The following is a 57,671-nucleotide window of genomic DNA, read 5'->3' on the forward strand; positions in this document are numbered from 1 at the left end:
CAGGAAGTGTATTATCTGATTGTCAATGAAGCGGGGGCGAGTGTGTATTCCGCATCTGATATCGCCCGTGAAGAATTCCCGGATCTTCAGGTAGAGGAAAGAAGTGCCGTATCAATTGCCAGACGTCTTCAGGATCCACTGGCTGAGCTTGTAAAAATCGATCCGAAATCAGTCGGTGTCGGTCAGTATCAGCACGATGTTTCACAGAAGAAGCTGAATGAATCACTGACATTCGTCGTAGAAACCGCAGTAAACAAAGTCGGTGTAAATGTAAACACTGCCTCATCATCACTGCTTCAATACGTGGCTGGCCTTTCGAAAACCGTTGCGCAGAATATCGTAAAAGCACGCGATGAAGCAGGGAAGTTCAGCAACCGCAAGCAGCTGAAGAAAATCCCGCGTCTTGGTGCAAAAACCTATGAACAGTGTATCGGCTTCCTTCGTATTGCAGAAGGAGAGAATCCGCTCGACCGGACAGCCATTCATCCGGAAAATTATCAGGATGTAGAAAAGATGATTAAACAGGTTGGCTCTGACCTGAATGCCATCGGTTCAGAAGAGCTGAAGCAGGCGATCATCCAGAAAACACCTGAGCAGTGGTCAGCAGATACAGACATCGGCATTCATACAATGAAAGATATTATCGAAGCGCTGATCCGTCCGGGACGTGACCCGCGTGATGAACTTGATAAACCGATCCTGAAAAAAGACGTATTAAAAATGGAAGACCTCAAGCCGGGTATGGAGCTGCAGGGAACTGTACGTAACGTAGTCGACTTCGGCGCATTCGTAGACATCGGTGTCAAACAGGATGGGCTTGTTCATATTTCCAAACTGAAAAAAGGGTTTGTGAAGCACCCGCTTGATGTCGTTTCACTTGGTGACGTTGTGACAGTATGGATCGAACAGGTCGATGCGAAAAAAGGCAGAATTGCACTCACTATGCTGCCACCTGCAGAACAGACAAACTAAATTGGAGGAAACATAATGGCATTTTATATCATTGCGATTGCAGCTGCCGTAGCAACGCTCGGTATTACTTTTAATTATATTGCTCACCTTGGGTCAATCATCAAAACTGCCGAGGGTCGCGGCGATGAGGGGATGACAGTGCAAACCTTACTCACGCGCTTCTTCTTTTCAACCATGATCATTGAACTTGTCCCGCTTGCTGTGATTGTGCTCGTGTATGCACTGATGGAAAGACCAGATACAGGACTGCCGGTTATTCCACTGATCATTATTATAGGATCAGCTATATTTGGCGTCATGCAGGTACTGATGAGAATGAGACAGGATGTTCCTGCTGAAGCAAAAGGCCAGGTCCGTTCATTTTCACTGATCAGCATGCAGCTGATTACGTCAATGCCATTGATCGCAATGATCTTCCTTTTTATCTAAAAGGAGGTAGCTGCTAATGACGAATGAAGAACTTCAACTGCTGACAGAACAGATCTCACTTGAATCGTTCAGAAAGCAATTTAAGCACCAGGCCTATTTCAACGGCCGGCTCAGAACGACAGGTGGCAGGTATCTGCTTGTCAGTCATCATATCGAAATCAATAAAAAGTACCTTGATGAACACGGCTACGCTGAACTTGTTGGAATCATTAAGCACGAACTTGCACATTACCACCTTCATATAGAAGGAAGAGGGTATCAGCATAGAGACCGTGACTTCAGGGAACTGATTAAAACAGTCGGTGCTCCAAGGTTCTGTACACCGCTGCCTTCACAAAAAAAGAAGCAGCTGCCACGCAACAAAGTGTATGAATGCAAAGACTGCGGTCAGCTTTATCATCGGAAGAAAAGGTTTGATACAAGTAAATACCGCTGCGGAAAGTGCAGCGGGAGGCTGGCCTTTTTAGGTGTGGATCAGTCACTTGCTTAATGATTGGCTGCCGGAAGTGAAACAGACTTCCGGCAGTTTTTTTGATTAGACGATAAAGGGGAGAGCTTTTCTTTTGAAGCGGGGGGATTGGTTTTGACATCATCTATGATTTGTGGTAAATTACATTCACTAGCCTTTGAAGCGGGCGGCATAGAAGATCAAAATAATTTAAAATTATTTTATAAAAACGATTGACTACTGCATTTAATATCTGTTATGATATTAAACGTCGGCAAGAGAGACGCCAAGAGAAACACTTACATAAAGGCTTGCTGAAACAACTTAATGATATCGTTCCACAGTAGCTCAGTGGTAGAGCAATCGGCTGTTAACCGATCGGTCGTAGGTTCGAGTCCTACCTGTGGAGCCATTTTTATGGGGAAGTACTCAAGTGGCTGAAGAGGCGCCCCTGCTAAGGGTGTAGGTCGCGTAAGCGGCGCGAGGGTTCAAATCCCTCCTTCTCCGCCAGAACATGGCCCGTTGGTCAAGTGGTTAAGACACCGCCCTTTCACGGCGGTAACACGGGTTCGAATCCCGTACGGGTCACCACTTAATTTTGATAAATACATAGTTTCACTCTGGTCCCGTGGTGTAGCGGTTAACATGCCTGCCTGTCACGCAGGAGATCGCCGGTTCGATCCCGGTCGGGACCGCCATTTAAGTATTGGGCTATAGCCAAGCGGTAAGGCAACGGACTTTGACTCCGTCATGCGTTGGTTCGAATCCAGCTAGCCCAGCCATTTTTTAGAGCCATTAGCTCAGTTGGTAGAGCATCTGACTTTTAATCAGAGGGTCGAAGGTTCGAGTCCTTCATGGCTCACCATTTTTGTTATCTGCGGGTGTGGTGGAATTGGCAGACACGCTAGACTTAGGATCTAGTGCCGCAAGGCGTGGGGGTTCAAGTCCCTCCACCCGCATTTTTATTTCTTTTTCAAAAAGCATTGACAACTAGAAGTTATATTGATATAATATTACTTGTCGCTCGAATACGAGCGGTCGTGGCGGAATGGCAGACGCGCTAGGTTGAGGGCCTAGTGGGAGAAATCCCGTGGAGGTTCGACTCCTCTCGACCGCACCAAACAAGTAAGCGCCCGTAGCTCAATTGGATAGAGCGTTTGACTACGGATCAAAAGGTTAGGGGTTCGACTCCTCTCGGGCGCGCCATATTTTAATTTTATATGCGGGTGTAGTTTAGTGGTAAAACCTCAGCCTTCCAAGCTGATGTCGTGAGTTCGATTCTCATCACCCGCTCCAATATTTTTGAAACATTTGAACCTTGAAAACTAAACAACCAAACGTCAACGTTTTAAGATTTTAAGTCTTTTTCGAACAAAAAAGACAATGAGCTTTTCAAACACTTTACGGAGAGTTTGATCCTGGCTCAGGACGAACGCTGGCGGCGTGCCTAATACATGCAAGTCGAGCGGACAGATGAGGAGCTTGCTCCTCAGATGTTAGCGGCGGACGGGTGAGTAACACGTGGGCAACCTGCCCTTAAGACTGGGATAACTCCGGGAAACCGGGGCTAATACCGGATAATTGAAAGAACCTCCTGGTTCTTTTATGAAAGGCGGCTTCGGCTGTCACTTAAGGATGGGCCTGCGGCGCATTAGCTAGTTGGTGAGGTAACGGCTCACCAAGGCAACGATGCGTAGCCGACCTGAGAGGGTGATCGGCCACACTGGGACTGAGACACGGCCCAGACTCCTACGGGAGGCAGCAGTAGGGAATCTTCCGCAATGGACGAAAGTCTGACGGAGCAACGCCGCGTGAGTGAAGAAGGTTTTCGGATCGTAAAGCTCTGTTGTCAGGGAAGAACAAGTACCATAGTAACTGATGGTACCTTGACGGTACCTGACCAGAAAGCCACGGCTAACTACGTGCCAGCAGCCGCGGTAATACGTAGGTGGCAAGCGTTGTCCGGAATTATTGGGCGTAAAGCGCGCGCAGGTGGTTCCAAAAGTCTGATGTGAAAGCCCCGGCTCAACCGGGGAGGGTCATTGGAAACTGGGGAACTTGAGTGCAGGAGAGGAAAGTGGAATTCCACGTGTAGCGGTGAAATGCGTAGATATGTGGAGGAACACCAGTGGCGAAGGCGACTTTCTGGCCTGTAACTGACACTGAGGCGCGAAAGCGTGGGGAGCAAACAGGATTAGATACCCTGTAGTCCACGCCGTAAACGATGAGTGCTAAGTGTTGGGGGTTTCCGCCCCTCAGTGCTGCAGCTAACGCATTAAGCACTCCGCCTGGGGAGTACGGCCGCAAGGCTGAAACTCAAAGGAATTGACGGGGCCCGCACAAGCGGTGGAGCATGTGGTTTAATTCGAAGCAACGCGAAGAACCTTACCAGGTCTTGACATCCCGGTGACCACACTGGAGACAGTGTTTTCCCTTCGGGGACAACGGTGACAGGTGGTGCATGGTTGTCGTCAGCTCGTGTCGTGAGATGTTGGGTTAAGTCCCGCAACGAGCGCAACCCTTGATCTTAGTTGCCAGCATTCAGTTGGGCACTCTAAGGTGACTGCCGGTGACAAACCGGAGGAAGGTGGGGATGACGTCAAATCATCATGCCCCTTATGACCTGGGCTACACACGTGCTACAATGGACGATACAAAGGGCTGCGAGACCGCGAGGTTTAGCCAATCCCATAAAATCGTTTCAGTTCGGATTGTAGGCTGCAACTCGCCTACATGAAGCTGGAATCGCTAGTAATCGCGGATCAGCATGCCGCGGTGAATACGTTCCCGGGCCTTGTACACACCGCCCGTCACACCACGAGAGTTTGTAACACCCGAAGTCGGTGAGGTAACCTTTTGGAGCCAGCCGCCTAAGGTGGGACAGATGATTGGGGTGAAGTCGTAACAAGGTAGCCGTATCGGAAGGTGCGGCTGGATCACCTCCTTTCTAAGGAAATATGACTGGCTCTTTGGGTCAGATCATAAACGATTGTTGACTGTTTGGTTGTTTAGTTTTGAAGGGTCAAACCTTCAAAACACTGACTTTTTTCTCGTCTCTTCTATTGTAAGAGCGTTATGAGAAGAAAGCAGCTCGTTCCTTGAAAACTGGATAACGACATCAAAGTAAGAAAGATAACCGAGAATCGCCATCTTAGGGTTTTCTATATGAAAACTAATTAAGAAGTACCTTTTTAACTAGGTTAAGTTAATAAGGGCGCACGGTGGATGCCTTGGCACTAGGAGCCGATGAAGGACGGTACGAACACCGATATGCTTCGGGGAGCTGTAAGTAAGCTGTGATCCGGAGATTTCCGAATGGGGGAACCCCTTATCCGTAATGGGATATGATCTTCCGCTGAATACATAGGCGGTTGAAGGCAGACCCAGGGAACTGAAACATCTAAGTACCTGGAGGAAGAGAAAGCAAATGCGATTCCCTGAGTAGCGGCGAGCGAAACGGGATCAGCCCAAACCGAAAGGCTTGCCTTTCGGGGTTGTAGGACACTCTATACGGAGTTACAAAGGAAGCAGTTAGACGAAGCGGTCTGGAAAGGCCCATCACAGAAGGTAACAATCCTGTAGTCGAAAGCTGTTTCTCTCCAGAGTGGATCCTGAGTACGGCGGAACACGTGAAATTCCGTCGGAATCCGGGAGGACCATCTCCCAAGGCTAAATACTCCCTAGTGACCGATAGTGAACCAGTACCGTGAGGGAAAGGTGAAAAGCACCCCGGAAGGGGAGTGAAATAGATCCTGAAACCGTGTGCCTACAAGTAGTCAGAGCCCGTTAACGGGTGATGGCGTGCCTTTTGTAGAATGAACCGGCGAGTTACGATTTGATGCAAGGTTAAGCGAAAGCGGAGCCGCAGCGAAAGCGAGTCTGAATAGGGCGACATAGTATCAGGTTGTAGACCCGAAACCAGGTGATCTACCCATGTCCAGGGTGAAGATGAGGTAACACTCATTGGAGGCCCGAACCCACGCACGTTGAAAAGTGCGGGGATGAGGTGTGGGTAGCGGAGAAATTCCAATCGAACCTGGAGATAGCTGGTTCTCTCCGAAATAGCTTTAGGGCTAGCCTCATGTAGTAAGAGTCTTGGAGGTAGAGCACTGTTTGGACTAGGGGCCCCAACGGGTTACCGAATTCAGACAAACTCCGAATGCCAAAGACTTATCCATGGGAGTCAGACTGCGAGTGATAAGATCCTAGTCGAAAGGGAAACAGCCCAGACCACCAGCTAAGGTCCCCAAGTAATCGTTAAGTGGAAAAGGATGTGGGGTTGCTTAGACAACCAGGATGTTGGCTTAGAAGCAGCCATCATTTAAAGAGTGCGTAATAGCTCACTGGTCGAGTGACCCTGCGCCGAAAATGTACCGGGGCTAAACGATTCACCGAAGCTGTGGATGAATCTCTATGAGATTCGTGGTAGGAGAGCGTTCTAAGCGCTGTGAAGTCAGACCGGAAGGACTGGTGGAGTACTTAGAAGTGAGAATGCCGGTATGAGTAGCGAAAGAAGAGTGAGAATCTCTTCCACCGAATGCCTAAGGTTTCCTGAGGAAGGCTCGTCCGCTCAGGGTTAGTCGGGACCTAAGCCGAGGCCGATAGGCGTAGGCGATGGACAACAGGTTGATATTCCTGTACCACCAACACATCGTTTGAGTAATGGGGGGACGCAGGAGGATAGGAGAGCACGCCGTTGGTTGCGCGTGTTTAAGCAGTTAGGCAGGAAATGAGGTAAATCCCGTTTCCGCGTAAGCTGAGCTGTGATGACGAGGGAAATTAGTACCGAAGTCTTTGATTCCACACTGCCAAGAAAAGCCTCTAGCGAGATGCAAGGTGCCCGTACCGCAAACCGACACAGGTAGGCGAGGAGAGAATCCTAAGGTGAGCGAGTGAACTCTCGTTAAGGAACTCGGCAAAATGACCCCGTAACTTCGGGAGAAGGGGTGCTCTATTAGGGTGCAAGCCCGAGAGAGCCGCAGTGAATAGGCCCAGGCGACTGTTTAGCAAAAACACAGGTCTCTGCGAAACCGTAAGGTGAAGTATAGGGGCTGACACCTGCCCGGTGCTGGAAGGTTAAGAGGAGTGCTTAGCGCAAGCGAAGGTGCGAATTGAAGCCCCAGTAAACGGCGGCCGTAACTATAACGGTCCTAAGGTAGCGAAATTCCTTGTCGGGTAAGTTCCGACCCGCACGAAAGGTGCAACGATCTGGGCACTGTCTCAACGAGAGACTCGGTGAAATTATAGTACCTGTGAAGATGCAGGTTACCCGCGACAGGACGGAAAGACCCCGTGGAGCTTTACTGCAGCCTGATATTGAATTTTGGCACAGCTTGTACAGGATAGGTAGGAGCCTTAGAAACCGGAGCGCCAGCTTCGGTGGAGGCATTGGTGGGATACTACCCCCGCTGTGTTGAACTTCTAACCCGCGGCCCTTATCGGGCCGGGAGACAGTGTCAGGCAGGCAGTTTGACTGGGGCGGTCGCCTCCTAAAGAGTAACGGAGGCGCCCAAAGGTTCCCTCAGAATGGTTGGAAATCATTCGAAGAGTGTAAAGGCATAAGGGAGCTTGACTGCGAGACCTACAAGTCGAGCAGGGTCGAAAGACGGGCTTAGTGATCCGGTGGTTCCGCATGGAAGGGCCATCGCTCAACGGATAAAAGCTACCCCGGGGATAACAGGCTTATCTCCCCCAAGAGTCCACATCGACGGGAGGTTTGGCACCTCGATGTCGGCTCATCGCATCCTGGGGCTGTAGTCGGTCCCAAGGGTTGGGCTGTTCGCCCATTAAAGCGGTACGCGAGCTGGGTTCAGAACGTCGTGAGACAGTTCGGTCCCTATCCGTCGTGGGCGCAGGAAATTTGAGAGGAGCTGTCCTTAGTACGAGAGGACCGGGATGGACGCACCGCTGGTGTACCAGTTGTCATGCCAATGGCATCGCTGGGTAGCTATGTGCGGACGGGATAAGTGCTGAAAGCATCTAAGCATGAAGCCCCCCTCAAGATGAGATTTCCCACACGCAAGTGGTAAGATCCCTGAAAGATGATCAGGTAGATAGGTTCGAGGTGGAAGCATGGTGACATGTGCAGCTGACGAATACTAATCGATCGAGGACTTAACCAAATAGGTTGATTCTCGGAGAATCCCTTACTTTGATGAACGTATCCAGTTTTGAAGGCGCGAGCCTTTATCAGTCTAGTGATGACAGCGAAGAGGTCACACCCGTTCCCATGCCGAACACGGAAGTTAAGCTCTTCAGCGCCGATGGTAGTTGGGGGTTTCCCCCTGTGAGAGTAGGACGTCGCTAGGCTTTATATCGTCGCGGGGTGGAGCAGTTCGGTAGCTCGTCGGGCTCATAACCCGAAGGTCGCAGGTTCAAATCCTGCCCCCGCAATTACCTGGTCCCGTGGTGTAGCGGTTAACATGCCTGCCTGTCACGCAGGAGATCGCCGGTTCGATCCCGGTCGGGACCGCCATTTAAGTTTCCATGACACTGGTCATGGTTATTTTTTTGTTTAAAGAAGAACCTTTTTCGTGTAAACTATTGATGATAGATGAAACTGACAGACTGACTCCAAGTGGGTGAGTCTTTTTTATTGATAAAGTATAGGTTTTAAAAAGATTGTGCAATAACCGCTGTTGATTTCCGTGGAGGACTGCGCTTTCCGCGGCCGGGCGGTGAGCCCCTCCGGCTTTGCCGTATGGTCTCACCTGTCCCTTTCCGCCGCAGGAGTCTTCGTCCTCCACTACAATCAACAGCTGAAATTGGATTTTATATCTGCTTACAACCTACACAATGTTATTGATTTTATAGCACAACGGGGTGAATGGATTGAAAACATATGAATGGAGATCTTCTTCTGCTGAGGAGACGTCTGCTTTTGCTGAAAAGCTTGGTGCTCTTTTAAATGCGGGAGATGTGCTGACGCTTGAGGGTGACCTGGGTGCGGGTAAGACCACATTTACAAAAGGGCTCGCAAAAGGTCTTGAAATTAAGCGGACAGTGAATAGCCCGACGTTTACAATTATGAAGGAATACCAGGGGAGACTGCCGCTTTACCATATGGATGTGTATCGTGTAGAGGATGAGTTTGAGGACCTTGGATTTGATGAGTATTTTAATGGTGATGGCGTTTGTGTGGTTGAGTGGGCACACTTGATTGCGGACCAGCTGCCTGAGGAGAGGCTTGAGATGTTTATCTATTACGTGGATGAGGCATCGAGAAGGTTTGAGCTTGTGCCGAGGGGCGAGCGTTATGAATCATTATGTGAGGAGATTTTAGGATGATTGTACTTGCAATTGATACGTCAAATCAGCCGCTGTCGCTTGCTGTCATGAAAGACGGCGCGGTGATGGGTGAGAAGCTGATTAATATAAAGAGAAATCATTCGCTGCAGGCAATGAGTGCGGTGGAGGAATTGCTTGCGTCACTTGATGTGGCACCTGCTTCACTTGACCGGATTGTGGTAGCTAAAGGTCCTGGATCTTATACTGGTGTAAGAATTGGTGTTACGCTTGCAAAGACGCTTGCCTGGTCTTTAAAGATTCCGATTGTTGGAGTATCAAGCCTGCTTAGTCTTGCATGGCCCGGGAAGTATTTTGATGGGGTCGTTGTACCGCTGATGAATGCGAGAAGAGGAAATGTGTATACAGGGCTTTATGAGTATCGTGATGGCTGGCAGACGCTTTCTGAGGATCGTAATCTGGCGATGAGTGAGTGGCTTGTACATTTAGCTGAGCGTGAAGAGAAGGTGTTGTTCTCTGGAGCTGATGTAGATGTGTTCTGGGAAGAGATTCAGTCTGTGCTTGGTGAGCGTGCTTATCGTGTATCAGATGATGAGGGCTATCCGCGTGCGGCTGTCATGGCGAAGCATGCTGAAGTGCTGCATGATGAGGATGCCCATGGTTTTGTACCGAATTATATCCGTCTTGCAGAAGCGGAGGCAAACTGGCTGAAAGAGCAGGAAAAGAAGAATGGATGAGATCCGCTTTCGCTGGATGACCTACGGGGATATAGATGCTGTGCTTGCGGTTGAGGAGGCTTCATTCAAATCCCCCTGGAGCCGTGAAGCATTTGAAAATGAGATGACGATTAATCAGTTTGCGAAATATCTGCTGCTTGAAGTGGATGGTACGATTGCGGGCTATTGCGGGCTGTGGCTTGTGATGGATGAGGCGCATATTACGAATGTGGCAGTTGTACCAGAGCTGAGGGGCAGAAAGCTTGGCGAAAAACTGATGGTGAAAGTGATGGATATGCTCCGCGATGAAGGGGTCACGATGATGACGCTTGAGGTCAGAGTGAGTAATCATATCGCACAGTCGCTGTATGAAAAGCTTCATTTTTCAAGAGGCGGAATCAGGAAGAATTATTATTCAGATAATGGAGAGGATGCATTAGTCATGTGGGTGAAGTTAAATGAGCAGTGAAACGTTGATTTTAGGGATTGAGACGAGCTGTGATGAGACTGCTGCATCTGTTGTAAGAAATGGAACGGACATTGTATCAAATGTCGTTGCTTCACAGATTGAAAGTCATAAGCGTTTTGGCGGCGTGGTACCTGAGATTGCTTCACGTCACCACGTTGAGCAGATGACAATTGTCGTGGAGGAAGCACTTGAGCAGGCTGAGGTCACGATGGATGAGATTGATGCGATTGCAGTAACTGAGGGACCTGGCCTTGTAGGTGCACTCATCATCGGGGTAAATGCAGCAAAAGCGATTGCGTTTGCGCATCAGAAGCCTCTAATTGGTGTGCACCATATTGCGGGCCACATCTATGCAAACCGTTTAATAGAAGAAATGCAGTTTCCGCTATTATCACTCGTGGTGTCAGGTGGTCATACTGAACTTGTATTAATGAAGGAACACGGTTCTTTTGAGGTGATCGGTGAGACGCGTGATGATGCTGCGGGTGAGGCGTATGATAAAGTGGCGAGAACACTTGGACTGCCTTATCCGGGTGGACCGCATATTGATAAGTTAGCGCATGAGGGGACGCCTTCTGTGAAACTGCCGAGAGCTTGGCTTGAGGAAGGCTCATATGATTTCAGCTTCAGCGGATTGAAGTCTGCGGTGATTAATACGCTTCATAATGCAGAACAGCGCGGCGAAGAGATCGATGTGAAAGATCTTGCTGCAAGCTTTCAGGAGAGCGTAGTAGACGTGCTGACTGAGAAAACGAAGCGTGCAGTTGATGAGTATGGCGTGAAGCAGTTGTTACTTGCTGGTGGTGTTGCTGCCAATAAGGGCTTACGTGCACGTCTGACTGAGATGTTTGGTGAGAGAGAGGATCTTGAGCTGGTGATTCCACCGCTTTCATTATGTACGGATAATGCAGCAATGATTGCAGCTGCCGGGACTGTGATGTATGAGCAGGGGAAAAGATCGGCTTTGGATTTGAATGCGAATCCGGGGTTAATGTTGTAAAGGTGAGGACGTCTGCTGAAAAAGCAGGCGTCTTTTTTGATTGAAGCTAATTAAAATTCCAAATGAAATAATAAGTACCAATATTAATCGCACACAGTGCAATTCCAATCAGTGAAGGCAATAAAAACTTAATATGTGCACGATTATTTTTTGCTCTGCCTATGATATGAAGAATGGCGAAAAGGATTCCTGCAAGTGCGATGATCGGAAACGCTCTCCCTATAAAAATGAACACCTCCCAAAATAAATCTATACCTGGCATCAGATATATGAAGAAGCTTAGGATACTTAAAAATAGTCCAATTAAAAACGAGAAATGAGACATAATACAACCTCCTTTTATCAGAATGACATTGATCGTCTATCCATTCTTCGTGATCACTTTCTCAATCAATGTCCAGCCTATAAAAATAACCAAAATTGATGCAAGAATGACTGTCAGATAATTAAATAACACATTGAAATCCACTTCATTGATAAACATTGTAGCACCCGGATAGTCAGCTCTATATTGAAAAAACAGTGAGTTGTTATCAAATACAAAAAGAGAAATGAGTACGCCAATCATCGTACCGATTATGACGGATAACCAAAACTTTTTAATGGTCATTCTCCTTTCTAAAAGCATCTTATAAGGTATCATAATAGAACTTCTACAATTGGAAGTGAATTTCCTCTTAAATAATTAAGTTTATTGAAAGAGGTAAACTTTTATTAACAGCAATTATACTCCCTTTGATTAAATAAACCCCGGGGCGTACAATACAGATAAAGAGAAATGAAACGGAGATGTAAGCCATGGAACGAGACATTCAAGTATACATAGATAGTGAAGAAAAGCGTACGCAGCTTTATAAAAGAACGCTGTGGGTTGTTGTACTGTCACAGATATTTGGTGGAGCGGGGCTTGCTGCAGGGATTACAGTAGGCGCTTTGCTCGCTCAGGATATGCTCGGGACAGACAGCTATGCAGGGCTGCCGGTGGCGTTGTTTACACTCGGTTCAGCAGGAGCGGCACTTTTAGTAGGAAGGTTGTCTCAAAAAGCGGGAAGACGGATTGGATTAGGTGCCGGTTTTGTGACAGGAGGTATTGGTGCGCTTGGCGTTGTCGGGGCAGCAGTTTGGGATAGTGTTCCGCTACTTTTGGTTTCACTGTTGATCTACGGAGCAGGAACGGCATCTAATCTTCAGGCACGCTATGCCGGAACGGATCTGGCAAATGATAAACAGCGTGCAACAGCTGTCAGTATCGCGATGGTCGCCACCACTTTTGGTGCAGTAGCCGGGCCGAACCTGGTCGGTGTCATGGGAAGATTTGCTGAATCAATTGGCGTCCCGGCGCTCGGAGGACCTTTTATTCTTGCCGCAGCAGCTTATATTGCAGCCGGACTGGTGCTGTTTGCTATGCTCAAGCCTGATCCTCTGTTAATCGCACGTGGACTGTCTGAAGCTACAAAAGTAGAAACAGCACCTATTGAAACGTTTGATGTTTCCGGTCTGAAAAGAAGAGGCGTGATTACTGGGGCGGTGGTGATGGTGCTCACGCAGATCGTCATGGTCGCTGTCATGACAATGACGCCGGTTCATATGGGACATCACGGTCACGCGCTGAGTGCGGTCGGATTAGTAATCGGCCTTCATATCGCAGCTATGTATCTGCCTTCATTAATTACAGGTGTACTTGTCGATAAGCTAGGGCGGACATTTATGGCGTCAGCATCAGGAATAACTTTACTTGCAGCAGGCGTAGTAGGCGCACTTGCACCCGGAGAATCATTAGCAGGAATGATTGTCGCACTGATGCTGCTTGGGCTCGGGTGGAACTTCGGTCTGATCAGTGGAACAGCAACGATCATAGATGCCACACATCTTTCAGTGCGTGCAAAGACGCAAGGATCAGTGGATGTCTTTATTGCTTTATCAGGAGCAGCAGGCGGTGCACTTTCCGGTATGGTTGTCGGGGCGACGAGCTTTGCAATGCTGTCACTCGGAGGTGGACTATTGTCTCTCATTTTAATTCCAATGATTTTCTGGGCAAGAGGAACAAAATCGATGAGAAGCGAAACTCAGCTGTGAAAAAGCTGGGTTTTTTCTGTGGATAAGCTGTTGATAAGTTAGAAATAAGCTGTATATAACTCGGTGTGTCTTTTATTGTGGATAATGTTAATAAATGTGTACAAACCTGTGGACAATGTGTATAACTATGTTAAAAAGCATGAATCCGCTGTGTGTAGTGTGCATAACTCTGTGTATTGTAATTGTTCTGTCACACTCCGTTCACATTATATACATATTTGATTTGCAATTTTCACACAAATATAAGCGAAAAGTTATTCACAATTGCCTGATATTTCGGATTTGGAAGGATGGGAGAGGATACGTGGGAATCGGTGAGAATTTGGGTGGGGGAGGGGTTTGAGTTTGTGAAAAGTGTTCTAGGTTTTTACAGCGGATTTTTTTAAAAGTCAGTAGGTATAATGACATAATTTCTGAGACCGCCTGCCAAATGTCCTGAAAGCCACATGTAATTTCCTGAACTCCCGCAGTAATCTTCTGAACCTCACGCCGAATCTCCGGAACAACCGCTATAATCTCCTGAACCACACCCCAACACACAAAAAAACAGGAACCCAAAAAGGATTCCTGCACAAACCTCACTCACTCAATTCCTCTTCCAGCTCAGCCCACTCTTCAAGCAGCTGATCCATCTCAGCTTTTGCCTGATCAATGGCCTGGTTGGATTCCATCACCCGCTCATGATCCTGGAAAATCTCAGGGTCACACAGCAGATTTTCATGCTCTTCAATCGTACCCTCGAGCTCTGTAATCAGCAGCTCAATTTCCTCAAGACGTCTGCGCTTTTTACGTTCAGCCTTCTGCTTTTCCTTATCAAGCGCAAAGGCTGATTTGTCAGTCGGCTTTTCAGCGGCAGGTGCTTTCTCAAGTCGCTCACGTTCTTCAATAGCCGCAAGCTCAGCTATTTCACTCAGTTTCTCCATATAGTAATCATAGTCGCCGAGATACTCAGTGCTGCCATCAGGTGACAGCTCAAGCACCTTTGTCGCAAGCCTGTTGATAAAATAGCGGTCGTGCGATACAAAGAGGATCGTCCCCGGGTAATCGATCAGCGCATTCTCCAAAATCTCTTTGCTGTCGAGATCAAGGTGGTTGGTCGGCTCATCTAAAATCAGCAGGTTCGATTTCTGCATCATTAGCTTCGCAAGTGCAAGGCGTGCTTTCTCACCACCGCTCAAAGTTGCAACAGGCTTCAGCACGTCATCCCCTGAAAAGAGGAAGTTGCCAAGTACCGTACGGATATCCTTTTCATTTTTCATCGGATAGTCATCCCACAGCTCATTCAGCACCGTTTTATTTGAATGCAGTTCTGCCTGCTGCTGGTCGTAGTAGCCAATGCTGACGTTCGATCCATATTGAATCTGACCAGCAAGCGCAGGAATTCTTTTTACGATCGTTTTTAAAAGGGTGGACTTCCCGACACCGTTTGGCCCGATCAAAGCGATACTATCCTCACGCGTGATAGCCGCATTGATATTACTTGAAACGGCATTATCATAGCCTACAGAAAGATCCTGCAGCTTCAAGACGTCATTCCCACTCTGGCGGTCAATCGAAAAGCCGAAGCTTGCTGATTTTTCATCACCTTTCGGACGGTCCATTTTGTCCATCTTCTGAAGCTTTTTACGGCGGCTCTGTGCCATTTTCGTCGTCGAAGCCCGTGCGAGGTTCCGCGCGACAAAGTCTTCCATCTTTGCGATCTCTTCCTGCTGCTTTTCAAATTCCTTCATCTCACGCTCATAATCAAGCGCCTTCTGATCAAGATAGCGGCTGTAGTTGCCGTGGAATTTCTTCGAACGCTTTCGTGAGATTTCCACAACCTGATTAACGATTTTATCTAAAAAGTAGCGGTCGTGTGAGACGATTAAAATCGCGCCCGGGTAACCCTGCAGATAAGACTCCAGCCAGCTGAGTGTATCGATGTCCAGGTGGTTAGTCGGCTCATCGAGGATCATCACGTCAGGCTTGGTTAAAAGGAGTTTACCCAAAGCAAGACGGGTCTTCTGACCACCGCTCAACGTCGAGATTGGCGTGTCGTAATCAAACGACTGAAAGCGCAGACCGTGAAGTACGGTTCTGATATCTGCTTCATATTGATACCCGCCGGCGTCCTTGAACTGAACCTGAAGCTCATCATATTCAGTCATCACGCGGTTATAGCGTTCTGCGTTTTCGTATACGTCAGGGTCCGCCATCTGCTGCTCGGCTTCACGCAGGCGTTTTTCCATGTCTTTTAAGTAATCAAATACAGTCATCATTTCTTCCCAGATCGACAGCTCGGATTCAAGTCCGCTGTGCTGTTCAAGGTACCCGATCGACACGCCTTTTGGTTTATTAATATCGCCGTTATCATGCGAAAGCTGACCTGCGATAATTTTTAAAAGGGTAGACTTCCCGGCGCCGTTTCGGCCGACAAGTGCGATCCGGTCTTTCGTCTGGACTTCAAGCTTTATATTAGCAATAATCTCTTCTGCGCCAAACGACTTGGAGAGATTATTGACCTGTAGTAAAATCATTCGCTCACCTCATTTTTCTTCCTATCTAAGTGTATCGTACCAGCGTTATGATAAGCAACGAACTGTCATTGTGAAAAAACTTGCATACTTTGCAAGCGGATACCTTAATGGTGTATGATACAATAGGGACTTGGATTGTATTTAAAAGGAATTTGTTTTTTAAAGATATAGATTTGGAAGCGTTCACAGCTTCACTTTACATGCGGTGCCAGGCGCACTGTTGGATTTAGGGGGAGTACAGGAATGAGTCAGGAACAAATGAAGATTCCTCAGGCAACGGCGAAGCGACTGCCGCTTTACTACCGTTTTCTGAAGAACCTGCATTCATCAGGAAAGCAGCGTGTTTCTTCGAAAGAGCTGAGCGATGCTGTAAAGGTTGATTCAGCAACAATCAGACGTGATTTTTCTTATTTTGGTGCACTTGGCAAAAAAGGTTATGGTTATAATGTTGAGTACCTGCTGTCCTTTTTCCGTAAAACACTTGATCAGGACGAAACGACAAAGGTCGTGCTGATTGGGGTCGGAAATCTTGGTACAGCGTTTTTACATTATAATTTCCTGAAAAACAATAATACAAAGATTGAAATGGCGTTTGACGCCGATCCTAAAAAAGCTGGAACTTCAATTGGAGAAGTACCTGTGTATGCGATGGATGACCTTGAAGAAAAGGTGAATGCGAGCAACATTGAAGTGGCGATCCTGACTGTGCCTGCTGGTCCTGCACAGGGAATCACAGACCGGTTGATTGATCTGAAGGTAAAGGGAATTCTGAATTTCACACCTGCGAGACTCTCTGTGCCTGAGCATATGAGAATCCATCATATTGATCTTGCCGTCGAGCTTCAGTCATTGATTTATTTCCTGAAAAATTACGGGACAGATGACGTAGAAACGTCACAATTATAAGAAATATAGAATAGCCAAAAAGCTTGATTTAATTTATGATATAAGAAGAAAGAGGAGGTGCATGCATCATGTTACCAGGCGGAATCAGCCTTGCCGTGATCGCAGTCGTTGCATTATTAATTTTTGGTCCTAAAAAACTGCCGGAGCTAGGGAAAGCAGCAGGCAGCACCCTTCGTGAATTCAAGGATGCAACAAAAGGACTTGCAGATGACGACGATGATGTAAAAGAGTCAAAGAAAGACGAAAAACAGCAATAATTACGGGATGGTGGCCATATGAACCAGCAAGATATGACCGTCCATGAACATATAGGTGAAATAAGAAAACGACTCATCATTGTAGTCGTTTTCTTTGTCATTGCGATGGTGGGAGGGTTTTTCCTAGCCGAACCGCTGATGAAATACCTTCAGTCTTCAGACGAAGCAGCATCGATGACATTGAATGCATTCCGGGTAACGGATCCTGTAAAGATCTATTTCCAGATTATCATGTTCACTGCGTTGATCATGACGGCACCAATTATACTGTATCAGCTTTGGGCGTTTATCAGTCCGGGTCTGCAGGACAGAGAACGGAAGGTAACGCTTAGTTACATTCCTGCATCCGTCATACTTTTCCTGACAGGCCTTGCGTTTGCGTATTTTATCTTATTCCCATTCGTTGTCCGTTTCATGATGAACCTGTCGAACAATCTTGAAATTGAACAGGTCATCGGGATCAATGAATTCTTCCAGTTCTTATTCCAAATGACAATCCCGTTCGGCTTTTTATTCCAGCTGCCGGTGATCATGTTATTTGTCACAAGACTGGGGATCGTTACACCAATGTTTCTGGCAAGCATCCGTAAGTACGCATACTTCGGACTGCTCGTCGTCGCAGCCTTTGTGACGCCGCCGGACATCTTCTCACACATGATCGTAACCGTACCGCTGATTTTACTTTACGAAATCAGCTTGTGGATTGCGAAAATCGGCTATAAGAAAGCTCAAAAAGCAGAAGCCGAACAGCGTGAGCTAGAAGAACAGGAGCGCAGGGAGCGGATCGACCGCGAGCTTGCGAAAAAAGAAGCAATGAAAGAAAACAGCGGGGAGTGATCCCGGCTGTTTTCTTTTTGTGGCGGTGGTTCGGCGTTAAACCTGGCTTGTTCGCCACTCATATGCTGATGTTCGATACTTACAACCAAGGGTTCGACGCAAAATACGTGGTGTTCGACGTATCTCATGACATGTTCGCCACTTCATGACCAAATACCCATCCCATAAACCTCCTTCCACAAACAAAAAAGCAGCGGCCAAATAGCCGCTACTTCTTCTCATTCATATGCTTCTTAATCTTAAAGTGGAGTCCGATCAGCCTGAGTCCCGCCCCGATATCATACGTTGCGAATGCAACAAACAGGTAGGCAAAGAAGCCCCAGCCGTTTTCGTTTACGCTGTTTACAGCGAAGTAGACGAAGAATACCCCAAGTATCAGATAGAAGACTCCGTGTCCTAATGGAGATTTCATTTAGAAAATCCCTCCCAGTGCAAAGCGCCACAGTACGAATACTGCTTCATTCATTTCAATGATCCGCTGAATTTCATCAGCAAAGAAGAACTGCGTCATCACGACAAATGTGTTGATCGCCATATGCGCGATGATTGGTACGATGATTCGTTTAGTATATGCATAAAGGAACGCAAATGCATAACCCATTGCCGCATAAATCAGGATATGGGTGAAGTCGAAGTGGATCACCGCAAAGATCAGCGCACTGATCAGTCCTGAGATGAAGAAATTGTATTTACGATAGAACCAGCCGAAAATCACGCCACGGAACACAATTTCCTCTAAAATCGGTCCGATAATCGCAACTGCAACAGCTGCGAGCGGGACGTAAGACAGAAGGCTGATGATATCAGCTGTATTCTGTGAACCCGGATCAATGCCGATCAGCGACTCAATGCCGACTGCAATCGCCTGACTGAAGAATGCCAGGAAGATCCCGATAAATGACCATAAAGCTGCCATCCCTGGACCAACCTTTTTACCCGGCAGATCCATGACGCCTTTATTTTTGTTCATGACAAACAGGATAACAATCAGCGCAATCGTAAAGCTGATAAAGATCCAGTAGCCTGATATTTGATAAAGCAGCACGGCAGGTTCACTGTCTGAGACCATTCCGCTGATAAATAATGCGAGCGGGACAGCGATAAATGTGGAAAGCTGCATAGCCACATAAGTAATTAATATAATGAGAAAGGTGCGGTTCACAGTCATACTCCTTTGAAATAGATTCGTTCTGTTTATTCTACTATTGAACTACACTGCCTTCAATTGATAGCTACGATGTCAGACGTATTAAGTAGACATTTTGTGAATAGGGTGTGAGGATGTGCTTTTGAAAACCGCTGCCCTTCTCCGTGCAGGACTTCGCTTTCCTGCCCCCGGGCGGTGAGCCTCTTCATACTTCGCATGCTGAGTCTCACCTGTCCCTTTTCCGGGGCGGGAGTCTTCGTCCTGCACTCCGAAGGTCAGCTGGAGAGTATCCATCACACTGTACATTCATAAAATTGGACAAGTCCACATATTAAAAGGGGGTTAGACTTTTCAATAAAGGAGAAATTACATACTTGATTCACCCAACTTAGCTGGCTCTTGTAGTGGAGGACGAAGACTCCTGCGGCATAGAAGCGACAGCTGAGACCCAGGAGAGCGAAGCTTGAGGGGGCTCAGCGCGCGGCCGCGGAAAGCGTAGTGCTCCACGGAAAGAGACAGCGGTACCTGTAAACAAATTTTTAAAAAATTTAAACCCATCACACTTGCAAAAACAACTCAAATTAATTAAACTAATACTTGTGTTAGCACTCATATATATAGAGTGCTAATAAACGAATGAACATAATTCAAGGAGGTTGTTTCACTTGTTAAAACCATTAGGTGATCGCGTAGTAATTGAGCTGGTAGAGTCTGAGGATAAAACGTCAAGCGGGATTGTACTTCCGGATAGTGCGAAAGAAAAGCCGCAGGAAGGTAAGATCGTTGCCGTAGGTACAGGACGTGTGCTTGAAAACGGTGAGCGTGTTGAGCTTGAAGTATCTGTTGATGACCGTATCCTTTTCTCTAAGTACGCTGGTACAGAAGTGAAATACCAGGGCACAGAATACCTGATCCTTCGCGAAAGTGATATTCTGGCTGTCGTAAACTAATTCAATCATTTAAAAACATAACGATTTAAAACCATATTACATTCTGGGAGGAACCTTACAAATGGCTAAAGAAATTAAATTTAGTGAAGAAGCTCGCCGCTCAATGCTTCGCGGTGTTGATCAGCTTGCTGATGCAGTAAAGGTAACACTTGGACCAAAAGGACGTAACGTTGTTCTTGAAAAGAAATTCGGTTCACCGCTAATTACAAATGACGGTGTAACGATTGCAAAAGAAATCGAGCTTGAAGATGCATTTGAAAACATGGGTGCAAAGCTTGTAGCTGAAGTAGCGAGCAAGACAAACGAAATCGCTGGTGACGGTACAACAACTGCAACGGTTCTTGCACAGGCAATGATCCGTGAAGGTCTGAAAAACGTAACGGCTGGCGCTAATCCAGTTGGCGTACGTAAAGGGATCGAAAAAGCAGTTGTAGCTGCACTTGAAGAATTAAAAGCAATCTCTAAGCCAATCGAAGGCAAAGAGTCAATTGCACAGGTTGCAGCAATCTCAGCCGCTGACGATGAAGTTGGCCAGCTGATCGCTGAAGCTATGGAGCGCGTTGGTAACGACGGCGTTATCACAATCGAAGAATCAAAAGGCTTCACGACAGAGCTTGACGTTGTAGAAGGTATGCAGTTTGACCGTGGATATGCATCTCCATACATGGTCACTGACTCTGACAAAATGGAAGCAGTGCTTGAAAATCCATATATCCTGATCACTGACAAGAAGATCGGCAGCATTCAGGAAGTACTTCCTGTGCTTGAGCAGGTTGTCCAGCAGAACAAGCCGCTTCTAATCGTTGCTGAAGACGTTGAAGGTGAAGCACTTGCAACACTTGTTGTGAATAAGCTTCGCGGAACGTTTAACGCAGTAGCTGTTAAAGCACCAGGATTCGGCGACCGTCGTAAAGCAATGCTTGAAGACCTGTCAATCCTGACTGGCGGTGAAGTGATCACTGAAGACCTTGGACTTGATCTGAAGTCTGCAAACATTTCACAGCTTGGACGCGCAGCGAAAGTTGTTGTTACGAAAGAAAACACAACAGTTGTTGAAGGTGCAGGAGATGCTCAGCAAATCGGCGCTCGTGTTGCACAAATCCGTTCTCAAATCGAAGAATCAACTTCTGAATTCGATAAAGAAAAACTTCAGGAACGTCTTGCAAAGCTTGCAGGCGGCGTAGCAGTCATCAAAGTTGGTGCTGCAACTGAAACTGAACTGAAAGAGCGTAAACTCCGCATTGAAGATGCCCTCAACTCAACGCGCGCAGCTGTTGAAGAAGGTATCGTATCTGGTGGTGGTACAGCGCTAGTGAACGTATACAACAAAGTCGCTTCAATCGAAGCAGAAGACGACGTGGCAACTGGTATCAACATCGTGCTTCGCGCACTTGAAGAGCCAATCCGCCAGATCGCACACAACGCAGGCCTTGAAGGCTCAATCATCGTTGACCGCCTGAAGAAAGAAGAAGTCGGCGTAGGCTTCAACGCAGCAAACGGTGAATGGGTTAACATGATTGAAGCTGGTATCGTGGATCCAACTAAGGTTACACGCTCAGCACTTCAAAACGCTGCATCAGTAGCAGCAATGTTCCTGACAACAGAAGCTGTTGTAGCAGACATTCCAGAACCGGAAAGCGGCGGCGGAATGCCTGATATGGGCGGAATGGGCGGCATGATGTAAGTCATCCGTTCAATAAGAAAACTCCTCTTACTTGGTGAGAGGAGTTTTCTTATTTATAATTCAAAACACTTTACTGAAAGAACGTTTGTTCGTATAATATGAATGAAACCATTTGTCTAATTTGCTTGATTAATTCTTGATATGTATACTTAGACATAACTCTGTTAAAGCTGAGGTGTAATGATATCGTGTCTCTTTCATATCCATATACTCTTGATGATTATAAAAGAATATTTGATATTATCTTTGAAAAGCACGATCAATACAACTCTAGATGGCTTGAATTAAAAAAAGATCAGACATTTAATCTTAAGAAAGTTCAAGTCAGACATATTACATCAGATGATCCAAGAAACATGGATGATTTTATTGATAAAAGTTTCCTGGAATATATGGAAAGCTACCAAAATGGACTATACGAATTATATATAGACATTGCAGTGGCGTTATCATCTGAATATGACATTCCTGTTATCGGAAGAGTGAAAAATGATGATTCAATTGTATCTAAGCTGCATCGCAAAAGATTAGATGCAAATGGGAGTTTTCCTGTTAATAAGTATTTGAATGATTTACTTGGCTTTAGAGTGATTGATAAAAACTTTAATTCGAACTTTACTACTCTCAATGACCATTTAAAATCTATTGATATTAAAGGTCAGAAGAGAATTAGGTATAGTGAACGTCAAATAAAAGATTATAAAGCGCTTCATGTCTATTTTATGGGTCTTTCAAATAATTGTTTTCCAATTGAGCTGCAAATTTGGGATGCTGATCATGAACGATCTAATCTGGATTCACATAAAGTTTATAAAAAGGAATATACTCATTGGCCTTCTAAATATAGGGATGGTTAATTAATTTTGAGAGGAGGGTTTGCTATGTACGAGCATTTTATTCTGCTTCATAGTGATTATCATGAAGGTAAGAGAATTGCTTTTCATCAGGTTTATCAAAATGTCCATGGGCTAAAAGATTTTATGACTGTAACTGATAAGCTTAAGGGTGGTTATCCTGAAAGATCTTTCGGTTTTCATCATATTAAAACCGATTCTATGACGTGGGAATCAGTTACAGCTTATGATAAGTTTTTTGACGATGTTTTTCCGACAAATCAGTTTGATACTTTTGTTCGCTTTCTAGCTGATGAAGATGAAATAAACTCACTGGACATTGCAAATCTGATTACCTCTAAAATTGACTGTACACATTTAAAGCTGCAAAAACTGTTGTATTTTTTCTATGAGATATATATTAAAAAGTATGATGACGTTCCCTTTAAGGAAAAATTGATGGCGTGGCAACACGGACCTGTAATTGAAGAGGTTTATCAGCAATATAAAAAATATGGCAGCAATAGTATTGGTGAAAAAGTTGAAGATGATCATGTGCTAATCAATAAGGATGACGAATTTAAGTTATCTGTGTACTCACGTTTTAAACAAACCTCCAGCTTTCACCGTTATCTTTCAGTGCTTGAAGAAACACTTGATAACTATGGAAAGTATGATGCATGGCAGCTGGTAGACTTAACGCATCGCACTGGTGCACCTTGGGATATAGTTACTAATGGTGGCGCTTATTTAAACAGAGTGATTAGTGAAGACGTTGTAAAAAATTATGTAATGGCAAAGTAGCCTTCCGCTTAAATCTGCGGAAGGCTTTTAATTTGAGTATATTTATGAAAGGTTTCTTAATATCAAATTAAGTGATGTTTTATACGTTTTGTCTCAATGTTATAGACTTTATCAATCATCATCTTACTTCCGCGAAGTATACCCAAAAACCGGCCCCATTAACTCAAACTCATAACTATCACTATTCACCTTCCCCAAAACCTTGTCACTATCATACAACTCCAGCATAAACCCAGCCATCTCTTTAGCAGTATGGAATTTCTGGACGTTGTCGCTATAGCTGAACTCATCAATCTCGCGTGCAGTTTTAACGAATTCGGTTTCTGTCATAGAAGGCGCCAGTATTTTAACTTTCAGGGTAGCTCCGTTATCCTGAAGCTCTTGGGCAAGTCCTTCTGTAAATGCGCTCACGTAAAATTTGGTTGCAGCGTATGTAACTGCGTTTGGTACGATTCTGTAGCCTAAGTCAGATGATACGTTGATGAGCTGTGCACCTTCCCGGTCAGCATAATCATGCGCGTATAGTGTGGAAAGGGTAGTGAGTGCTTCAACGTTTACGCGCAGCATCTTTTCAGTTTTTGTTACATCCTGTTCAGCAACTGCCGAGCTGTTTCCGAAGCCGGCATTGTTCACGAAGGTTTCAATGTCGTATTCTCTAAGACTCTCATATAACGCATGAACCTGTTCGCTTTCAGAAAGGTCTGTTGGTCTGATGATGACGTCCAGATCAGCGTTCATACTTTGGATTTTCTCTTTCAGGTTGTTAAGTTCGGCTTCGCGTCTTGCTACGAGAATCAGGTTTTTATCGCGAGATGCGAAAGCGAGTGCAGCTTCATAGCCAATTCCTGAGCTTGCGCCTGTGATCACTGTATACTTCATCTGAATTCCTCCATTGAAATGTATTATGAACCTTCTCTTATCGTACTGTTAACTTTAACCAGAAAGCAAATAATGTGTGATGAAGTTTGTGCTGCACACCTTTATCACACTTCCTGAATAGCTTAATAAATGAGCATTCTCTAAAGGGAGGCAAACTTCATGTCATCGTTTCATGAGGATCATCTGAAAAAAGTGGTGAATATCCCTAATCCGCTTTACCAATCCTTGCAGGGAAGATATTTTGTTGGGCAGACGGAGCATCTTCGTTTGGGAAAAGGTAAGAATGCGTGGGGAGGCCTGGTTAATCCTTTAACGTCTGATGTTGATTTATTCGTAAATGCGTTTACGATCACGAATCATTCGACTCAGCCTTTTGAAGCTGAGATCTGGTTTAATCCCATTATGCCTGGAAAGCCTCAGATTTCAAAAAATGTAACGCCTGCAAATACGGCTATTTGTCCGCTGCCGGAGCCAGAAGTGAAAATCGAGTATGCTGATTGTGTAAAAGGGTTTCCGAAGAAGGGGGTTATGGCATTTAGACAGATTGTGCCGCCGCAAAGCACGTTGACCAGTGATGAGGACGGGAAATTCATTTTTCCGCCTGGGGGATCATTCATCATCTTCCTGGTATCGCCGAATCATGAAATGATCCTGGCAGAGGTTGCGTTTGGATGGTTTGAGAAACATATAAAAAAGTAGCATAAAAAGGTCAGCCCAATCACAGGCTGACCTTTTTCAAATGACTGGATGCGGCATGCTGCTGAATAAACCGGAGAGACTCTCTGATGATTTCTCCCTTATCATAATCCATAGAAGCCACATGATAGGAGTTCCTCAGTACATGCTTTGACTTCAAATCTGACTGAACAGACTGAAGAATGTAGTCCGTATTTTCAGGTGGTACCACATGGTCAATGGTGGATTGAAAGCATGTGATTGGGGTTTTAACAAATGGCAATCTTTTTTTCACGACATCCAGGTAAGTCAGCAATTGATGATAAGCATAAGCTGGCACTGAATCGTAAGTGATTTCTTTCACACCAGGATCTTTGATATCCGGTGCGCCTTCTTTTATAGAATGAGTCGGCGCCAGGCTATGATAATGAGCCATCTCAGGAACGTGAATGGCAGGGTTAATTAATAAAATGCCATCAATATCCTGATAATGGCTGGCAAGGTCTAATGTTAAAGTGCCACCCATTGATTGTCCGATGACATATACGGTTGTGCAGCGCGCTTTCAGATCCAGGTAGGCTTGTTCAAGGATTGAATACCAGTCGGAAAATGTACAGTGTTCCAGATCTTTAGCATGTGTGCCGTGTCCTGTAAGCCTTGGTGCTGAGACGGTATAACCTTCTCTGGCAAAAGCTTTCCCTATGTATTCCACGCTTTGTGGCGTTCCGATAAATCCGTGACATAGCAGGATGCCAATCTCACTGCCTTCATAGTAAAAAGATTCTGCTCCGGGGATGACCTGATATGCTTCCTTCATGATATTCTCCTTTCTGAATTTGAACTTCTGTTGATTTTAAACTGTAGTTCGCCTCTCTTACTATTACTGGTATTTAACAACATTAATCCCTATCTGTCAACTAGGAATTAAAAGGTCGATGGACTGTTGGAAAGAAAGTCCGGCACAAATTAAATAAAATCAATGCCTGATTTCCGGCGGCAGAAGCTTTACATCCGATTATAATAAAGGTAAAGATTCGTAAGGGATTGAGGTGTTCAGAGAATGACTGATGAAAAGAAACAGGAGTTTTATAAAGCATTGCTTGAAAAGGATTCCGCATATGAGGGATTATTTTTGTCGGGGTGAAAAGCACGGGCGTTTTTTGCCGTCCGACCTGTCCTGCAAGGAAGCCGAAGTTTGAGAACTGTGAATTTTATCATACCGCAGAGGAGGCGCTGCTGGCTTCATACAGGCCGTGTAAAAGGTGCACGCCGCTTTCTCATCCGAATCAGGTATCTGAGCTTGTACAGAAACTTGTTCAGGCTGTGGAAGAAAATCCGGAGAAAAAGTGGAAAGAGAAGGACTTCAGGGAACTGGCTGTTGATGAATCAACGGCACGCCGTCAGTTTAAGAAACGGTTCGGGATGACGTTTGTGCAATATGCACGTGCAAGAAGAATGGGGATTGCGATGAAGGAGATCAGGTCTGGAAAGGCGATGATTGATGCCCAGTTGAGTACAGGCTATGAATCAGGGAGCGGCTTTAGAGATGCCTTTTCAAACATTATGGGGGATGCACCTTCATCAGCCAGAGAAGATCATATTCTGAAAGCGTCCTGGATCGATACGAGAGTTGGTCCAATGGTAGCTATTGCAGATGAAGACAAGTTGTATCTTCTCGAGTTTGTGGATCGGCGTGGTCTTGAAAAAGAGATTGAAGTACTCAGAATGAAAACCCGTTCAGCAATTATTCCGGGGAAAACGAGATCGATTGAATCAATTGAAAGAGAGCTGGATCTGTATTTTAAAGGTGAGCTGACTGAATTTCATACACCAGTCAGGCTGATTGGAACACCATTTCAACTGATGGTATGGGAAAGGCTGAAGCAAATCCCTTCAGGTAAAACAAGGTCCTATACTGACATTGCGAGAGAAATCGGTAAGCCGACTGCAGTGCGCGCAGTTGCGAGAGCCAATGGATCAAATCAGCTCGCACTGATCATTCCATGTCACCGCGTGATTCTCAGTGACGGTTCAACAGGCGGATATGCCGGAGGACCTGCCAGAAAGAAATGGCTGTTAGAGCTTGAAAGTGAAAGTCGTTGGGTGAACAAGTGAATCCTAGTTGCTCAAAGAAGTAAAAAAAGCTTCGTTAAAGTTTAATATTATTTTTTACTATGATGAAAGGACTTCTATATAGGCGGAAGTCCTTTTTGTCTTTATTGATGGCTTCTTCAACTAATACATTACATCATTTAATAATGAACATTATAACTTTAGCTTTAAGCCTTCATGCGTTGCTTCAAATCCTATCTGTTTATAAAATCTTAACGCATCTGCTCTTTTTTTATCGGTTGTTAGTTGTACTAAATGACAGCCCCGCTCTTTTGCCCGGTTAACTGCCCATTTAATCAGTTCAGTACCTACGCCTTTACCTCTTACTGAAGCTGACGTTCTCACACCTTCGATGGTAGCTCTCCAACCACCCTGATGAGTTATGTATGGTGTGAAAGTAATTTGTTGTACGCCAATTACTTCATTGCCGTCACAAGCCACAATTAACTCGTTATTAGGGTCAGATGTTATCGCCTCAAATGCTTTTATGTAACTATTCGGCAGCGGGTGCTCATAACGCTCACGTTTACTTCCTAAAACATCATCAGCAAGCATGGTAACAATACGATCTAAATCTTTTTCGGTAGCTATTCTGAATTTTATTTTTGTCTCCAATACAATTCCCCCTCTTATTATTAAAACTTCCTTTTACTTTATCAGTAATAATAATGACCCTTTATTTATTCACAAACAAGTATTTCCCTTGAAAACGCTGATGCTTTTCCTTTTTTAGCGATGCAGCGGTCTTTGACGGTAAAGCCTGCCTGCGTGATCATGTGATCGATGTTTTCGATGGTGACGACCACGAGTTTTTTGGAGAAGTGACGTGCGTTTTTCAGGATGGCGAGCTGATCTTCCGGTGTTGCATTGGTGTATAGGTTATATGGCAGGTCGATGATGGTGGCATCGTAATGGTCCTGAACGTCAGCGATGGCGCCATGTGTGACGTTACCTGTGAGGCCAAAATGTTCAATGTTTTCACGGGAACCTTGTACGACTAACGGGTTGATATCCCGGCCATCAATGTTGATGCCCATTGAGAGCGCTTCGACCAGGACAGTGCCGATGCCGCAGCATGGATCAATCGCTTTTTTGCCTGCCGGCTCCGGGACAGCGATATTGGCGATGGCCCGCGCTGTGCGGGTATTAAGGGCGGTTGAGTATTCACGCGGTTTTTTGACATGCTTCAGCCAGACGGATTCAGCTTTCGTGTAAATGCCGAGATACCAGCGCTTCTCATATGGGACTAAGCCGAATATAATGTCTGGATTGCGCAGGTCAAGCTTTCCGGTGATATGCATCCCTGCAGCGCGTTCAATTTGTCTTTTTTCATCATACTCCACTTTGCATGGGCCGGTTTGATCATTGATCTTCACAAAGAGGACTTTGAACGTGTCATCCTGCAGATTGATGAGATGTAATTGGCTGTACAGGTCCTGAAGGTCATTTCCTTCGAAGAGCACTTCAATATGCTCCTTGATAAACGGACTTCTCCCTGGATTAATATGAATGTCAGTTTTTAGAATCTTACCTTTTGTATATGTGCCGAAAAGTGCACGCATTTCCATGTGACAAAGCGGTGCGTCTTCACTGTTATAGGCGTATGTGTAAATGGATTGGCTTGTTTGCGGGCGTTGTTCCAACAGAATATCCAACTTTCTTAAGCGCTTATTTTATATATTTAGTATAGCAGTTGTTTTAAGAAAAGCTTGGCAGTGATACGTATAAATAGCGATAAGTACATGTAAGATGGGAATAAAATACATGAACAATGACTATTGACACCTGAAAAAAATTACCGTATCTTAATATTAATCAAATATCCGAGTGATACAATTTATCTTTGATGATGAAATGGATTTAAGCAGGACGTTAAACGTGTGTTGGCGAAATGAGGAAATCCTGACAGGTTGTCAAAGCTGGAATTAGAATAAATCGGTTTATGTCCATGCTAAGGGATTAGTCTGGGGATAAACCGATTTTTTGTTTGGAGGGAGCAGGAATGGTGATGAAAGTGACAAAGACAAAAGGCTCGATTGAAGCGGAGATCAGTAAGGCGATCACCCAGTGGGAGAAGGATTTTCTGGGGAGAGGGTCAGTATCTGTAAAGGCTGATATCCTGAGGGATATGATTATCGTCTGTCTGAATGGTGTATTAACACCTGCAGAATACCGTGTGTGCAGTACGCATGACGGGATGCTGTCGATTAAGAAGACGCGGTCTGATCTGGTCGAGTCCGGTATCGAGATGCTGAAGCAGATTGTTTTTGATATTACATCAGCAGAAGCCATCAGCTTTCATACGGATATCAGCTCCGTCACAGGGGAACGTATTATGGTGTTTAAGCTCAATGAAAATCTTGAGAAAAAGCTCAATGATAAATAAAGAGGGAGTTCTTTAAAAGACATGTTGTCTGTTAAAGGAAAACCGGCCTTTCCATACGTGCAATGCGCGTTGAAAGTGCCGGTTTTTTTATTGGGAATTTTTAGATTCAGGAGGTAGAAGGATGAATGAAATTGTGATTCAGAATTTAATGTCACCGGTTGTCCTGTTTTTTGTACTGGGGATCGCTGCAGCACTTGTGAAGTCCGATCTGGCGTTTCCGAAGGCGCTGAGTGATGCGCTAAGTATCTATCTGCTTATTGCGATCGGTTTGAAAGGGGGGATTGAACTTGCGAATTATTCAATCGAATCTGTTTTTGCACCAATTTTAGGCGCTTTATTTCTTGGCACAATCATCCCATTCCTGGCACTTGGTGCGATGAAAATGATCGGGATGGATTTGAAAAACGCAATTGGCATTGCAGCTACATATGGATCCATCAGTATTGTCACCTACGGAGCGGCCGTTGCTTTTATGGATCAGACAGGTACCCCGTATGAAGGATTTATGAATGCACTTGTTGTGTTAATGGAAAGTCCGGCCATTCTCGTGTCTTTATTGCTGCTTAAGGTGCTTGAGAATAAAAAGGAGCTCTCAGGTTATACGCAGCGAGCAGGATTTGTTGCCTTTCCTTCAGGGCTGATTGATAAAGAAGTGATCAGGGAGAGTCTATTTGGCAAAAGCATTCTGTTGCTGATGGGGAGTCTTGTGATTGGGTGGGTGCTTGGAGAGAGTGCAATCCCGGCTGTGAAGCCTTTATTTATTGATCTATACGGCAGTATATTAATTTTGTTTCTGTTGAATATGGGGCTGATTGCCGGTCAAAGGCTACCTGAAATGAAGAAGTATGGGGTGAAACTGCTGGCATTTGGCATGATCGCACCACTTGTATTTGGAACGATCGGTGTCCTGGTTGGCAGTATGATTGGTCTATCACTCGGAGGAACGGCGCTGATGGGCGTACTGGCCGGCAGTGCATCCTATATTGCAGCTCCTGCCGCTCTGAAAACGTCTGTCCCGGAAGCGAACCCATCTATTTATCTTGGTCTGTCTCTTGGGGTCACGTTTCCTTTTAATCTAATCATTGGTATTCCGGTTTATTTTGAAATCGCAAAATGGATTCAATAAGAGGGAGGAAAAATAAATGAGAATGCTTGATCGTGTTGATACAAAAAAAGTACTGGTGATTACGGATTCCAATCCGGGAATTGAGTCGTCTTTGACAGGGATTACGCAGCGGGAGAAAGAGGAACTGCTTGTCTTCAACAGCTATGGAGCCCTGATTTCCCAGCCTTATGGATGTCTCATGAGAAATGTGATTCTTGCTGTATATCATGAAGGAATCCATGACATATACATCGTGGCAGAAAAAGCGCAGCAGCATGACCAGAATGACCTGCTTGAGAAAATGAAGGAGGCAGGTGTCACAGATCACATATTGAAAACCATGAATCACCTTGATGCCGTTCAGCATAATGTACTGAATTGGCTGGCCGGACCGTCTGATGTCTATGAGGCAATGAGAAAAAATAAAGAGATGATCATGAAGCATCCGCTTATACCAGGGGTAGTGACAGTCCGTGCATTTTTAGTTGATCGTGAATCGGAGGAATATGAGGAGGTTATTTAAAGTCAAAAATTCTGTAAAAGAAGCAGGTCCATTCAAGGCTTTCCAGACGGTTTACGAGGAGACTCCTAGTAGTCACTGTTGTCCCGCTAATCGTCCCGGATTTTTCATTTACTGATAAAACCCTGTACTGTATCCCATAAAATACAGTACAGGGTTTTTTGATGAAAGTAGAAGTCTTAAAAGGATAATAGATTTTTTTTAATTGATTTACAAAAAACTTTTATTAACATTAATGGGGGGTATAGCTAAATGAAGGGGTGTTAAAAATGAAAAAAATGACAAAAATAGCTGGGTTGTTTACAGTTACTTTTTTAATTGCCGGCTGTTCAGACTCAGGAGATGAGACAAACTCGCAGGCTGATGATTCTGTGGCAAATGAAGTGGAGGATGCACAAGAAAATGATAGCAGCACTGAAAATAATGCTGAAGATCATGCTGAAAATGATGCCAACACAGAAGAGGAAGAAGGTACATCAGATAATGAAGAAGTTGAGGATGTGGACGCGTCAGAAGAAGCTGGCAAATCCAATGAAGAAGAATCCGAAGCATCTGATGAAAAAGAGAGTGAAGCTGAGATTTACGCAGGAGCACAGATGAATCCGGCTTATTTTATTGATACGAAAGTCATTAATCAACCTGATCATTTATATATTGCATACGCTATTGACCGGGATAGAGAAACGGAAGAAATGGTTGATCCGGAACAGCGCTTAGAAACGTCATTATTCAATAATGACCCTTCAGAGCAGGATATTCTCCGTTCGTATACTGATTTGACACTTGATCGGCCGAACCTTTATGTTGAGTTTAATCAAGAGGGGAATGAGTTATCAGTTACTACTGCGCAAAATGTTTTATTCTATGAAACATTGTTTGGAATCAGTGACTTTTACGGGGTTGAATCCATTACGTTTCTAAATCCGGATGGTGAAGAGAAGATAACCGTAGCTGAAAGAACAGTCGATGATACGATCACTGTTAAAGATGAAAGAAGTGAAACACGAGGCTACTATACAATCTATGACAAGGAGCTAGAAGAAACGCTATTTCTTGCTGGTGGTGAGTTAGAGGAGCAAGTTGTAAATGAAAGCGGTGAGCCACTATCTTTTCCGGAAACAATTGAGAAAATGGGGTCAGTTGAGGCCGATATGTTTTATTCGTCAGCAATTGTTGAAGGCATAGAGGTTGTCGAATCGTCTATTACGAACGGTGTTGCGACAGTGCAATATACGATGGATGAAAATGCGGTGACGGACGCAGACCGAACAGTATTCGAAAATGCTATTCAATTGGCAGCGCTGGATTTTCATGCATGGGAAGTTCAACTGATCAATGACACGCTAAAAGAAAGCCGTACGTATCCACTAATTGGTCAGTAGCATGAACCTGAGAATATCAGCCCATAGTAAAAAACCCCAAAAACTAGAGCAGAAATTAATCTTTTGGGGGTTTTTTATTATTTCTGTTGTAAGGAGTGGATTTGATTAATGAAACATGTAGTAGGGTTGTATATGGTGATGGGAATCATGGTATTTGTTACTTTAACAAGTGAATTTGTTTTTAATAGTAACTATTCAGCTATTGCAAGTTGGTGTATTGTGATGTTATTCCTTTTCGGAACCGTATTTTTTGCAAATGCAAGGTATTACTTATCTGAGAAATAACGTGGTAGATTTATATCCTTTAATTAAAAAAGTTCGTATATTTTTCTTCACTACTTAGCTCCGTTAAAAATGGATTTATGGAAACGACCAAAATGAATGTAATGGGAAATAAGCTTAATAAAATGAATCCTGGAACATCAATGAAAACATCAATCAAAAGCGGTATTAATACGAAAAAGTTTAATAAGGCACTTTTTATTCTTGATCTTTGCGTCTGATACTGCGTTTTACCACAGTAAGGACAGGACATTCCAGGATTAGATGTGAAAGTCTTTTTCAAAGTTTGTTTCCAGGTCCACTGATGATCACATTTTTCACAAGTTGGCATATCATCTTCCTCCTGAGAAACTTATAATTTTTACTTCAAAGCCGAATAGACCCATAATGATGCCGGCCATCAAAAAGAAACGCAATGATACTCTCGTAATAAGGAATAAATGCTTTCTGTTCGATCAGATTTAAGATTTCCTCTTTAGATGTCCATTTAGCTGCCTGAACTTCTTCAGTCTGTAACTTAAAAAATCTCCCTGTCCTGAAAACGATTTTGAACATTCTCTACAATTGTATATTCAGAGATGTAAAATCAATGATTCTATATGACTCCTGAATTTTAATTGATTTGTAGTAAATATTCATAAATGTGCCTAGGACAGGGAGTTTTTCATGATGACCACCTACTAAATTTCCAGTCTGCTTGTTCCAAATTAGAGGATCTATATAGCCAAAGTTTTCTATCGATCTTTTAAGTTTTATGTATTCTCTATCACTTGAAGCTAATTCTATTCTTGGATTATAAACTGCAGGGGAAATGCTTTTTATATTAACGGTCTTTATTTCCATGATTCACCCTCCCATAATATTTATTAAAGATTAAAAGTCTATCTCATAAATAGATGGGGAAAGTACGTCGTTTGCACGTCAAAAGCCAGCTAAATATAATTAGCTGGCTCAATGTAAGATCAAATATCCATATAATTATTAGCTATTTTATTATAGTAATAAAACCAGCTCGATAAACTCCATGCATTAGTTAATACTGCAACCGGACCTACAAATCTAGTTAATATTTTTTTCGCTGTAGCCCAAGAAACTGCTTGCCCCCATGCTATAGAACCAGTACTTCCTACAAGTTCTAGAATTATTCCAACAGTAGTGCCATTTTCCACACTTCGCATTGAATCAACCGCATTAGCATGAGTATTAAATTCAGAAGATGTAGCCAGCGAAGCAGTTCTTGATGCAAGCCCCACATAGTTAGCTGTACCTCTACCAGTACTAAAGTTCTTTGTATAATTTATACCTAAACCAGATATCCTTGACCTGTTACTACTTGTACTCATAGCACTAAATGAATGTTCATTTAGAACTGATGGAGTATCTTCTGTAGTTGTAGGAATAGAGTCAAATTTAATCACTTCTTGGTCAATTATTTGATAATTCTCTAAAGTTGTACTGAAGTGCTGGATCAATTTATCTTCGTCAGTATACACTTTAGTTGTAATCTTAGTTGTGTTTGAATCAATTTCTTCAATTGTTTCTTCATACTTTGTTTTCTGACCATTTTCAATCATTAAGTACTCGAAATATTGATCAGTTTCGATTATAACTTGGATTCCGTTGTCGGGTTCAATTGAAGCAGAAGAAGCGAATGCTTTTGAGGGCATTGAAAAGCTAAGCCCACCCCAAACAAGTACAATACTAAGAATTGTTATTACTGCTTTCTTCATCAAAACTCTCCTTTATATATGTAATATTTACTACATCATCACTATAACAAACTATTTTTGTCTTTTATAGGTAAAATAGTAAAAAAAGTAAAATAAACACATTAATCCTAAAATAATGAATATGGTTATTCCTATAAAAAAACTTATATTTACTGAATATAGAATAGTAAGAATCATAAGTGCAATTATATAGATGCCATTTGTTATAAATTTATTTTTTTGCCACGCACCAAGAATTATAGTGAACAAATACGATACACTTGCAAAATAAAAAACCAAATCGAATTCATATTCACCATTAAAAATAACTATTAAATATAACGCTAACAACAAAATAATTTTTATTATTTTTCCCATACTTTCCCTCCTATGTATTTTAGTATGATATAAAAATAACCATATTTATATAGAACTTTTAGATTAGTTTTAATGCTTTAGTTTTGGCTCTATCCACATATTGTTGAACTGTCCTTCTTTTAATACCTAGCGCTTTAGCAATATTGGAATGAAAAACTCAGAGTGAATATTTAAATAGAAGAAAGGCAGCTGATTTAAAAGGCTGTTTTTTAATAGAAATACGCACTAGCGTTGCACGGCTTCAAACAGCTGCTAGTTGAGGGATAAATGGAAAACCGTGACCCTGTGTTGAACACAACTTCCACACAATTTAATTCATTTATATAAGTCAACGAAATTGTGTGGAAGTTGTCTCTGACACAGGGAACGCTTTAATTTAATTTATTTTTAGAGAGAGGGGAGTCAGATAAATTGAAAGCTACCTTCATCATTTCATTAGCCCCACTCTTATTCCTCGCAAGCTGCTCTGCAACTAATCAGCAGGGCCTGAATGAAGCACTTTAAAAGAAAGCTTAGTTAAAGTTTAATATTGTTTTTTACTATGATTAAAAGGACTTCTATATATGTGGAAGTCCTTTTTGTCTTTATTGATGGCTTCTTCAACTAATACATCACATTAACATTATAACTTTAGCTTTAAGCCTTCATGCGTTGCTTCGAATCCTATCTGTTCATAAAATCTTAACGCATCTGCTCTTTTTTTATCAGTTGTTAGTTGTACTAAATGACAGCCACGCTCTTTTGCCCGATTAATTGCCCATTTATTCAGTTCAGTACCTACACCTTTACCTCTTACTGAAGCTGACGTTCTCACCCCTTCGATGGTAGCTCTCCAACCACCCTGGTGCGTTATGTATGGTGTGAAAGTAATTTGTTGTACCCCTATCACTTTATTGCCGTCACAAGCCACTATTAACTCGTTATTAGGATCAGATGTTATCGCCTCAAATGCTTTTATGTAACTACTTGGAAGCGGGTGCTCATAACGCTCACGTTTACTTCCTAAAACATCATCAGCGAGCATGGCAACAATACGATCTAAATCTTTTTCGGTAGCTATTCTGAATTTTATTTTTGTATCCAATACAATTCCCCCTCTTATTATTAAAAACTTCCTTTTAATTTGTCAGTAATAACACTGACCCTTTCTTTATTCACAAACAAGTATTTCCCTTGAAAACGCAGAAGCTTTTCCTTTTTTAGCGATGCAGCGGTCTTTGACGGTGAAGCCTGCCTGCGTGATCATGTGATCGATGTTTTCGATGGTGACCACCACGAGTTTTTTGGTAAAGTGACGTGCGTTTTTAAGGATGGCGAGCTGATCTTCAGGTGTTGCGTTGGTGTACAGGTTATATGGCAGGTCGATGATAGTGGCATCGTAATTTTCCTGAACGTCAGCGATGGCACCGAGTGTGACGTTACCTGTAAGACCAAAATGTTTAATGTTTTCACGGGAACCCTTTACGACTAACGGGTTAATGTCACGACCGTCGATGTTGATGCCCATTGAGAGTGCTTCAACGAGGACAGTGCCTATGCCGCAGCATGGGTCAATTGCTCTTTTTCCTGCAGGTTCCGGGAGAGCGATATTCGCGATTGCCCGCGCTGTTCGTGTATTAAGAGCGGTTGAGTATTCACGGGGTTTTTTGATATGTCTCAGCCAGACAGATTCAACTTTCGTGTAAATACCGAGATACCAATGGTCTTCATATGGGACTAAACCGAATATGATGTCTGGGTCGCGCAGGTCAAGCTGTCCGGTGATGTGCATACCGGTAGCACGTTCGATTTGTCTCTTTTCATCATATTCCACCTTGCCTGGACCGGTTTGATCATTGATCTTCACAAAGAGTACTTTGAACGTGTCATCCTTCAGATCAATGAGGTGTAATTGGCTGTATAAGTCCTGAAGGTCATTCCCTTCAAAAAGAACTTCAATATGTTCCTTAATAAACGGACTTCTGCCTGGATCGATATTGACATCAGTTTTAAGAATTTTCCCTTTTGTATATGTGCCGAAAAGTGCACGCATTTCCATCTGACAAAGCGGTGCGTCTTCACTGTTATAGGCGAATGTGTATATGGATTGATTTGTTTGTGGGCGTTGTTCCAACAGAATATCCAACTTTCTTAATCGCATATTTTATGTATTTAGTATAGCAGTTGATCAGTGAGGAGTAGTTACCTAAAAGAAATTCGTGACCTCTTGGAACTTCCCCTGTCCTGAAAACGATATTGAACATTGACTACAAATGTATATTCAGAACTATCAAACCAATGATCCTATATGACTCCTGAATTTTAATTGATTGTTAGTAAATGTTCATAAGTGCGTCTAGAACAGGGAGTTTTTCACTGATGGGAGAGGGAACACTGGAGAGAGTGATGATAAGTTATATAGGGTTTCACTTTCTGGATCGGATTAAACTTTAATCTATTTTAGACGTAGAATTTTTTCATTATGAAATGCCGATAAAAAGATCAAATTTTCATTTAAGGTGATTACAAATACATTAAAAGACGCTCAGTAGTTTGAGCGGTTTTTGACCTATTAAACTTAAACAAACGGTATGATAAGTACAGCGTTTCACCACAGCAGGGACAGGACATTCCAGGATTAAAAGTGAAAGTCTTTTTCAAAGTTTGTTTCCAGGTCCACTGATGATCACATTTTTCACAAGTTGGCATATCATCTTCCTCCTGAGAAACTTATAATTTTTACTTCAAAGCCGAATAGACCCATAATGATGCCGGCCATCAAAAAGAAACGCAATGATACTCTCGTAATAAGGGATAAATGCTTTCTGTTCGATCAGCTTTAAGATTTCCTCTTTAGATGCCCATTTAGCTGCCTGAACTTCTTCAGTCTGTAACTTCAGTTCACTCAGATCGAAGTCATATTCGATCAAATAATAATCATCAAATCCACGTTCAAAGTTAATCGTAAATTGAGGACGAATACCATCAAAGTTATAAGTAATCCCCAACTCCTCGAATAACTCTCTCGAAGCAGCCTGCTGACTTGTATCGCCCGCAACTGCACTACCGCCGCAAGTGATATCCCAAAGGTTTGACCATCCCTTTTTAAAAGGCTGACGCTGCTGAATGAGCATCTCACCTTTTGAATTAAATATGCATACGTGTACAACTACATGAAATTCATCAGGTGCCATATCATCTCCACGCGTGATTTGTTTCTCTATTTTATTACGATGCTGATTATATAAATCCCACTTTTCCATTGCGAGGCTCCTTTGGAAGACATTTTTCAGACTGGTTATTTAAGTGATTCCAAAATCTCTTTAATTTGTTCAATATGACGATTTTCATGTTCTGCTATAAGTGTGAAGACGCTCGTTGCAGGAATGTCACCAAACCTTGGATGGGAGACGATATACTGTTCTATATCTTCATGTTCTGCTAGAAAAATTTGTGTTTTGTTTCTGGAATGTTGAAGTATTGACAGACATTCATCAGAGTTTCTTCGGATCGCAGGGGGATCCTGTGGTGCTTTCATTTTTACTGACCTGTCTCTCACTATAGAAAAGTCTTTCACATCAGAACGCCCGATTCTTCGTTGACGAATAGCATGGTCCACTAATTTGAGAAAGTTCACCTCTGCCACAGCAAGGTGCTCAACCACTTGGGCAACAGTCCACCCTCCTGAAGGTGCAGCGGTATTTAATTCCTCTTCATTTAAACTTTTAATCAGATCAATCAGTTCATTTCTCGTCTCTAACATCTGATGATTCAATGTAAGCACTCCTGTCAATTGAATTGATTTGATCATATTGTCTATAGAGAACTTTTCTTGGAATAAGGGGAAGTTAAATTAATCCTTTAAAACCGATGAAAATTCATGAAAAGCGCTTAGCACGTCATCACCTAATGGATGAGCATATACTTGAGTCTTCAAAGGTAATACCCCATCTTTTTCAAGTTGTTGCAGATATCTTTGAAATTCTATATTAATCACTTCCATATAATTTTTTAACTTGAATTGGTATTTAAATACATCATCTGGATAAAAGCTTACATGTTCAATCAAAAGATCTATACCATCACTGGAAAATATATAATAATCAGAATTACCGTGACAATCCAATTCCGCCTTATTAAATTCTCTCTGATATAGAGAAGAAAGTGTTGATAAAAAATGTGGAATAGCTATAAAGCCCAGTCCTGATTTGAAACTGAATAGCTGTGTGTTATTTGAAACATCAAATCGAATGTCTCCACCAAGGAAATCGATACTAATAAAACATTTATAATTAGAGTCCAGAAGATACACCTCCATTAACGTCTATTCTGAAAATAATCTACTTTGATTTGAACATGAAATTCCTTTTCTGCCAAAGAAAATGTGTCTCTCGTTAAAGCCAGGCCACCCTGTATATTATGACTAGGATTCTGGATATTCGAACATCATAGAGCCCATCTCTAAACCAAGCGGAATCGAAGCCCATGTAATAAGAATTGAGATCACCAAAAAGATCACAGGTTTTTTACTTTTAAAAACAAACAGTCCGAGAAGAAATCCCAGAAACCAAATAGGTAAAATTGCAAAAAACTCCGGCGCCACCCATTTCTCATCAGTGTAGTTCTCTGCTATACCACCTCCAGCGAAAAAAGTAGCAATAAACGTAGCCAACAATCCACTGAAGATGGTATTCAGTACATATAGTATCTTAACTATTTTCACAAGAAACCCTCCTGAATTGGTCACAGTTTTTTTGAAATGGTCAGTTTTACAGTTCATAAGAGTAGATAATTTAAGGGTATCATACGCACTTATAATTAGAAATAAATTCCTTATACCTGTCAGTTCGGCAACAAGAGATTCGATCGTAATTTCCAAATTCTGATTGTCTATTCATACAGCTTGAATTATGATGAAGTGAGAATAACGAATCAGGGAGATGACGGGATGAATTCAGTTTCATTAAAAGAGAGAATACATACACTGGATATTATCAGGGGGTTTGCACTGTTTGGGATTTTGATTGCGAATATGATTACATTTAAGACGCCTGTTTTTACTGATGTCAGTGGAATTGTGGAAGGAAGCAGTCTGCCTGAGGGGGGAATGAATGCTACTTTGACGCTATTAACAGCTATTTTTGTTGATGGGAAGTTTTACCCGATGTTTTCAATGTTATTTGGTCTTGGGTTTTATATTTTTTACAGCCGATTAATGAAGCGTGGATTGCCGGCTAAGAAGTTATTCAGGCGCCGTCTGGTGTTTTTGCTGCTGTTGGGACTTGTCCATCTCATCTTTATCTGGTCAGGGGATATTTTACATACATATGCGATTACAGGCTTTTTGTTGCCGTTCTTTGTAGAGCGTTCAACAAAGACAATAAAGATCTGGGCGATATCCTTACTTATTTTCGGTCCTTTATTAATGGCTGGACTCATGTTGCTGAGCAGTTTTACGATCCAGTTTATGATTAGTGAGGGGATAGATACATTGGAAAACCTGAATGCTCCTGCCGTTCTTGCTGCTTCAGTCATGGCAGATGGAAGCTTTGGAGAAATTCTGGCGTTCCGGTTTACAAATGAAGTAGTGATAATTTTGTTTCAAGTGCTGTTAGTTGTGCCAACAATTTTACCGTTATTTCTGATTGGTCTTTATTTAGGAAAGACAGGCATGTTCACTGAAATTGAACAAAATATTCAGCGCTGGAAAAAGGTTATGTGGATTGGACTCGCTGTCGGAGCGCCGGTTGTGGGACTGTCAGTTGCAATTGGGTACAATGCATTTGGCTGGGCACCTTATCTGGCAGGCCCGATTGCCGGAGGGTTAAATGCTTTTGGTGGACCGTTCCTGATGCTGTTTTATGTATCAGTCATTGTATTAGTCACAAGAAAATCGTCTGTTGAAAAGATACTGATGCCATTTGCATCAGTTGGCCGGATGGCGCTGACGAATTATCTGATGCAGTCTGTGATTGCAGTGATCATTTTCAACGGTTATGGTTTTGGATTATTCGGTCAGGTATCAAAATCGCAGGGTGTGCTGATAGCGATTGCTATTTACATCGTGCAGGTTGTGTTGAGTCATGTGCTGCTGAAGCGATATAAGCAGGGGCCAATGGAGTATGTATGGAGAAGGTGGACGTATTCAGGTGGGGAGCGGCATTCGAAGGCGGCATAAAACTGCCTATTGCTTTAACTTTGATATATAACTACCGGTATATTTACAGGAAAGGATGATTCAGGTGATGAAAGCCATGTTTTTATCTGGTCCCATCAACTTGGGAATCTTCGTGCTGGCAGGTCAACCGTTTTGGGGACTGATCAGTGCAATGATATTTTTGTTTACAGGTGCTTATTTTAGTAAGCCGCGTTTTAATCAGGAATAAAGAATTGCGAATTGCTGAGCGATCTCCTTCTTTTTCGAATTCACAGATATTAAAAACAAAAGCTCCGGGATAAGTTATTTCCCCGGAGCTTTTACTACTTATTATTTTTGAACACAAAATTTTGAAAAAAGGATATTATTCCTACTAGAAAACAGGAGAAAGTCAATAAGAAAATCTCCAATGAAGAAAGTTCTATGGAAATGAAAAGGATCACAGCTGATAATCCCACTATAAAATATACTGGTATAAATTTTTTTGACAATAGTAGCTCACTCAAATTAATAACTCCTCTAACTCAAGAAATAGATCCTTCACTGATCATAACTAAACTAGTTTACAATCTTAAATCATGCTGCAGAATTACCTCTAAAACACAAACGTTTAATCAACTGTTTGCTTCGATGCAATAGCGCTGACTCTCTTTTTATTATCTTTTTTCTCTATAAATACAGGCAATACATTGATAAAAATAGAAGCCCCTGTCAAAACCCACAATGCCCATTGGAAGTTAACGACTTCCCTGACAGCTGACCAGTCTTCTTTTGCTGCCTGCCCGGCGATAAAGGTGATTTCTGCACACAGTGTGAGTGCTGTAAATGATAAAGCTGCCGCCATCGCAAGCTTATAATCCTTTCCTGCTGAAAATAAATAAATATTAAGCAGTGTTGCTGCGATTGCAATAAATCCTAATATGATCCACATTACGACGCCTCCCTGATTTCTTCAATAACCTTAATTTAGAAAAAATAGTCAATGTTAGTCTATCATACATTTTCATCGTAAAAATGATGACCTTCATTATTAGTGATTTAAAATACTCACTACAAATGCAGGACACGAAAGATATTTAAAAAAAGAGCAACCAAATGGCTGCTCTCTTTTAATACGCTCTTTACTTAAGCCTCAACAGTCACCCGTGTAGACCGGTCGTTATACATATCAACATCTAATTCATTCGTTACCTTACTCGTCAGCACTCCGGCTGTCATACTTCCGCTGACATTAACAGCTGTTCTTCCCATATCAATCAGTGGTTCAATGGAAATTAACAGACCAGCTAAGCCGATCGGAAGATTCAGGGCTGACAGGACAAGAATGGCTGCAAATGTTGCGCCGCCTCCAACGCCTGCAACACCAAATGAACTGATTGCCACAACGGCGATGACCGTTAAGATAAACGTCGGTGTGAGGGGATTGATTCCGACGGTTGGTGCAATCATGATCGCGAGCATGGCAGGATACACACCTGCACAGCCGTTTTGTCCGATTGACAATCCAAATGAACCTGCGAAATTAGCCGTTCCATCTTTTACCCCTAAGTTCTGCTGAGTCCGGATGTTCATTGGCAACGCGCCGGCACTGGTGCGGGTTGTAAACGCAAAAGCGAGAACAGGAAATGCTTTTTTGACAAAAGTAACTGGGTTTAAGCCTGAAATTGTTAGCAGGATCAAATGAATAATAAAGACAATACCCAGTGCTACGTATGAAGCAATCACAAATTTACCGAGATTCACTATGGCATCAAAGTTTGTGGTTGCCACTGTTCTCGCCATGACCGCCAGCACACCATAAGGCGTTAATCTTAAAATTAATGTCACGACGCGCATCACGATCGCATAAAGAGAGTCGACAATCTTAGAAAATAATTCCGCTTGTTCAGGCTGCTTTCTTCTGACACCCAAAAACGCCAGACCAAGAAAAGCTGCGAAAATGACAACTGAAATCGTGGAAGTCGGGCGGGCGCCTGTGAAATCCAGAAAAACATTTGATGGAACTAAAGCAAGGATTTGCTGTGGAAATGTCACGTTTTCCACTGTCCCATACGTTTCTTCCAATGAAGCGGCACGGCCTGTTTCTGCTTCGCCCTGTTCGATTTGAATCGCTTCAAGATTAAAACCAGCCGTTGTAGCAATCCCAACAGCAGCTGCAATGGCAGTTGTTCCAACTAAAATGCCGATAATGAGTGCACTGATTTTTCCGATATTCTTTGTTAAAGTCAGCTTTGTAAAAGCCGCAAGAATTGAAATGAAGACGAGCGGGATGGCGATCATCTGTAAGAGCCTGATGTAAGAACCACCAATTAGATTAAACCAATCAGCTGTAGTTGCAATAACAGTGGACTCAGATGGATAGATCCATTGCAATGCAAAACCTAATACAATTCCGAATGCTAAACCAAGTAAAACCCTTTTTGAAAATGATACGTGCTTCTTCTTAAGCGCGTAAAGAAAAATAATAAGACCAACTAACACAAATAAATTCAAACTAACTAAAAAAATGTCCACACAATTTCCTCCTCTAAATGAATTTTCAACATAAAAAAACTCCCAGTCAGAAAAATAAACTGGAAGAAAAAACATTAATCCAGTCTTATCTATCAAGAAACACTTGCTGGAATTGGCACAGTACTGATGAGTCAGTCTGCTGCCGAGGTGTCATTGGGCCAGTCCCTTAACCTCTCTTGATAAGACGATCTATTGAGTTTATGAAGTATCCCGATAAAAATACTTGGTTTTTATGTTAACGAATCGCAAATGCGCTGTCAATATTTATTTTTTTTGTTAAACAATTCTTTTCTTAACATTTTTCAGGGATCACATGCTGACTCGGATTCGACTGGGACAGTTTGCGCGCCTTTAATAAAATAACGTTTATTAAAAATGAGGGTGGAGGTATCCCAATTATATTCACACATCTGTTCTTATAGAACAAAAATGGGGGTAGTATATGTGAAAATGACATCTATATTTTAATAATTTTGTAGACAATATTTTAGGGAAGAAATGATCTTTAAACGTCATAAACAAAATATTATCAGAATGAAAAACAACAAAAAGATACGGAGTTGTACCTTTTTGCTGTCCCATTTCAGTCTTTGTACCCTCTTAGTCCTCTTCACTCATGTTAAACTCAGACGCAGGTCGAGGTGTGATAGGGTCCAGACATACGATACCGCAGAAACAATTCAAATCGACAGTCAGGCAGATGCCTGTTGCCTGCAGATTTCTGATGCTGTTGCCCGGGAAATAATCGCAGATTTGCGTTCCGTCGCCTGATGGCCCAGGAGTAGATCCGCCCATTGTAATTGGAAGCAGTAGCTCCAGCTGGACGCAGCACTTATCTTTCTCTCTGTCCTTATCTTTATCCACAAACTTTTTCGCGCGGAAGATCGGTGTTTTTACACATCTTAGTGCGGTCATTCCTGATCCGCCGACGGGAGCACTGAAAACGCCGCTTCCGATAAATGGTTCGCAATCCCCTTTACAGTAGAGTGCAAATGGAATCGTAGTAGGTCCATTTCCATTCCCGTTAGCCGCGATCGGTGATAGCAGGTTTCTGATTGCCTGGTCACAGCCTGTTGAACAGCAACCATTCGCATTAGCGCCAGCCACCTCATCCTGAGCTCTTACAATCTCACGAACAATACCACATACACATGAATCTTTTTTTCCGCAACACATTAAAATCTCTCCTTTTCATTATTGTTGTTGCATTAATATGTATATGTAAAAAAGTGACTAAATGCCTGTACAATAGCCTTGCAGAAAGAAATAAACGAGCTGACCTTAGATAAGTCAGGACTTAATGGTGAAGTTAAAAGTTAGTTTTCTCTTAGCATTCAGCTTTTTTTGATAGGCTTCTCACTGAAAACGAAGTAGATATCACAATAAATAAGGAAGCTTATTTATTCCATATTTTATAATTTAATTTGATTATTCAAACAAATCCGTTATACTAAAAACCATACATACCGACCGGTTAGTTAGTAAGGTCAAAAGGGGATGGAAAGATGAATTTTTCGTATTCTGCCGAGGTAAAAGATCTTGAGAAAAAGCTCAACAGATTTATGGAGGAGCACGTGTATCCGAATGAAGCGTTGTATGAGCGTCAGGTAAATGAAGGGGAGAGCCGCTGGAGTACAGTGCCGCCAATCATGGAAGAGCTGAAGGAGAAAGCAAAGGCTGAGGGACTTTGGAATTTGTTTTTGCCGGAGAGTGAATACGGAGCTGGGCTCAGTAACGTAGAGTACGCGCCGCTTTGTGAAATCATGGGGCGTTCGATGATTGGTCCTGAGGTGTTTAATTGTAATGCACCGGATACGGGAAACATGGAAGTGTTGGTGCGTTACGGGACAGAGGAGCAGAAGGATAAGTGGCTTAAGCCGCTGCTTGCAGGTGAGATCCGATCGTGCTTTTCGATGACAGAGCCTGATGTGGCTTCATCTGACGCGACAAATATTGAAGCGCGGATTGAGCGGGATGGTAATGAGTATGTGATTAACGGACGGAAATGGTGGTCTTCGGGTGCCGGGGATCCACGCTGTCAGATTGGCATTGTGATGGGAAAGACGGATCCTGGTGCTGATAAGTATGAGCAGCAGTCGATGATTCTTGTGCCGCTTGATACGCAGGGTGTGACGATTGAGCGGATGCTGCCTGTGTTTGGTTATGATCATGCGCCGCATGGTCACGGGGAGATTACGTTTGAAAATGTCAGGGTGCCGGCAGAGAATATGATTTTAGGTGAAGGAAAAGGGTTTGCGATTGCGCAAGGAAGACTTGGACCAGGCAGGATTCATCATTGCATGAGACTAATCGGGGCAGCGGAACGTGCGCTTGAGGAATTATGTAAGCGCGTCGTGGATCGTCATGCGTTTGGCAAACCGCTTGCAAGCCAGGGCGTGATCCGTGAGTGGATTGCTGATTCGCGGATTGAGATTGAACAGGCGAGACTGCTGACATTAAAGGCTGCTTATATGATGGACACAGTTGGCAACAAGGTGGCAAAAGCAGAGATTGCGATGATCAAAGTCGTGGCGCCTTCAATGGCACTGAAAGTCATTGACCGGGCGATTCAGGCGCTTGGGGCAGCGGGTGTGTCAGAGGATTTTCCGCTTGCAGCGCATTGGGCGAGTGCAAGAACACTCCGGCTCGCAGATGGACCGGATGAGGTGCACCGCGCACAGATTGGCAGACTTGAGCTGAAAAAATATCAGGGGAACGGGAGGAATTAAAAATGAAGGTAATGGAATTGTTTGATCTGACAGGGAAGACAGCGCTAGTGACAGGTGGCGGCCGCGGACTGGGTGAGCAGATCGCTGAAGGGTTTGCTGAAGCTGGAGCGAATGTGGTCATTTGTTCGAGAAAGCTTGAGGCGTGTCAGGAAGTTGCTGACCGTTTAGCAAAGCTTGGGGTCAAAACACTTGCGCTGCAGTGTGATATCTCGAACCCGGCTGATGCGGAGCGGGTAGTGAATGAGACGGTAGAACAATTTGGTTCAATTGATATTTTAGTGAATAACAGCGGGGCAACATGGGGCGCGCGTGCGGAAGAGATGCCGCTTGAAGCGTGGAAAAAGGTAATGGACGTGAATGTAACGGGCACATTTTTAATGAGCCAGGCAGCAGGGAGAAAAATGATTGAGCAACAGTCAGGGAAGATCATTAACATTGCATCTGTTGCAGGCCTTGGCGGTACGGATCCGAGAGTGATGGATACGATCGGCTACAACACAAGTAAGGGTGCGGTCATTACAATGACAAAGGACCTCGCTGTGAAATGGGGCAGGCACAATATCAACGTCAATGCGATTGCACCGGGCTTTTTCCCGACGAAGATGTCAAAAGCGATCATTGATCAGGGGAAGGACCCGATCATGGAAGTGACACCGATGAAGCGTTTCGGGTCAGATGATGATCTGAAGGGAGCAGCGTTATTCCTTGCTTCAAAAGCATCTGCTTACGTGACAGGGGATGTAATTATTGTCGATGGCGGCACGCATGCAATGTAGGGGCATATGATATAATTTTACCCATACTTTTAAAAACAGAGGCGTGAAGACAGTGAAGGAAAAAATTACAGAACAAAGCATACGATTATTTGAGAAAAAGGGTTTCAGTGAAACGTCCATTCAGGATATTGTAGACGCAAATGGCGTGACGAAGGGGACGTTTTACTATTACTTCTCGAGTAAAGAACAATTGCTGATGGATATTCAGCTGCGCTATATCAATGATCTGCTTGATCAGCAGGAGAAGATCATGAGTGATGAAGCGAAAAACTGTAAAACAAAGCTCTATGACATGGTGCATATGCTGATCAGCAATATTAAAACGCAGGGTGCCAGTGCAAAAGTGTTTTTCAGGGAAATGCGGAACCTGAATGAAGAAAGACTTGCTGAGATTATTCCAAAGCGCGACCAGTTCAGACTAACGATTGAAGAGCTGATCAAAGAAGGCATTGAAAAAGGTGAGTTCCGTTCAGACCTGAATGCGTCAATCGCAACATTCGGCGTACTCGGCATGGCCAACTGGAGCTACCAGTGGTACAACCCTGAAGGTGATCAGTCTGAGGAAGAAGTAGCGCGTTTATTTACAGATATGATTTTAAAAGGAATTGAGCTGTAGGAGAGAGATCTCTCCTTTTTTACTACAGAAAACATACCAACCGGTCAGTACAAAGGAGGAAGCAACATGAGCGAAGTGAAAAATGTAACGGTGATTGGATCAGGAAGCATGGGACATCAGATTGGCATGCTGTGTGCGCTTGGCGGGTACGAAACAGTCATTCAGGATATTAACGAAAAAGCACTGCAGGACGCAGAATCAAAACTTCATGCTATTATGGACCGCTGGGTATCAAAAGAGAAAATTTCTGAGGATGATAAAATGAAAGCGTTTCAACGTCTACGTTTTTCTCAGGAAATAGAAGAAGCCGTGAAGCAGGCAGACCTTGTCATTGAAGCAGTGACAGAAAAGCTCGTTGTAAAAAGAGAAGTCTTTAGAAAGCTTGAAGCCTATGCGTCTCCTCACACAGTTTTTGCGACAAACAGCTCAACGATCGTTAACAGCCTGATTGCAGACGTAACCGGGCGTCCGGATAAAGTCGTCAATATGCACTTCTTTTTCCCACCGCTTGTGATGGACCTGGTTGAGGTCGTGAAAAGCGATAAGACGAGTGATGAAACGGCTGCACTTGCGATGGAGGTGTGCCAAGAGATCAACCGGACGGGCGTGCTGTTAGAAAAAGAGATCTCAGGATTTGTCGCAAACCGCATTTTAGGCGCGCTGCAAAAAGAAGCGGTCGCACTGTATGAACAGGGCATCGCAGATTTTAAAGACATTGATCTGATCTGTAAAAAAGCACTGAACCACCCGATCGGACCGCTTGAATTGATGGATCTCTCAGGACTTGATGTCGCGCAGTTTGTTATGGAGCAGCGCTATCAGGAGACGGGTGATCCGACAGACAAACCTTTTGCGTGCATACTTGAAAAAGTAGAAAAAGGTGAGCTTGGCCGGAAGACAGGTAAGGGCTTCTATGACTATTCCAAAAAAGCAGTGACTAAATAAAAGGGGTGCAGGTGCATGTATACAAATGAAGTGACGGTCAGATTTTGTGAGACAGATGCATTAGGTCATGTGAATAATACGAGTTATTTTATCTATTTCGAAGAAGCGCGCGTTCAGTTTATCGCCTCACTCGGCTACGGTATGGACGTGAAAGACTGGCGGTTTATCCTTGCTTCAACGAAATGTGAATTTAAAAGTCAGGGCTATTTTGATCAAAAGTTAAAAGTGGAAAGCTATGTGACTCGCATTGGCACGAAAAGCTTTGAGCTTGAGCACCGGGTGTCCTGTGCACAGACCGGGATCCTGATTGCAGTCGGGAATGCAGTTGTCGTGTATTTTGATTTTGACAACCAGGTAAGCGCGGCAATTCCGGATGACATGAGATCGGAGCTTGAACAGCATCTCGTCGCTGAGGAGGGACGCGTATGAAGCAGACGGATACAATCGCGGTAAAAGAAGGAGAAGGACTCGACCTTAGTGTATTGGAAACCTTTCTCCGAAGGAAGCTGGATCTGCCAGACGGAACGCTTGAGTTGAAACAGTTCTGGGCAGGCCATTCAAATCTGACGTACCAGCTGTCGATTGGTGATTGGGAAGCGGTACTCAGACGGCCGCCGCTCGGACCGGTTGCACCGAAAGCACATGATATGAATCGTGAGTTTAAGATTTTATCAGAGCTTCAGCCGCTGTTCTCACCTGCACCGAAGCCGATTCTCTTTTCAGATGATGAATCAATTGTCGGCAGTCCGTTTTTCATCATGGAGCGAAAGCGCGGGATTGTGCTGGATACGTCATTCCCGGAAGACGTAGAAGTCACGCCTGAGATTTGCCGACGACTGTCACAGACGATGGTCGACAGGCTGGTGGAGCTGCATGCAATTGATTATACGAAAACGGGGCTTGTTGACATCAGCAACCCGGACGGCTTTATGGAAAGGCAGGTTCACGGCTGGATCGGGCGATATGAGCGTGCAAAGACAGATGATATTCCTGAGGCTGAGCGGCTGCAGCAGTGGATGATGGATAATATCCCAGTGAGTCAGGCGCCGACAGTCATTCACTACGATTATAAATTAAATAACGCAATGTTCACAGACGACTTAACTGAAATGGTTGGGCTGTTTGACTGGGAGATGTCAACGGTCGGTGATCCGCTAGCTGATCTGGGTGCTGCGATGAGCTACTGGATTCAGCATGATGACCCGCATCTGTTAAAGCATGGATTAGGTAAGCCATCAGTCACAGTAAATGAAGGCTTTATGACACGAAAAGAGTTCATTGAAGCGTACGCAAAAAAGAGCGGACGCGACGTATCAAATATGGATTTCTATTTAACATTTGCCTACTTCAAGCTTGCCGTCATCTGCCAGCAGATCTACTTCCGTTATCAAAAAGGACAGACAAACGATAAGCGGTTTGCTCATTTTGATCAGTTTGTTAAAACGTTACTCATGCACGGCGCAAGTGTAATTGAAGAATAAACTCTAGGAGGTTTTTGAAATGGAAAAACGGACTGTACTACATAAAGGGGCCAGCTATTTATATACCTCATCTGACCCAGAGGAGATCTTCACACCAGAGGATCTGACAGAGGAGCACAAAATGATCGGTGCGACAGCCAGACAGTTTCTTGAAAAGGAAGTCGCCCCTTATGCTGAACGGATTGAACGCCAGGAATTTGAAGTTGTACCTGAGCTCATGCGAAAAGCAGGAGAACTCGGTCTGCTCGCTCACAGCATTCCTGAAAAGTACGGTGGGCTTGGACTTGATAAAATCAGTAAAGGCATTGTCGGTGAAATGATCGGGTCAGGCGGCGGCTACGGGGTGGCGCATTCCAACCATACGTGTATTGCGACACTCCCGATTACGTACTTTGGCACTGAAGAACAGAAGCAAAAGTACCTGCCAAAGCTTGCGTCAGGTGAATACATCGGTGCGTACTGCTTAACAGAACCAAATGCCGGCTCAGACGCACTAGCTGCCCAGACGACAGCTGTGTTGAATGAAGAAGAAACGCATTATGTATTAAACGGAACGAAACTCTACATTACGAATGCAGTCTTCTCAGACACGTTTATCGTTTATGCAAAAGTTGATGGCCAGCATTTCACAGCATTTATCGTGGAGAAAGATTTCCCGGGATTATCACTGGGACCTGAGGAAAAGAAGATGGGGATCAAAGGGTCGTCTACAAGGTCAGTCATTTTTGAAGACTGCCTCGTGCCGGTTGAAAACCTGTTAGGGGAAGTCGGCAGAGGGCATGTCATTGCGCTGAACGTACTGAATCTCGGACGCTTCAACCTTGGCTCTGCAGGTGCAGGGGTTTCAAAAACCGCCTTGAAGAAAACGATCGGATTTGTAAAAGAGCGCAAGCAGTTCAAACGGGCAATCGCTGAATTCCCAGCGACAAAGCAAAAGATCGCCTGGATGGCTGCCCGCATTTACGCAGCAGATTCCCTGCAATACCGGACGGCGAGCTTGATTGAAGATGCGCTTGGTGACTTAGCTGAGACGTTTGACTATAAGCTGATTGGCAAGCAGATGGGTGAATACGCGGTTGAGTGTGCGGTGTGTAAGGTGTTTGGCTCAGAAACGCTTGATTTTGTTGTGGATGAAGCACTGCAGCTGCACGGCGGCGCCGGATTTATTCAGGAATATGGCATTGAGCAGATGTACCGCGATTCAAGAATCAACCGGATCTTTGAAGGCACAAATGAAATCAACCGCCTGCTGATCCCGACACACTTATTCAGAAAAGTGATGAAGGGTGAAGTGGATCTGGCTGCTCGTGTGCAGGAGGCTTTTAAAGGACTTGGTAACATTGCGCCAGGGAAAGACGGTGTGCTGACACAGGAGCGGGCGGCAGTTGAGACGATCAGAAATCTGTTTCTGGTTAACGCGGGACTTGTCTATGAAGTATACGGTGAGTCATTAGTGGAGGAGCAGGAAGCACTGATGAATCTTGCAGACCTGGCGATTTTACTGTTCGCAGCAGAGTCAGCGGTAGCAAGAACGCAAAAGGCTGTTATGAAAAATGGAGAAGAGAAGGAATCGCTGAAAGTTGATCTGATGAGAACGTATCTTGGCAGCGCGATGTGGGATGCAGAGCGGATTTCGCGGGTGATTGCCGGGAATGTGTGCACAGGTGAGAAGCGGGAAGAGATGATCGCTTTTACAGTGCGGGCATGCAGCCGGTTTAGTTCTATTGGCGGATTGGTTGAGAAGAATCGTGGGATTGCGGATCGGCTTTTTGAGAAGGGTGAGTTTGTTTGTTAAATCGATTCATTTGAAACGGAAGAGCTCTTTCTCATATAGATGAGAGGGAGTTCTTTTTCTTCCATAAGATTATATTTGTCACATTACTAATCAGCTGATCTCCTGTATAGTTAAAGCAATAACTGGAAAAACAAACGCTACAAACAACCAAGGGGGAGTTCACATGCGTAACATCATCCTATCAACCGAAAGCGGCGCCGACCTGCCGAAGGATCTAGTTGAAAAGTACAACTTGCAAGTTGTTCCGATGCACATCATTATGGACGGAAAAGATTATCTGGACGGCTCTTTACCAGTCCAGGACATCTATGACTACTATGACCGCACAAAGAAAATACCTTCCACCACCGCCACTAATATTCACGAGTACCAGGAGTTTTTCACATCAATCAAAGAACAGAACCCTGACAGCACCATCATACATATCGGCTATACATCACAGGCATCCTCATCCTTTCAAAACGCAGTCATCGCTGCAGAAGAATTCGAAGACCTCCACCTGATCGACGCGCTCAACGTAACCGGAGGATTAGCAGCAGTTGTCTTATATGCCGCTGACTTATTGGAAAAAGAACCTGACATCGAACCAGCCCGCTTAATCGAAAAAATAGAAGCAGTCGTTCCAAAATCAAAACTCGCCTTCATCCCAGGCAGCCTTGAATTCCTAAAAGCAGGAGGCCGCGTCAGCAACATGGCTTCCCTGATCGGCGCACTGTTGAAAATAAAGCCGTGCATCGAACTAAAAGATGGAAAGCTCGTCTCCACAAAGAAATACCGCGGAAAAATGAGCGGAGCGACTGAGAAGCTTTTTAGTGATTACTTAAAAGAGTTTGATATTGACCGGGAGCAGCTATATCTAATTTATTCGATTGGTCTTGATGAAGGGATCAAGCAGCGGATGGATGAGGTTGCGAAGGAGAATGGATTTAAAAAAGTGAGATGGATTCAGGCTGGTGGGATGATTTCGACGCATTCAGGGCCTGGGGGATTTGGGGTTGCGGGGTTAGAGAGATGAAAAATCCAATAAAGTAAGTAAAGAATAAGTGAAGATAGCTGAAGTTTCTGTAGTTATAAAATACATTTGTGAGATTCATTAGAAAAGCTTTCCTCTATCAAATGAGAAAGCTTTTTTGTGGTACCATGGAATTAATATCAAAAATATTCCTTTTTAAAGTTTCATGTTTCTTAGAGAAGGGATTTATCATTTAATTGAACTCCTGGGGGTGTATTTCATGCCAAATGAATTGGCAGGTAGAGCTGATAAAAATGGTAATAAATTTGAAATAAGATGGACAGTTAATCAGATTCTTCATGTTCTTGAAGAAAAAATAGACTATGTGACATTTGAGCCCTTAGGAGACGATGAACGAGGAATTGACTTGTGGGTTGGAAAAAAGGATGGAACAAGAGAAGGACAGCAATGTAAGGGGAGAAATGCTAGTAAAGAAAACTGGGATTTTGGGAGCGCCAATAGTAGAGGTATATTTGAAAACTGGAAATTTCATTTAGAACGAGAACCAATTAATACAGTGTCACTAGTTTCTCCTCTTAACTTTACATTTTTAGAAGATTTGATAAAGAGAGCTTCAAATACTAATGACAAACCTGAGGATTTTTATCAATACCAAGTGAATAATGCTAGCAAAGAATTTAAAAGTTTTTTTAAATATTTTTGCAAAGCAATGAGCCTAGATCCTGAAAAAGAAGTTGATTTAATTAGGTGTATTTCTTACTTAAATAGGATTGCCTATCGCCAAACACCAGATGAGGAATTAAAAAATATTGTTCTTTCAAAGATAAGTTATTTATTCATAGGAAATGAAGAGGATATATATAATGCCTTAGTCTCTTGGGTGGTAGAGGGAAACCTATGGGGTAAAAAAATTACCCAATCAGTTGTATATAATTTTTTTCGAGAAAAAGAAATCACTTTAAAAAATCTGGCATTAGACGATCGGATTGCACCAAAAATTGAAGATTTAAATAGACAATTTAAACAATTTTTCCATCCTCTTAATAATGAAATGATTGAGAGAGGGGAATTCTTTCTTTGTAGAGAGAAAATTGATTCAGGAAGTTCATTGATAATTCATGGTAATGCTGGAAGAGGTAAAAGCGGATGTGCAGAAGATATTGTTGATTACTGTCATAAAAAACGTATTCCGCATTTAGCAATTAAATTAGATAAGCAAGTACCCAGTAGAAATGCTGAGTTATGGGGACAGGAGTTAGGTCTACCTGCGTCAATTGCTCATTGTTTGCATAGTATTTCAAAAACTGAGAGAGCAGTATTAATACTTGATCAGTTAGATGCGCTTAGGTGGACTCAGGCTCACTCGAGAGATGCGATATTAGTTTGTTCTCAATTGATCCGTGAAGTAGAGTTATTAAATTTAGAAAGAGAATATAATATTTCTATTGTCGTTATATGTAGATCTTATGATTTAGAAAATGACAATAATATAAAATCGCTATTTGGAAAAAATCATAATGATAATAAATTTATCAAGTGGCATAAAGTTAAAGTAAATAAATTGCCGGAAAGACAAGTAAGTGATTTGGTAGGTAATCAATATAAAAACCTAACTGGAAAATTAAAAGAAATGCTCAGAGTCCCAAGCAATCTTTATATTTGGATGAATTTAGATAAATCCATTGACTACAATGAATGTTCAACTGCGAGCCATTTAGTCTCAAAGTGGTGGGACCAAATTTCTGTAAAAAGTTATGAGTCAGGTTTGAGCGAAGATGGGATAAATGAAACAAAGGATAAAATAATTGAATACTTTGATAATATGGGCAGATTGTCAATTCCACTTAATATAATGAATGTTAATAAATCGCATATAGATTTTCTGTCTTCAAATGGATTCATTATTAATCAACAAAATAAAGTTTCTTTTGCACATCAATCTATATTAGATTGTTTTCTAGCTGTGAAAATGCAAAGACAATTATATAACAATAAAAATATCATTGAAGTAATAGGTCCTAAAGAAAGACAGACACCGGGAAGAAGATACCAAGTACAGATGTTTTTACAAAATCTAATTGAATTTGATAGTGAGGAATTTTTAAATATTGGGGAGAATATTTTATTCTCTGAAGATATCAGGTATAGTGTTAAATTTGTTTTTTATGAAGTCTTAAATCAAGTTGAAGATATGGATGAAAATATTAGCAATTTTATACTTAAATACTGTAATGATAAAGATATCGGACCACATATCATTAACAATATTGTTTATTCAAAGGTTCATTACATTAGGCTACTTAGAGATAAGGGAGTTCTAGATGAGTGGGTGCATAGTTCGGAAAACAAGAAAGTATATAACTTATTGATTAGTATGTCTCCGAGTTATGATGCTGATGATGTTAAATTTATGGAGAGGTACGCATTTATTGCTAAAGAGGATGATCAACTCTTAGTTCGTTGTTTTAATAATGATATAAACCAAGATTCAGATGAAATGTTTGAATTAAGAATGAAACTATATCAAAAATATCCTGAATGGGCAGACACATATTTCAACTTTAAAGAGATGTTTCATAATTGTGAAATGAGAACAATTAGGTTGTTTGCATTTTTATTGGAACACGAACTTAAAAAAAATAGTAACCGTGTTAAAAAATATGCCGATGAGTTCTTAGATGATGAGTCTGAAATATTTGTAAATAAAGGTGAAGATATCTTAGACATTCTACTTCCATTTATCCCTACTAAAGAAATCGAAAGTTTTAATATAAGTGAATGGTCTGGTAGGTATTCATTTCAAAGACAAAGCTTAGAAAGAACAGCTATTGAAATTATAAAAAAAGCGAATATAAATATGATAAAAGCAGATCCTGAGGTATTTTGGATTAAATATCAAAGCTTTTTTAATACAGGTGTTGGCTTGCATAACGAAATTATATTAGCAGCTTTATATGAAATGCCAACCTCAGAGAGCAACAAGATTATAAATTATATTTCTAGTGATTTAGAAAAAAATGCTTTTGAGGATGCTAGCGGTAATGGTGATGAATTATTACTTGCTAAGAAAGTTTTAAAGAAACACTCCAGATACTGCGATAAGGATAACTTTCTTCTTCTAGAAAAAGCTATTATCTCCTATATATCTTCTTACAGCAAGGAGTTATATAAAGGCAGAGTTGAACATAATAGGGGCCCGAATAACTATAAAGTATACTGGAGCTTCTGGGGAGATTTGCAACAGGAGATTTTAAAGGAATTGCCAAGTGATAGATTAGGTAAGCAATCTAAAGAATTACTAACTGTACTGGAAAGAAGGTTTTCTGGAGAGAGAAGTCTATATAAATATTCTGAGGGTTATGGTGGAACGGTAAGTTCTCCTGTTGATGGAAAAAAATTAAATGATAATAATTGGATCGGTATACTAACAAATAGTCGAATCGGGAAGAAACAAAACTCTCATTGGCAAAAGGGTCCGGATGAGATTATAGAAAACTCGCTTGAGGCTTTCTCAAGCAGTTTTAGAAGTATAGTATCTAATGAACCTAGAAGGATGATTAATTTAGTTCTCAAACATAGAAAAATATTGCCTAGGTATATTGATTCTCTTTTTAGCGGAGTAGCTCACAGTAAAAATATTAACGAGGTACCTTTAGATTTACTTGAAACAATGATTTTAGATTATAAATATAACTATAAGTCACAAAGAGCAAGTTATATATGTGACATTATAATGCAGAGAGAAGGTGTAAGTTGGTCAGAGGAAATCCTCCTGATGCTTAATGACATTGCATTAAATCATGAAGATCCTGAGCTCGGGAAACCGAGAATAACTAACAATGATGACAAAGATATGCGCAGTTTCGATCTGTTACATAGTAATGCAATAAATTGTGTGAAAGGGAAAGCAGCTCGGGCTATTGGTCACCTTTTATGGAACGAACCTAAACTTTTTAAAATGTTTAGAGAAACTATCAAGTTATTAGCTGAAGACCCTAATCCTCAAGTGAAACTAGCAACCCTGTTTGCATTATGGCCAGCATACAATATTGAAAGATTATGGGCCTCAGAACAAATAATTAGATTGTATCAACAAGATTTTAGGCTAATAGGGTTCCAAGGTTCAAGAAATATGTTTTTTTTACTGTATTCAGAATATAGGAAAGTTGTACTGAACATAATTAAGCAGGCTTATGATTGTGGCGATAAATTGCTAATTCAAAGAGGGGCTCAGTGCCTGGCAGAAATGTATATCTTGAAAAATGAATTCAATGAAGAAATTAGTATTGTCGCCAAAATGAGCAAAGAACAAGCTGATGGGATTTTACAAATGATGATGTTGTATTTTAATAAGGAAAATTATAGTGAACAGTCTAAAGAATTTCTTCTTAAATTCAAAGAAAGTAAATTAGACATAGAAATACCAATTTCCAGATTATTTATCAATGACCTTATTGATTTAGAAAGAGATAAAGAATTTTTAATAGAAATCATGAGTTCTAATTTAAGTAGAAGATTGGTCTACTCTTTTACTAGATATTTAGAAAAGGAGTCAAAGCCACTCATTGATTATAAAGACATAATCTTGTCATTGAGTCATAAATTAATAAGCGATACAAATAAAGAATACAATAAAATATGGGGAATACAGGATGATGTTTCTAAGTTAATTATTGGACTATATGATGAAGTTTCAAACAAAAATTCCTCACAGATGAAAGAGATTGCTCAAGAGTGTTTGGACGTATGGGATTTAATGTTTGAGAAGCAGATCGGATCTGTTAGGAGATTGAGTAGAGAGATGATGCAGAGGTAGAAAAAGTGTTTTTAAAATAATTTTTTATTTTCATTTTATATAAAGATTAAAGGAGAAAGTTAATATTTGTCGAATTGTATATTTGTATATAGGTGTAAAAACATTCTATAAAATTGTTTATACCTTTTATAATGGTGAAGTAATTTCCTACTTATAATTACTTCATCATCATC

Annotated in this window: 53 protein-coding genes, 12 tRNA genes, 3 rRNA genes, 1 pseudogene and 1 riboswitch (1 of these 70 only partly in view); of the genes and pseudogenes, 47 read left to right on the top strand and 22 right to left on the bottom strand. The window is 42.6% G+C overall.

Going from position 1 to position 57,671, the window contains the following annotated elements:
- From DH10bf12_RS07930 to tsaD, 22 genes are all read left to right on the top strand, one after another.
- Positions 1-972: the 3' portion of a Tex family protein gene (locus DH10bf12_RS07930; protein WP_471737969.1), read on the top strand. The gene continues 1,200 nt to the left of window position 1, outside the view; the window shows 972 of its 2,172 coding nt (coding positions 1,201-2,172); its start codon lies off the left edge, out of view; the stop codon is at positions 970-972.
- A 15-nt stretch (positions 973-987) separates the two neighbouring features.
- The gene (locus tag DH10bf12_RS07935) at positions 988-1,401 is read left to right on the top strand and encodes a hypothetical protein (RefSeq protein ID WP_471737970.1); all 414 of its coding nucleotides are present in this window, start codon (positions 988-990) and stop codon (positions 1,399-1,401) included.
- A gap of 16 nt (positions 1,402-1,417) precedes the next feature.
- The gene (locus tag DH10bf12_RS07940) at positions 1,418-1,891 is read left to right on the top strand and encodes a SprT family protein (RefSeq protein ID WP_471737971.1); all 474 of its coding nucleotides are present in this window, start codon (positions 1,418-1,420) and stop codon (positions 1,889-1,891) included.
- Positions 1,892-2,186: 295 nt separating this feature from the next.
- Positions 2,187-2,261 (top strand) — tRNA-Asn (locus tag DH10bf12_RS07945).
- Positions 2,262-2,268: 7 nt separating this feature from the next.
- A tRNA-Ser gene (locus DH10bf12_RS07950) sits at positions 2,269-2,359 on the top strand.
- 6 nt (positions 2,360-2,365) lie between these two features.
- A tRNA-Glu gene (locus tag DH10bf12_RS07955) sits at positions 2,366-2,440 on the top strand.
- Positions 2,441-2,471: 31 nt separating this feature from the next.
- Positions 2,472-2,547: transfer RNA gene (locus tag DH10bf12_RS07960), tRNA-Asp, on the top strand.
- 9 nt (positions 2,548-2,556) lie between these two features.
- Positions 2,557-2,631 (top strand) — tRNA-Gln (locus DH10bf12_RS07965).
- Between the two features lie 7 nt (positions 2,632-2,638).
- Positions 2,639-2,714 (top strand) — tRNA-Lys (locus DH10bf12_RS07970).
- Between the two features lie 12 nt (positions 2,715-2,726).
- Positions 2,727-2,808 (top strand) — tRNA-Leu (locus DH10bf12_RS07975).
- 75 nt (positions 2,809-2,883) lie between these two features.
- Positions 2,884-2,969 (top strand) — tRNA-Leu (locus DH10bf12_RS07980).
- A gap of 9 nt (positions 2,970-2,978) precedes the next feature.
- Positions 2,979-3,055, top strand: a tRNA-Arg gene (locus DH10bf12_RS07985).
- A 16-nt stretch (positions 3,056-3,071) separates the two neighbouring features.
- Positions 3,072-3,145: transfer RNA gene (locus DH10bf12_RS07990), tRNA-Gly, on the top strand.
- Positions 3,146-3,249: 104 nt separating this feature from the next.
- Positions 3,250-4,796 (top strand): 16S ribosomal RNA (locus DH10bf12_RS07995).
- A gap of 251 nt (positions 4,797-5,047) precedes the next feature.
- A 23S ribosomal RNA gene (locus DH10bf12_RS08000) occupies positions 5,048-7,971 on the top strand.
- Between the two features lie 71 nt (positions 7,972-8,042).
- Positions 8,043-8,158, top strand: a 5S ribosomal RNA gene (gene rrf, locus DH10bf12_RS08005).
- The 16S, 23S and 5S rRNA genes sit together here with 12 tRNA genes alongside, the layout of an rRNA operon.
- 10 nt (positions 8,159-8,168) lie before the next feature.
- Positions 8,169-8,242, top strand: a tRNA-Met gene (locus DH10bf12_RS08010).
- A 6-nt stretch (positions 8,243-8,248) separates the two neighbouring features.
- A tRNA-Asp gene (locus DH10bf12_RS08015) sits at positions 8,249-8,324 on the top strand.
- Positions 8,325-8,680: 356 nt separating this feature from the next.
- Entirely contained in the window at positions 8,681-9,136 is a 456-nt protein-coding gene (gene tsaE, locus DH10bf12_RS08020; RefSeq protein ID WP_471737972.1) for a tRNA (adenosine(37)-N6)-threonylcarbamoyltransferase complex ATPase subunit type 1 TsaE, read from the top strand.
- Complete coding sequence (tsaB, locus tag DH10bf12_RS08025) at positions 9,133-9,831, top strand: tRNA (adenosine(37)-N6)-threonylcarbamoyltransferase complex dimerization subunit type 1 TsaB (RefSeq protein ID WP_471737973.1); 699 nt, start codon at positions 9,133-9,135, stop codon at positions 9,829-9,831. The genes tsaE and tsaB overlap by 4 nt, the downstream gene beginning before the upstream one ends.
- A complete protein-coding gene (rimI, locus tag DH10bf12_RS08030) occupies positions 9,824-10,279 on the top strand; it encodes a ribosomal protein S18-alanine N-acetyltransferase (protein WP_471737974.1) in 456 nt (151 codons plus the stop codon). The genes tsaB and rimI overlap by 8 nt, the downstream gene beginning before the upstream one ends.
- Complete coding sequence (gene tsaD, locus DH10bf12_RS08035) at positions 10,269-11,279, top strand: tRNA (adenosine(37)-N6)-threonylcarbamoyltransferase complex transferase subunit TsaD (RefSeq protein WP_471737975.1); 1,011 nt, start codon at positions 10,269-10,271, stop codon at positions 11,277-11,279. The genes rimI and tsaD overlap by 11 nt, the downstream gene beginning before the upstream one ends.
- A 46-nt stretch (positions 11,280-11,325) precedes the next feature.
- Here the strand turns inward: tsaD and DH10bf12_RS08040 are convergent, their stop codons facing one another.
- Together DH10bf12_RS08040 and DH10bf12_RS08045 are read right to left on the bottom strand one after the other, a co-directional pair.
- The gene (locus DH10bf12_RS08040) at positions 11,326-11,604 is read right to left on the bottom strand and encodes a hypothetical protein (protein WP_471737976.1); all 279 of its coding nucleotides are present in this window, start codon (positions 11,602-11,604) and stop codon (positions 11,326-11,328) included.
- Positions 11,605-11,640: 36 nt separating this feature from the next.
- Positions 11,641-11,889 carry a hypothetical protein gene (locus tag DH10bf12_RS08045; RefSeq protein ID WP_471737977.1) on the bottom strand — a complete coding sequence of 83 codons (249 nt, stop codon included), beginning with the start codon at positions 11,887-11,889 and terminating at the stop codon, positions 11,641-11,643.
- Between the two features lie 188 nt (positions 11,890-12,077).
- Here DH10bf12_RS08045 and DH10bf12_RS08050 point away from each other — a divergent pair, with 188 nt between their 5' ends.
- Positions 12,078-13,355 (top strand): MFS transporter, encoded by a 1,278-nt coding sequence (locus tag DH10bf12_RS08050; protein ID WP_471737978.1) that lies wholly within the window; start codon positions 12,078-12,080, stop codon positions 13,353-13,355.
- Between the two features lie 578 nt (positions 13,356-13,933).
- Here the strand turns inward: DH10bf12_RS08050 and DH10bf12_RS08055 are convergent.
- A complete protein-coding gene (locus DH10bf12_RS08055) occupies positions 13,934-15,871 on the bottom strand; it encodes an ABC-F family ATP-binding cassette domain-containing protein (RefSeq protein WP_471737979.1) in 1,938 nt (645 codons plus the stop codon).
- Between the two features lie 243 nt (positions 15,872-16,114).
- Here DH10bf12_RS08055 and DH10bf12_RS08060 point away from each other — a divergent pair, with 243 nt between their 5' ends.
- The 3 genes from DH10bf12_RS08060 (at position 16,115) to tatC (ending at position 17,871) form a co-directional block, all read left to right on the top strand.
- Positions 16,115-16,777, top strand: a complete 663-nt coding sequence (locus tag DH10bf12_RS08060; RefSeq protein ID WP_471737980.1) for a redox-sensing transcriptional repressor Rex — start codon at positions 16,115-16,117, stop codon at positions 16,775-16,777.
- Positions 16,778-16,845: 68 nt separating this feature from the next.
- Complete coding sequence (locus tag DH10bf12_RS08065) at positions 16,846-17,034, top strand: twin-arginine translocase TatA/TatE family subunit (protein WP_471737981.1); 189 nt, start codon at positions 16,846-16,848, stop codon at positions 17,032-17,034.
- A gap of 18 nt (positions 17,035-17,052) precedes the next feature.
- The gene (gene tatC / locus DH10bf12_RS08070; RefSeq protein ID WP_471737982.1) at positions 17,053-17,871 is read left to right on the top strand and encodes a twin-arginine translocase subunit TatC; all 819 of its coding nucleotides are present in this window, start codon (positions 17,053-17,055) and stop codon (positions 17,869-17,871) included.
- Positions 17,872-18,079: 208 nt separating this feature from the next.
- Here tatC and DH10bf12_RS08075 read toward each other — a convergent pair whose 3' ends face one another.
- Complete coding sequence (locus DH10bf12_RS08075) at positions 18,080-18,283, bottom strand: YdiK family protein (protein ID WP_471737983.1); 204 nt, start codon at positions 18,281-18,283, stop codon at positions 18,080-18,082.
- Positions 18,284-19,033 (bottom strand): lysostaphin resistance A-like protein, encoded by a 750-nt coding sequence (locus tag DH10bf12_RS08080; protein ID WP_471737984.1) that lies wholly within the window; start codon positions 19,031-19,033, stop codon positions 18,284-18,286.
- A gap of 650 nt (positions 19,034-19,683) precedes the next feature.
- Between DH10bf12_RS08080 and groES the strand changes: the two genes are divergently transcribed.
- From groES to DH10bf12_RS08100, 4 genes are all read left to right on the top strand, one after another.
- Positions 19,684-19,968 (top strand): co-chaperone GroES, encoded by a 285-nt coding sequence (gene groES / locus DH10bf12_RS08085; RefSeq protein ID WP_039807392.1) that lies wholly within the window; start codon positions 19,684-19,686, stop codon positions 19,966-19,968.
- Between the two features lie 61 nt (positions 19,969-20,029).
- Positions 20,030-21,652 (top strand): chaperonin GroEL, encoded by a 1,623-nt coding sequence (groL, locus tag DH10bf12_RS08090; RefSeq protein ID WP_471737985.1) that lies wholly within the window; start codon positions 20,030-20,032, stop codon positions 21,650-21,652.
- A 188-nt stretch (positions 21,653-21,840) separates the two neighbouring features.
- On the top strand, positions 21,841-22,509 hold the full coding sequence (locus DH10bf12_RS08095) for a nucleotidyltransferase family protein (RefSeq protein ID WP_471737986.1): 669 nt from the start codon (positions 21,841-21,843) through the stop codon (positions 22,507-22,509).
- Between the two features lie 24 nt (positions 22,510-22,533).
- Positions 22,534-23,289 (top strand): Panacea domain-containing protein, encoded by a 756-nt coding sequence (locus tag DH10bf12_RS08100; protein ID WP_471737987.1) that lies wholly within the window; start codon positions 22,534-22,536, stop codon positions 23,287-23,289.
- A 123-nt stretch (positions 23,290-23,412) separates the two neighbouring features.
- Here DH10bf12_RS08100 and DH10bf12_RS08105 read toward each other — a convergent pair whose 3' ends face one another.
- Positions 23,413-24,168 (bottom strand): SDR family NAD(P)-dependent oxidoreductase, encoded by a 756-nt coding sequence (locus DH10bf12_RS08105; RefSeq protein ID WP_471737988.1) that lies wholly within the window; start codon positions 24,166-24,168, stop codon positions 23,413-23,415.
- 159 nt (positions 24,169-24,327) lie between these two features.
- Between DH10bf12_RS08105 and DH10bf12_RS08110 the strand changes: the two genes are divergently transcribed.
- Positions 24,328-24,867, top strand: a complete 540-nt coding sequence (locus tag DH10bf12_RS08110; protein ID WP_471737989.1) for a DUF6143 family protein — start codon at positions 24,328-24,330, stop codon at positions 24,865-24,867.
- Positions 24,868-24,886: 19 nt separating this feature from the next.
- On the opposite strand, the gene DH10bf12_RS08115 is transcribed toward DH10bf12_RS08110, so the two are convergent.
- On the bottom strand, positions 24,887-25,660 hold the full coding sequence (locus DH10bf12_RS08115; protein ID WP_471737990.1) for an alpha/beta hydrolase: 774 nt from the start codon (positions 25,658-25,660) through the stop codon (positions 24,887-24,889).
- A gap of 243 nt (positions 25,661-25,903) precedes the next feature.
- Here DH10bf12_RS08115 and DH10bf12_RS08120 point away from each other — a divergent pair.
- A pseudogene (locus tag DH10bf12_RS08120) lies at positions 25,904-26,958 on the top strand (bifunctional transcriptional activator/DNA repair enzyme AdaA).
- A 150-nt stretch (positions 26,959-27,108) separates the two neighbouring features.
- Here the strand turns inward: DH10bf12_RS08120 and DH10bf12_RS08125 are convergent.
- Positions 27,109-27,570 carry a GNAT family N-acetyltransferase gene (locus DH10bf12_RS08125; RefSeq protein WP_471737991.1) on the bottom strand — a complete coding sequence of 154 codons (462 nt, stop codon included), beginning with the start codon at positions 27,568-27,570 and terminating at the stop codon, positions 27,109-27,111.
- Positions 27,571-27,635: 65 nt separating this feature from the next.
- Positions 27,636-28,598, bottom strand: a complete 963-nt coding sequence (locus DH10bf12_RS08130; RefSeq protein WP_471738210.1) for a TRM11 family SAM-dependent methyltransferase — start codon at positions 28,596-28,598, stop codon at positions 27,636-27,638.
- A gap of 371 nt (positions 28,599-28,969) precedes the next feature.
- Here DH10bf12_RS08130 and DH10bf12_RS08135 point away from each other — a divergent pair, with 371 nt between their 5' ends.
- The 4 genes from DH10bf12_RS08135 (at position 28,970) to DH10bf12_RS08150 (ending at position 32,348) form a co-directional block, all read left to right on the top strand.
- On the top strand, positions 28,970-29,341 hold the full coding sequence (locus DH10bf12_RS08135) for a Na-translocating system protein MpsC family protein (RefSeq protein ID WP_471738211.1): 372 nt from the start codon (positions 28,970-28,972) through the stop codon (positions 29,339-29,341).
- Positions 29,342-29,462: 121 nt separating this feature from the next.
- On the top strand, positions 29,463-30,467 hold the full coding sequence (locus DH10bf12_RS08140) for a sodium-dependent bicarbonate transport family permease (RefSeq protein ID WP_471737992.1): 1,005 nt from the start codon (positions 29,463-29,465) through the stop codon (positions 30,465-30,467).
- A 16-nt stretch (positions 30,468-30,483) separates the two neighbouring features.
- Positions 30,484-30,969 carry a carbonic anhydrase gene (locus DH10bf12_RS08145; RefSeq protein ID WP_471737993.1) on the top strand — a complete coding sequence of 162 codons (486 nt, stop codon included), beginning with the start codon at positions 30,484-30,486 and terminating at the stop codon, positions 30,967-30,969.
- A 266-nt stretch (positions 30,970-31,235) separates the two neighbouring features.
- Complete coding sequence (locus DH10bf12_RS08150; protein ID WP_471737994.1) at positions 31,236-32,348, top strand: hypothetical protein; 1,113 nt, start codon at positions 31,236-31,238, stop codon at positions 32,346-32,348.
- Positions 32,349-32,652: 304 nt separating this feature from the next.
- Here DH10bf12_RS08150 and DH10bf12_RS08155 read toward each other — a convergent pair whose 3' ends face one another.
- The 10 genes from DH10bf12_RS08155 to DH10bf12_RS08200 form a co-directional block, all read right to left on the bottom strand.
- Complete coding sequence (locus DH10bf12_RS08155) at positions 32,653-32,961, bottom strand: TIGR04104 family putative zinc finger protein (protein WP_471737995.1); 309 nt, start codon at positions 32,959-32,961, stop codon at positions 32,653-32,655.
- 227 nt (positions 32,962-33,188) lie between these two features.
- Positions 33,189-33,473, bottom strand: coding sequence for a ParB N-terminal domain-containing protein (locus DH10bf12_RS08160; protein WP_471737996.1), 285 nt, complete (start codon positions 33,471-33,473; stop codon positions 33,189-33,191).
- A gap of 119 nt (positions 33,474-33,592) precedes the next feature.
- Positions 33,593-34,360, bottom strand: a complete 768-nt coding sequence (locus tag DH10bf12_RS08165; RefSeq protein ID WP_471737997.1) for a hypothetical protein — start codon at positions 34,358-34,360, stop codon at positions 33,593-33,595.
- Positions 34,361-34,775: 415 nt separating this feature from the next.
- Positions 34,776-34,859, bottom strand: a complete 84-nt coding sequence (locus tag DH10bf12_RS08170; protein ID WP_471738212.1) for a hypothetical protein — start codon at positions 34,857-34,859, stop codon at positions 34,776-34,778.
- Between the two features lie 480 nt (positions 34,860-35,339).
- Positions 35,340-35,801 carry a GNAT family N-acetyltransferase gene (locus tag DH10bf12_RS08175; protein ID WP_471737998.1) on the bottom strand — a complete coding sequence of 154 codons (462 nt, stop codon included), beginning with the start codon at positions 35,799-35,801 and terminating at the stop codon, positions 35,340-35,342.
- Between the two features lie 66 nt (positions 35,802-35,867).
- Positions 35,868-36,830 carry a TRM11 family SAM-dependent methyltransferase gene (locus DH10bf12_RS08180; RefSeq protein WP_471737999.1) on the bottom strand — a complete coding sequence of 321 codons (963 nt, stop codon included), beginning with the start codon at positions 36,828-36,830 and terminating at the stop codon, positions 35,868-35,870.
- 610 nt (positions 36,831-37,440) lie between these two features.
- Positions 37,441-37,959 carry an NUDIX hydrolase gene (locus DH10bf12_RS08185; protein ID WP_471738000.1) on the bottom strand — a complete coding sequence of 173 codons (519 nt, stop codon included), beginning with the start codon at positions 37,957-37,959 and terminating at the stop codon, positions 37,441-37,443.
- Between the two features lie 35 nt (positions 37,960-37,994).
- On the bottom strand, positions 37,995-38,471 hold the full coding sequence (locus tag DH10bf12_RS08190; protein ID WP_471738001.1) for a DinB family protein: 477 nt from the start codon (positions 38,469-38,471) through the stop codon (positions 37,995-37,997).
- Between the two features lie 78 nt (positions 38,472-38,549).
- Entirely contained in the window at positions 38,550-39,014 is a 465-nt protein-coding gene (locus tag DH10bf12_RS08195; protein ID WP_471738002.1) for a hypothetical protein, read from the bottom strand.
- Positions 39,015-39,119: 105 nt separating this feature from the next.
- Entirely contained in the window at positions 39,120-39,419 is a 300-nt protein-coding gene (locus DH10bf12_RS08200) for a hypothetical protein (protein ID WP_471738003.1), read from the bottom strand.
- A 225-nt stretch (positions 39,420-39,644) separates the two neighbouring features.
- Between DH10bf12_RS08200 and DH10bf12_RS08205 the strand changes: the two genes are divergently transcribed.
- Both DH10bf12_RS08205 and DH10bf12_RS08210 read left to right on the top strand, forming a co-directional pair.
- Positions 39,645-40,874, top strand: a complete 1,230-nt coding sequence (locus DH10bf12_RS08205) for a DUF418 domain-containing protein (RefSeq protein ID WP_471738004.1) — start codon at positions 39,645-39,647, stop codon at positions 40,872-40,874.
- Between the two features lie 67 nt (positions 40,875-40,941).
- Positions 40,942-41,082, top strand: a complete 141-nt coding sequence (locus DH10bf12_RS08210) for a hypothetical protein (RefSeq protein ID WP_471738005.1) — start codon at positions 40,942-40,944, stop codon at positions 41,080-41,082.
- Between the two features lie 381 nt (positions 41,083-41,463).
- On the opposite strand, the gene DH10bf12_RS08215 is transcribed toward DH10bf12_RS08210, so the two are convergent.
- The 3 genes from DH10bf12_RS08215 to DH10bf12_RS08225 all read right to left on the bottom strand — a co-directional run bounded on the left by DH10bf12_RS08215 (position 41,464) and on the right by DH10bf12_RS08225 (position 44,543).
- Positions 41,464-41,784: a hypothetical protein gene (locus DH10bf12_RS08215; RefSeq protein ID WP_471738006.1), complete on the bottom strand. Its 321-nt coding sequence runs from the start codon at positions 41,782-41,784 to the stop codon at positions 41,464-41,466.
- Between the two features lie 194 nt (positions 41,785-41,978).
- Positions 41,979-43,367 carry an L-cystine transporter gene (locus DH10bf12_RS08220; protein ID WP_471738007.1) on the bottom strand — a complete coding sequence of 463 codons (1,389 nt, stop codon included), beginning with the start codon at positions 43,365-43,367 and terminating at the stop codon, positions 41,979-41,981.
- An 82-nt stretch (positions 43,368-43,449) separates the two neighbouring features.
- Positions 43,450-43,553: riboswitch (SAM riboswitch) on the bottom strand.
- Between the two features lie 414 nt (positions 43,554-43,967).
- On the bottom strand, positions 43,968-44,543 hold the full coding sequence (locus DH10bf12_RS08225; RefSeq protein ID WP_471738008.1) for a CotY/CotZ family spore coat protein: 576 nt from the start codon (positions 44,541-44,543) through the stop codon (positions 43,968-43,970).
- 329 nt (positions 44,544-44,872) lie between these two features.
- Between DH10bf12_RS08225 and DH10bf12_RS08230 the strand changes: the two genes are divergently transcribed.
- From DH10bf12_RS08230 to DH10bf12_RS08270, 9 genes are all read left to right on the top strand, one after another.
- Positions 44,873-46,096 (top strand): acyl-CoA dehydrogenase, encoded by a 1,224-nt coding sequence (locus DH10bf12_RS08230; RefSeq protein WP_471738009.1) that lies wholly within the window; start codon positions 44,873-44,875, stop codon positions 46,094-46,096.
- A 2-nt stretch (positions 46,097-46,098) separates the two neighbouring features.
- Positions 46,099-46,872 (top strand): SDR family oxidoreductase, encoded by a 774-nt coding sequence (locus DH10bf12_RS08235; RefSeq protein WP_471738010.1) that lies wholly within the window; start codon positions 46,099-46,101, stop codon positions 46,870-46,872.
- 52 nt (positions 46,873-46,924) lie between these two features.
- On the top strand, positions 46,925-47,488 hold the full coding sequence (locus DH10bf12_RS08240) for a TetR/AcrR family transcriptional regulator (protein ID WP_471738011.1): 564 nt from the start codon (positions 46,925-46,927) through the stop codon (positions 47,486-47,488).
- A 66-nt stretch (positions 47,489-47,554) separates the two neighbouring features.
- Entirely contained in the window at positions 47,555-48,433 is an 879-nt protein-coding gene (locus DH10bf12_RS08245) for a 3-hydroxyacyl-CoA dehydrogenase family protein (protein WP_471738012.1), read from the top strand.
- 15 nt (positions 48,434-48,448) lie between these two features.
- Positions 48,449-48,862 (top strand): acyl-CoA thioesterase, encoded by a 414-nt coding sequence (locus tag DH10bf12_RS08250; RefSeq protein ID WP_471738013.1) that lies wholly within the window; start codon positions 48,449-48,451, stop codon positions 48,860-48,862.
- Positions 48,859-49,914, top strand: coding sequence for a phosphotransferase family protein (locus DH10bf12_RS08255; RefSeq protein ID WP_471738014.1), 1,056 nt, complete (start codon positions 48,859-48,861; stop codon positions 49,912-49,914). Before DH10bf12_RS08250 ends, DH10bf12_RS08255 begins: the two co-directional genes overlap by 4 nt.
- 19 nt (positions 49,915-49,933) lie before the next feature.
- Positions 49,934-51,709 (top strand): acyl-CoA dehydrogenase family protein, encoded by a 1,776-nt coding sequence (locus DH10bf12_RS08260; RefSeq protein WP_471738015.1) that lies wholly within the window; start codon positions 49,934-49,936, stop codon positions 51,707-51,709.
- Between the two features lie 163 nt (positions 51,710-51,872).
- Positions 51,873-52,724: a DegV family protein gene (locus DH10bf12_RS08265; protein ID WP_471738016.1), complete on the top strand. Its 852-nt coding sequence runs from the start codon at positions 51,873-51,875 to the stop codon at positions 52,722-52,724.
- A gap of 217 nt (positions 52,725-52,941) precedes the next feature.
- Complete coding sequence (locus DH10bf12_RS08270) at positions 52,942-57,498, top strand: hypothetical protein (RefSeq protein WP_471738017.1); 4,557 nt, start codon at positions 52,942-52,944, stop codon at positions 57,496-57,498.
- Positions 57,499-57,671: the final 173 nt, after the last annotated feature.

The sequence above is a fragment of the Jeotgalibacillus sp. 10bf12 genome (assembly GCF_055597105.1).

Excerpts from the sequence above, each read along its gene's own strand:
- rimI (WP_471737974.1), top strand. The coding sequence starts at position 9,824 with ATGGATGAGATCCGCTTTCGCTGGATGACCTACGGGGATATAGATGCT.
- DH10bf12_RS08150 (WP_471737994.1), top strand. The coding sequence starts at position 31,236 with ATGAAAAAAATGACAAAAATAGCTGGGTTGTTTACAGTTACTTTTTTA.
- tsaB (WP_471737973.1), top strand. The coding sequence starts at position 9,133 with ATGATTGTACTTGCAATTGATACGTCAAATCAGCCGCTGTCGCTTGCT.
- DH10bf12_RS08230 (WP_471738009.1), top strand. The coding sequence starts at position 44,873 with ATGAATTTTTCGTATTCTGCCGAGGTAAAAGATCTTGAGAAAAAGCTC.
- groL (WP_471737985.1), top strand. The coding sequence starts at position 20,030 with ATGGCTAAAGAAATTAAATTTAGTGAAGAAGCTCGCCGCTCAATGCTT.
- DH10bf12_RS08145 (WP_471737993.1), top strand. The coding sequence starts at position 30,484 with ATGAGAATGCTTGATCGTGTTGATACAAAAAAAGTACTGGTGATTACG.
- DH10bf12_RS08265 (WP_471738016.1), top strand. The coding sequence starts at position 51,873 with ATGCGTAACATCATCCTATCAACCGAAAGCGGCGCCGACCTGCCGAAG.
- DH10bf12_RS08050 (WP_471737978.1), top strand. The coding sequence starts at position 12,078 with ATGGAACGAGACATTCAAGTATACATAGATAGTGAAGAAAAGCGTACG.
- DH10bf12_RS08245 (WP_471738012.1), top strand. The coding sequence starts at position 47,555 with ATGAGCGAAGTGAAAAATGTAACGGTGATTGGATCAGGAAGCATGGGA.
- DH10bf12_RS08270 (WP_471738017.1), top strand. The coding sequence starts at position 52,942 with ATGCCAAATGAATTGGCAGGTAGAGCTGATAAAAATGGTAATAAATTT.
- DH10bf12_RS08215 (WP_471738006.1), bottom strand. The coding sequence starts at position 41,784 with ATGTGGATCATATTAGGATTTATTGCAATCGCAGCAACACTGCTTAAT.
- DH10bf12_RS08225 (WP_471738008.1), bottom strand. The coding sequence starts at position 44,543 with ATGTGTTGCGGAAAAAAAGATTCATGTGTATGTGGTATTGTTCGTGAG.
- DH10bf12_RS08055 (WP_471737979.1), bottom strand. The coding sequence starts at position 15,871 with ATGATTTTACTACAGGTCAATAATCTCTCCAAGTCGTTTGGCGCAGAA.
- DH10bf12_RS08210 (WP_471738005.1), top strand. The coding sequence starts at position 40,942 with ATGAAAGCCATGTTTTTATCTGGTCCCATCAACTTGGGAATCTTCGTG.
- DH10bf12_RS08185 (WP_471738000.1), bottom strand. The coding sequence starts at position 37,959 with ATGGAAAAGTGGGATTTATATAATCAGCATCGTAATAAAATAGAGAAA.
- DH10bf12_RS08155 (WP_471737995.1), bottom strand. The coding sequence starts at position 32,961 with ATGCCAACTTGTGAAAAATGTGATCATCAGTGGACCTGGAAACAAACT.
- DH10bf12_RS08045 (WP_471737977.1), bottom strand. The coding sequence starts at position 11,889 with ATGACCATTAAAAAGTTTTGGTTATCCGTCATAATCGGTACGATGATT.
- DH10bf12_RS08205 (WP_471738004.1), top strand. The coding sequence starts at position 39,645 with ATGAATTCAGTTTCATTAAAAGAGAGAATACATACACTGGATATTATC.
- DH10bf12_RS08115 (WP_471737990.1), bottom strand. The coding sequence starts at position 25,660 with ATGAAGGAAGCATATCAGGTCATCCCCGGAGCAGAATCTTTTTACTAT.
- DH10bf12_RS08165 (WP_471737997.1), bottom strand. The coding sequence starts at position 34,360 with ATGAAGAAAGCAGTAATAACAATTCTTAGTATTGTACTTGTTTGGGGT.
- DH10bf12_RS08065 (WP_471737981.1), top strand. The coding sequence starts at position 16,846 with ATGTTACCAGGCGGAATCAGCCTTGCCGTGATCGCAGTCGTTGCATTA.
- DH10bf12_RS08195 (WP_471738002.1), bottom strand. The coding sequence starts at position 39,014 with ATGGAGGTGTATCTTCTGGACTCTAATTATAAATGTTTTATTAGTATC.
- DH10bf12_RS07935 (WP_471737970.1), top strand. The coding sequence starts at position 988 with ATGGCATTTTATATCATTGCGATTGCAGCTGCCGTAGCAACGCTCGGT.
- DH10bf12_RS08235 (WP_471738010.1), top strand. The coding sequence starts at position 46,099 with ATGAAGGTAATGGAATTGTTTGATCTGACAGGGAAGACAGCGCTAGTG.
- DH10bf12_RS08040 (WP_471737976.1), bottom strand. The coding sequence starts at position 11,604 with ATGTCTCATTTCTCGTTTTTAATTGGACTATTTTTAAGTATCCTAAGC.
- tatC (WP_471737982.1), top strand. The coding sequence starts at position 17,053 with ATGAACCAGCAAGATATGACCGTCCATGAACATATAGGTGAAATAAGA.
- DH10bf12_RS08105 (WP_471737988.1), bottom strand. The coding sequence starts at position 24,168 with ATGAAGTATACAGTGATCACAGGCGCAAGCTCAGGAATTGGCTATGAA.
- DH10bf12_RS08100 (WP_471737987.1), top strand. The coding sequence starts at position 22,534 with ATGTACGAGCATTTTATTCTGCTTCATAGTGATTATCATGAAGGTAAG.
- DH10bf12_RS08255 (WP_471738014.1), top strand. The coding sequence starts at position 48,859 with ATGAAGCAGACGGATACAATCGCGGTAAAAGAAGGAGAAGGACTCGAC.
- DH10bf12_RS08110 (WP_471737989.1), top strand. The coding sequence starts at position 24,328 with ATGTCATCGTTTCATGAGGATCATCTGAAAAAAGTGGTGAATATCCCT.
- DH10bf12_RS08060 (WP_471737980.1), top strand. The coding sequence starts at position 16,115 with ATGAGTCAGGAACAAATGAAGATTCCTCAGGCAACGGCGAAGCGACTG.
- DH10bf12_RS08140 (WP_471737992.1), top strand. The coding sequence starts at position 29,463 with ATGAATGAAATTGTGATTCAGAATTTAATGTCACCGGTTGTCCTGTTT.
- tsaD (WP_471737975.1), top strand. The coding sequence starts at position 10,269 with ATGAGCAGTGAAACGTTGATTTTAGGGATTGAGACGAGCTGTGATGAG.
- DH10bf12_RS07940 (WP_471737971.1), top strand. The coding sequence starts at position 1,418 with ATGACGAATGAAGAACTTCAACTGCTGACAGAACAGATCTCACTTGAA.
- DH10bf12_RS08075 (WP_471737983.1), bottom strand. The coding sequence starts at position 18,283 with ATGAAATCTCCATTAGGACACGGAGTCTTCTATCTGATACTTGGGGTA.
- DH10bf12_RS08250 (WP_471738013.1), top strand. The coding sequence starts at position 48,449 with ATGTATACAAATGAAGTGACGGTCAGATTTTGTGAGACAGATGCATTA.
- DH10bf12_RS08260 (WP_471738015.1), top strand. The coding sequence starts at position 49,934 with ATGGAAAAACGGACTGTACTACATAAAGGGGCCAGCTATTTATATACC.
- DH10bf12_RS08160 (WP_471737996.1), bottom strand. The coding sequence starts at position 33,473 with ATGGAAATAAAGACCGTTAATATAAAAAGCATTTCCCCTGCAGTTTAT.